The sequence below is a fragment of the Streptomyces sp. NPDC006435 genome (assembly GCF_040612315.1).
Taxonomy (GTDB): Bacteria; Actinomycetota; Actinomycetes; order Streptomycetales; family Streptomycetaceae; genus Streptomyces.
In genome coordinates, this window is sequence record NZ_JBEXPY010000034.1 from 1 (window position 1) to 55,571 (window position 55,571).

The following is a 55,571-nucleotide window of genomic DNA, read 5'->3' on the forward strand; positions in this document are numbered from 1 at the left end:
GGGGGGGGGGGGGGTGGGGGCCCCCCCCGGGGGGGCCCCGCGCGGGGGGGGGCCGGGGGGGGGGGGCCGCACTGTTCGAGGAGGGGCGTGTCCGGCCGGACACGCCCCTCCTGCGTGCTCGCGGGCGGCGGGATCGCACCCGGGCCCCGGCGCGGCCCGGGGAGGACCCGGCCCCGTGCCGACCCCGTAGCCACCCTCCGATCCGTGGGCAGTGGGTCGTGCGATCCGGCGCCGTCCGTGCTGCCACGGAATGCCGGGCAGGTTGGCAGGACGGACGGCGCGGGTGCGGGTCGTCGTGCTGTACGAGGGGGAGCAGACGACCCGTCCGCCTCTTGCGAGGCGACTGATTCAACCGACCCGCGCACCGGCGCGACAGGGTGCGCAGCGGGACGGTTCGGGCATTTTGTTCACACCCCGTGTGAATCGTGCTCCACTGGTGCGACACGTCTCGGCGTGCCGAACCACCGGAGGGGCACATGGGAGCGACGGAGCCCAACATTCTGCTGGCGGCCCTGATCGAGGAAGCGGGCGTCTCCCGGGCGGGCCTCGCCGCACACGTCAACCGGGCCGGCGACTCCCGCGGGCTCCCGCTGCGGTACGAGCACACCGCGGTGGCCCGCTGGTTGAAGGGGCAGCGCCCGCGCGGCCGGGTGCCGGACCTGATCTGCGAGGTGCTCGGGAGCCGGCTGGGCCGTCCCGTGTCGCTGGACGACATCGGCATGGCGGAGGCGGGCACCGGATCGCCCGCGCCCGGCTGCTCGTTCACCGGGTTCGTCGAACGGACCACCGCGCTGTGGCGCTCGGACGAACAGGGACGCCCGCACCCGCCCGCCCCGTCCGCCGTCGCGGGAACCGCGGCGGTGATGCCCGTCTGGGAGTGGGAGAACCCGCCCGAGGACGCCGACGTCTCCCGCGACGGCCCGGTCCGCGTCGGCCCGGCCGACCTGGTGACCCTGCGCGCGGCCCGCACCCACTACGAACTGATGTACCGCAGGACCGGTGGGATGGTGACCAGGCCCCGGGCCGCCGGCTTCCTGAACTCCGTGGCCGCCCCGCTGCTGCGCGGCGGGTACGACGACGCCACCGGCCGCCGGCTGCACCGGGCGGCGGGCGGGCTGGTTGCGATGGCAGGGATCTGCGCGTACGACTGCGACCTGCACGGCCCGGCCCAGCGCCACTTCCACCAGGCGCTGCGGCTGGCCAAGGCGAGCGGGGACCGGGGATTCGGCGGCTATGTGATCGCCCTGCTGGTCAACCAGTCGCTGTTCCTCGCCGAGTACCGGCAGTCCGTCGCCTTCGCGCAGACGGCGCTGCGGGCCGCCGGGGGACGGCTCGGCCCCGCGCTCACCGCCGACCTGTACGCGATGCAGGCCAAGGCGTATGCCCGCCTCGGCGACGCGGGCGGCGCCCGGGAGTGCATCCGGCGCGCGGAGGCGCAGGCCGCGCGGATGCGGCCGGGGCGGGAGCCGGACGAGGCGGGATACGTCCAGCCGGGCCTGGTCGACGTGCAGGTGGCCGAGGCGCTGCTCGTCCTCGGCGACCTGGCGGGGGCCGGGGAGCGCGCGGCGGCGGCCGTACGGCATCCGGCGCACGAACGGGGCCGGGTGCACCGGCTGGCGGTGCTGGCCCAGGTCGAGCTGCGCCGGGGCGAGGCGGACCGGGCGGCGGCCACCGCGGTGGAGATGGCCGGACTGGCCGGGGGCATGGAGTCGCGGCGGCTGCGAGACCGGCTGCGCACCGTGCGCGAGGGCCTGGCCGCGAGCGGCAGCGCCGAGGCCGGCCGGGCCGTCGAACTGATCGACGGGGCCCTGTGCGTACCGCTGTGAGCCCCTGCCGGGGCCGGGGGCGGGCCCGGGGAAAGCGGACGGGGCCGGCCCGGGGGATCGCCCCGGCCGGCCCCGTCGGGCACAGCGATGAGGATCAGGAGTACGGGTAGAAGCCCGACCCCGTCTTGCGGCCGAGCCGGCCCGCGTCGACCATCCGCTGGAGCAGCGGCGGAGCGGCGTACAGCGGCTCCTTGAACTCCGCGTACATCGAGTCGGCGACCGAGGCCACCGTGTCGAGACCGATCAGGTCGGAGAGCTTGAGCGGGCCCATCGGGTGGGCGCAGCCGAGCTCCATGCCGTTGTCGATGTCCTCGCGGCTGGCGATCCCCGACTCGAACATCCGGATCGCGGAGAGCAGGTACGGGATCAGCAGTGCGTTGACCACGAAACCGGAGCGGTCCTGGGCGCGGATCGGGTGCTTGCCGAGGACCTCCTGCACCAGTGCCTCGGAGCGCTTGACCGTCTCGTCGGACGTCGTCAGCGCGGGGATCAGCTCGACGAGCTTCTGCACCGGCGCCGGGTTGAAGAAGTGGATGCCGATGACCTGGTCCGGGCGGGAGGTCGCCACGGCCAGCTTCACCAGCGGGATGGAGGAGGTGTTCGAGGCGAGGATCGCGTCCTGCCGGGTCACCACCTGGTCGAGTACCTGGAAGATCTCGGTCTTGACCTGTTCGTTCTCCACGACGGCCTCGATGACGAGATCGCGGTCGGCGAACTCCCCGAGGTCGGTGGTGAAGCTCAGACGGGCGAGTGTCCCGTCACGCTCCTCCGGAGTGATCTTGCCGCGTTCGGCGGCCTTCGAGAGGGAGTTGTGCAACCGGGTGCGGCCGATCTCCAGCGCCTCACCGGTGGTCTCGGCCACCAGGACCTCGAGACCGCTGCGGGCGCACACTTCCGCGATGCCCGCGCCCATCTGGCCACAGCCCACCACTCCGACGCGTGCAATGTCGGCCATAGAGTCCGTCACCTCGTGCCTTTCGCTGTTCTCCGTGTCGCAGGTTCCCGTCTGATTCCGGTGCCCGCCCCGACCCCCCGACGTTACTCCGCGTCCTGCGGGTCATCGCGGGCCGGGGCGGGCATGCTCTGCGTTACGCCCGATTACGGGGGCGACGGATGATGACGACGATGCCAAAGAGACGGCAGGTGCAACAAATGCGGCAGATGGCCAGAAGAGGCTTCGTGGCGGGTGCGGCCGGGGTGGTCGCGGGTGCGGTGAGCGGTGTCGCCGCGGCGGGCGACGCCTTCGCGGGCCCGTCCCGGGGGGCCGGTGATCCCCTCGCCGCCCCGTCCGACGGCCCCGACGGGACGGAGGACGCCGGACGGGGCCGGGTCGCCCGGCGCGAGCTGCGCGGCATGTGGGTCGCCACCGTCGCCAACCTCGACTGGCCCTCGGCGCCGGGCCTGACGGCGGCCGCGCAGCAGGCCGAGCTGATCGCGTACCTCGACGAGGCCGTCGACCGGCGGCTGAACACCGTGATCCTCCAGGTGCGGCCGACCGCCGACGCGCTGTGGCCCTCGCCCTACGAGCCCTGGGCCCAGTACCTCACCGGTGTCCAGGGCAAGGACCCCGGCTGGGACCCGCTGGGCACCGCCGTCCGCGAGGCGCACCGCCGCGGCCTGGAGCTGCACGCCTGGTTCAACCCGTACCGGGTCGCCAACCACACCGACCCGTCCCGGCTGGCGTCCGGACACCCGGCCAGGGTGCACCCCGACTGGGTGCTGCCGTACGGCGGGAAGCTCTACTACAACCCCGGCATCCCCGAGGTCCGCCGCTTCGTCCAGGACGCGATGCTCGACGCGGTCCGCCGCTACGACATCGACGCGGTGCACTGGGACGACTACTTCTACCCGTACCCGGTGGCGGGGCAGGTCTTCGACGACGACGCCACGTACGAGAAGTACGGCGCGGGCTTCCCGGACAAGGCCGCCTGGCGGCGGGACAACACCGACCGGCTGGTGAAGGAGACCGCCGAGCGGATCAAGCAGATCAAGAAGAACGTCCAGTTCGGGGTCAGCCCGTTCGGCGTGTGGCGCAACGCCGCCACCGACCCGCTCGGCTCCGACACGAAGGCCGGTGTGCAGACCTACGACGACCTGTACGCCGACACCCGCGGCTGGGTCAGGAAGGGCTGGATCGACTACATCTGCCCGCAGATCTACTGGAACATCGGCTTCGCCGCCGCCGACTACGCCAAGCTGCTGCCCTGGTGGGCCGAGACGGTCCGGGGCACCGGTGTCGACCTGTTCGTGGGGGAGGCGCTCTACAAGGCGGGCGACCCCGCCCAGCCCGCCGCCTGGCAGGACCCGGCCGAACTCTCCCGCCACGTCACCTTCGCCGCCGGCTACGACCAGGCGCGCGGCCATGTCTACTTCTCGGGGAAGAGCGTGGTGAACGACCCGATCGGGGCCATGGACCGGGTGGTGGCCGACCACTACCGCAACCGGGCGCGCCCGCCCCGCTGACCGGAAGGACGCGCCCACCCCGCCGACAGCAGGGGCGGGGTGGGCGCGACGGGCGCCGTGGCCGGGCCGGCCGGTTTCCCGGCGGCCCGGCCACGGCGCCCCGGGGCGAAGAACAGCGCCGGGCCACCGGAGGCCGCTACGAAGCCCTGTGGGCCTGCTTCCGGGGGTCGGCGTGCTGTACGACGCTGTCGGGGCCGGGTGAAATCAGGTGCTCGTGTCCGTCCTCGAAGCGGACGCGGTACGGGGGAGTGCCCCCGGCCCCGAGCACTTCGACGATCTCTGCGACCCTGTCGTGCTGCCCCACGGTCCTGCCGTGTGTCAGCAGCCGGTCGCCCGCGTGTGCCTCCATCGCGACTGACCTCCTCACGGGTGGCGGTCCATGTCGACAAGTCTATGTCCGAAGGACGACTTCGCCCGGTGGAGGGCAAAGGTCCCGGTATCGGCCGGACGCGGGGCGACGGCCCGGTACCGGCCGGGCGCGGGGCGGGCGGGGGAGCCACCGGGGGAAGGAACCAGGTGTTCCGGGGCTCCGAACCACCCCGATGGGCCCAACTCGCTTGTGGATCAGGCGACTTCAAGCCATCGAAGAGAGTGTGGCGCCGGAGCGGACCGGGCGGCCCGGTGCAGGTTGACCCGCGTAGACCCCCTTGACCGAAAGGACGTTCGGCCCCACGATCACGGCCATGACTTCTCGAGTCTCGCTCGTGGTGGCGGCGCGTGGCTCCGCGCTGCTCGCCGAACGTTTCGACGACGACCGGCCGCTCGACCAGGCCGGCTGGCACGAGGTCCAGCTCGCCGCGCACGCCCTGATGCCCCTGGGCGCCGCCGAGTTGCGCTACTGCTCGCCCACCCCGCGCAGCCGTGCCACCGGGGACGCGCTCGGCTTCGCCCCGCTCGTCCAGCCGGCCCTGCGCGACTGCGACATGGGCCGCTGGCGCGGATACACCCTCGCCGACATCACGGCGTGCGAACCGGCGGCGGTCGACGCCTGGCTCGCAGACCCGCGCTCCGCCCCGCACGGCGGGGAACCGCTGCTCGCGTTCATCTCGCGGATAGGGGGCTGGCTGGACACCCGGCCCGCGTGCGACGGGGCCATCGTCGCCGTCGCCGAACCCGCGGTGGTCCGGGCCGCGCTCGTCTACGCGCTCAAGGCCCCGCCCGCGACGTACTGGAGCGTGGACGTCGGACCGCTCTCCACGGTCACGCTCACCGGGGTGCCGGGCCGCTGGAGCCTGCGGCTCGAAGCGGGGACCCGCTGACCGTCCGGCTCCGCCGGGCGGGGGCTTTCCGCCGGTCCGGCAGGCCGGTACGTTGCGTGTCCGGTGCATCCGACAGGTGCCGTACGGGTGAGGGAGGCCGCCGTGCCACGGATCCACGGCCGGTGCGACGAACGTTTCTCCGCGGTGCGCGCCGCGTTCGAGGAAAATTTTCGGGAGCGCGGGGAGCTGGGCGCGGCCGTCACCGTGCTGATCGCCGGGGAGCCCGTGGTCGACCTCTGGGGGGGCTGGGCCGACAGCGCCCGTACCCGCCCCTGGGAGCGGGAGACGCTGGTCAACGTCTGGTCCACGACCAAGGGGCCGACCGCACTGTGTGCCCACGTCCTCGCCGACCGGGGCCTGCTGGACCTCGACGCGCCGGTCGCCGTGTACTGGCCGGAATTCGCCGCGGCGGGCAAGGAGGCCGTGCTCGTGCGCCATCTGCTCTCGCACCGCGCGGGACTGGCCGGACTGCGCGAACCGCACACCCTGGCCGAGCTCTACGACTGGGACCTGACCACCGCCCGGCTGGCGGCGACCGAGCCCTGGTGGGAGCCCGGCACCCGCTCCGGCTACCACGCCCTCACCTACGGGTTCCTGGTCGGCGAGGTGGTCCGGCGGATCACCGGACTGCTGCCGGGGGAGTTCCTCCGGCGGGAGGTGACCGGCCCGCTCGGCATCGACTTCACGATCGGACTGCCCGAGAAGGAGGCGGACCGGGTCGCCGAACTCGTCGTCCCGAGGACCGACGCGCGCACGCGGGCCGGGTTCTTCGCCCGGATGCCGCCCCTGGGTGTCGCCTCGCTGCTCAACCCGCCGACGGGTGCGGCCGCCGCCAACACCCCGCAGTGGCGGGCGGCGGAGATCCCCGCGGCCAACGGCCACGGCACCGCCCGCGCCGTCGCCGCGCTGTACGGGATCCTCGCCGGGCGGGGCGCCCGGGACGGCCGCCGGATCCTCTCCGGGGCGGCGGCCGAGCGCGTCCGCGAGGGACAGGGCGTCTGCCGGGACCTGGTGCTCGGCGAGGGCCTCGGCCACGACACGGAGATCGCCCTCGGCCCCTGGCTGAGCGGCCCCGAGGGCTCGTACGGGCCCAATCCACGGGCCTTCGGCCATGACGGCGCCGGCGGTTCCTGCGGCCTGGCCGACCCGGAGGCCGACCTCGCCCTCGGGTACGTGATGAACCGGATGGGGCCGGGGATCTCGGACGACCCGCGCAAGAAGGCCCTGGTCGAGGCGGTGTACGGGGCGCTCTGACCGTATGGGGCGCTCGGCGGCCGCACGCGGCGGAGCCCGGTGGCCCGTACGACGACGGCGCGGGCCCCGAAGGTCCGGATGCCCGGACGCCCCGGGGGTGCCGGTTCACCGGCACGCCCGGGGCGGGGGCTCACCTCCTCCGGCTCACTCCTTTCCGGAGGCTTCCTCGGGGGTCCCCTCGGGGGAGACCGAGATGACGGCGAGCGCTTCGACGATGGCCGTCTCGGCGGTCGCCTTGTCGACACCGAGACCGGTCAGCACGCCCTCGCCGTCCTCCTGCTCCAGCAGGGCCAGCAGGATGTGCTCGGTCCCGATGAAGTTGTGGCCCATCCGCAGGGCCTCCCGGAACGTCAGCTCCAGCGCCTTGCGGGCCCCGGCGTCGTACGGGATGAGGTCGGGCACCTCGCCGGCCGGGCCGGGCAGCGCCTCGGTCGCGGCCCGGCGGATGTCCTCGGCCGTGACGCCCTGGGCCTTGATGAACAGGCCGGCCAGCCCCTCCGGCTCGCTGAGCAGCCCCAGTACGAGGTGCTCGGTGCGGATCTCGTCGTTGCCCGCCCCGCGGGCCTCGTTCTGCGCGGCCATCACCACGTTCCGGGCCCGCGGGGTGAAGCGGCTGAAGCCCTGGCCGGGGTCGAGGTCCGAGACCTCGCCCGGGTCCTTGGCGACGAACCGCTTCTGGGCCGCCTGCCTGGTCACCCCCATGCTCTTGCCGATCTCCGTCCAGGAGGCGCCCGAGCGCCGGGCCTGGTCCACGAAGTGCCCGATCAGGTGGTCGGCCACGTCGCCGAGGTGGTCCGCGGCGATGACGGCGTCGGCGAGCTGGTCGAGGGCGTCGGTGTGCACCTTCTTGATGGCCTCGATCAGGTCGTCGAGGCGTACGGGGTTGCTCATGCGTACGGGATTCTCCATGTGTCAACCGTAAGTTGACAGTGCCCGGGTGTCAACCTTCGGTTGACAGTGCACGGGCGGTCCCTCCGCCGGGCTCCTTCACCGGTTCGAGAGGCAGAAGACGCAGTCCTCCCACCAGGCCGGCGCGGACAGGATGCGGTGCCGTACGCACATGGCCGTGGCGGCCTCCTCGGGGGTGGGGAAGAGGGAGGGGTTCCGCTCGCCGGCGTCGACGCCGGCGGGGTCGAAAGCCTCGACCATCTCCCGGTAACGCCGCAGGCTGTTCTCGATGAACGGCGGATCGTAGCCCAGCTCGTCCCACCGGTGCCTGCGCAGCGCGAGGTCGAGCACCCGCAGCACGAAGTCCTTCGCCGCGTCCCGTTCCTGCGGGGAGCCGCCCCAGTCGATGTCCTCCAGGTCGAAGCCGACCGCTCCGCGTCCCATGACCGACTGGTCCTGCCGGCAAAGCAGCGCGGCGAAGCGGTGCTCCCAGAGGGTGTCGGCGAGTTCGGACACGGCCAGCATCAGCACGTCGACGAAGACTTCCGTGCCCCCGTTGGTCAGGTACAGCGTGTGGTCCCCGACGCCGAAGTCGTTTCCCATGCCGTCACCGTACCGAGGGTGACGGAGCCCGTGCGGGGAGGCGGAAAACAGCGAGCCCCCGACGGGACCGTCGGGGGCTCGCTGCGTTTCAGCGGTTCGGGGTGCGGGTCAGAGGACGCCGCTGTCCGCGATGGTGATCTTCGCCTTGGGGCGGCCGCTCTGCGAACCGAGGGCCTCGATCTTCTTGACCAGGTCCATGCTCTCCTGGTTGTCGACCTCGCCGAACACCACGTGCTTGCCGTCCAGCCACGACGTCACGATCGTCGTGATGAAGAACTGCGAACCGTTGGAGTTCGGGCCGGCGTTGGCCATGGACAGCAGGCCCGGCTTGGTGTGCTTGAGCTCGAAGTTCTCGTCGGCGAACTTGGCGCCGTAGATGCTCTTGCCGCCCGTGCCGTCGCCGCGGGTGAAGTCGCCGCCCTGCAGCATGAATTCCGGGATGATGCGGTGGAAGGACGATCCCTTGTAGCCGAAGCCCTCCTCGCCGGTCGCCAGCTTCCGGAAGTTCTCCGCCGTCTTCGGGACGACGTCGTCGAACAGCTTGAAGGTGATCCGGCCCTCGGGCTTGTCGTCGATGGTGATGTCGAAGTAAACCTTGCTCGTCATGGGACCATCCTGACATCGACGGGCCCGGTGTCGACAATCGGGAGCCCCGTGCGGTGCCGTGCGCGGCAGCCTGTACCGTACCGCCGCCGCGCATCCCCTGCCCGCCGCCCCCTTCCGTCGCCCCCTCCCGCCCCCGCCCGGGTCCTCCGCCCGGCCCGATCCGGGCGGAGGACCTAGCCTGGTAGAGGGGCTGCCCGAGGAGGTCCGACGTGACGGTGGAGCCCGATGCGGTGGCCGGGACACGGCGGGTTCCCGGTGGTTTTCCGGGTGCCGAGGACGTCCGCTACCCGCCCGTCGCCGAGCACGGTCTGATCGGCGACCTGCGCAGCGCGGCGCTGGTGGACACCCGGGGCACCATCGACTGGTACTGCTGCCCGCGCTTCGACGCGCCCAGCGTCTTCGCCTCGATCCTGGACGCCGACCGGGGCGGGTCCTTCGAACTGGCCGCCGATGTCCCCGCCCGTACCAAGCAGTTCTACTTCCCCGACACCAATGTGCTGATCACCCGCTTCTTCGCCGAGGACGGCGTCGGCGAGATCCAGGACTTCATGCCCGTCGTCGACGACTCGCGCGAGGCCGGCCGGCACCGGCTGATCCGCCGCGTGGTGTGCGTACGCGGCTCGCTGCCGTTCCGCGCCCGGGTGGCACCCCGCTTCGAGTACGGGGCCCGGCCGCACACGGTACGGGCCGGGCACGGCCAGGCGGTCTTCGAGACGCCCGGACTCACCCTCGCCCTGACGGCCAGTGTGCCCCTGGAGGTCGCCGGGCCGGACGTGTGGGCACTGTTCAAGCTGCACGAGGGCGGGGCCGCCGTCTTCGCCCTGGACCGGATCGGCGGCGACGTGGCCCCCCGCTTCTGCCCGCTGTCCGAGGCGGAGCAGCAGTTCAACGCCACCGTCGGGTACTGGAGGCGGTGGCTGTCCCGGTCGCGCTACCGCGGCCGCTGGCGGGAGATGGTGCACCGCTCCGCCCTCACCCTGAAGCTCCTCACCTACGCCCCGACCGGCGCCATCATCGCCGCGCCGACCACCAGCCTGCCCGAACGCATCGGCGGCGAACGCAACTGGGACTACCGCTACGTGTGGATCCGCGACGCCGCGTTCTGCGTGTACGCGCTGCTCAGGCTCGGCTTCACCGAGGAGGCCGAGGCGTTCATGGGCTTCCTCTCCGAGCACGTCCGACTGGAGGTGCCGACGGGGGCGGACCGCGGCACCGGCCCGTTGCAGATCATGTACGGCATCGACGGGCGCCGTGAACTGCCCGAACGCGAGCTGCCCCATCTGGAGGGCTACCGGGGTTCGGCCCCCGTGCGCGTCGGCAACGGCGCCGTCGGTCAGCTGCAACTGGACATCTACGGGGCGCTGATCGACGCCCTCTACCTCTACGACAAGTGGGGGCAGCCCATCTCCAGCGCGCACTGGGAGAGCATCGGCGAGGTGGTCGACTGGGTGTGCGACCACTGGGACCAGCCCGACCAGGGGGTCTGGGAGAGCCGCGGCGAGGGCGAGAACCACCTCTACTCGCGGCTGATGTGCTGGGTGGCCGTCGAACGCGCCATGCGGCTCGCCCAGCACCGCGGACTGCCCGTCGACATCGTGCGGTGGGGGCGGGCCCGCGACGCGATCTACCGCCGGATCATGGACCACGGCTGGTCCACCGAACGGAACGCCTTCGTCCAGTACGAGGGGGGCCATGTCCTCGACGCCTCTGTGCTGATGATGCCGCTGGCGAAGTTCATCTCCCCCACCGACCCGAAGTGGCTCGCCACGCTGGACGCGCTGGGGGAGGACCTGGTGTCCGACTCGCTGGTCTACCGCTACGACCCGCAGGTCAGCCCGGACGGCCTGAGCGGCGACGAGGGCACGTTCTCGATCTGCTCGTTCTGGTACGTGGAGGCGCTGACCCGGGCCGGCCGGCTCGACGAGGCCCGGCTCGCGTTCGAGAAGATGCTCACGTACGCCAACCACCTCGGCCTGTACGCGGAGGAGATCGGCCGCACCGGGGAGCAGACGGGGAACTTCCCGCAGGCGTTCACCCATCTCGCGCTGATCAGCGCGGCCTTCAACCTCGACCGCGCCCTCGGCTGAGCACCGGCCCCCGCGGGAAAAGGAGTGCGCCGCGCAGGCGCGCCTCGGGCAGGATGGCCGCCGTGCATGAGGACGGGAACCGCCGCGGACACGGGCGGTACACGCTGACGGAGACGGAGCACGGCCGACCCTGGGGGGTGTGCGACGCGGTGGACGGGTTCTTCGGGGAGCCGCGGCGAGGCACGTACGAACTGTTCGGCTGGGTGCCGGAGGGCGCCGGGGTGCGGGGCTGGGTCGGCAACCGGACGTGGCTGGTGCCGGACGACGGGACGATCGGGCCCTGGCTGCTGGAGGACGCGGAGAGCCCGGGGCCGCTCCCCGGTGCGGACGGCCTCGTGCTCACCGGCACGGACGACTACGAGGGTCCGCCCGAGGGACACCGGGGCCGCGTCCGGGTGCACGACGGGCGCCGCTGGCTGGGCTCCTGCCGGGAGTTCACCCGCATCCTGCCGCGCGAACGGCCCGCACCTCCCTTCGTCCTGCGGGGGCTCGCCCCGGACGACCGGCTGCGGGCGGCACTGGCGAAGGGCACCCGGCGGGCGCTGGACCTGGAGCAGGCCGCCCTGGAGATACGGGACGACGGGGGCCGGCCGCTCACCGAACGACTGCTCTGGGCCAGGGTCACCGACTGGCGCCCGTCCTCGCACGGAGGCGGTCTGATCGACCTGGAACTCGACGGGTACTTCTTCGAGCCCGCCCCCGAGGCCGTCCGGCCGGTCTGGGAGCGGTGGCTCGCCGGGCCGCCGGACGTGCCGGGCGCCTGGGCGGGCCTCGACACCCGGCGCCGCTGGGCCTGGCACGACCTCGTCCGGGAACGGGCCGCCCACCGCACCGCCGGTGACCGGCCGGCCGGTCACGCCTACGAACTCGACGGCCGGTACATCACCGACGAGCCGGGCTTCCACCTGGCGCTCGGCGAGGCGGTGAACGGGCCGGGCGGCTACTTCGGCGGCTGCCTGCCCGCCCTCGACGACTGTCTGCGCGGCACCTTCGGCTACACCGCCCCCGCGACCCTGCTCTGGCGGGACTCCGCGACCGCACGCGAGCACCTGTCCCGGACCCTGACGCCGGAGGGCCTGCCCTGCGACCTGTTCGCCGTCCTCCTCGACGTCCTCGCCCAGGGCGGCATGCGCGTCACCCTGGCGTGAGCCGGGGTCGCCGGCCCCGAAAACCCGTCGGCCCCCGCAGGGCGTGCCGCCTACACTGCGCCCATGGCTGATCCGGAGACCACCACGAGCGCCTGCGACCGGCTGGTCCGGCTCGTGGCGCCACCGACCGCCCCCGTGGACGCCCACGGGGACTGGGCCGCCGCGGAGGCGGCGGCCGGAACCCGGCTGCCCGCCGACTACGGACGACTCGTCGACACCTACGGCCGGGGAGAGTTCTGCGACTTCCTCTACCTCCGCACGCCCTTCGGCACGAGCGAGCACAACGGCATCGAGTGGCAGCACGCCCATCTCACCGGAGTCGCCGAACGGGACCGCGAGCGCCACCCGTACCCGCTGCACCCGGCCCCCGGCGGACTGCTGGTCTGGGGCACGACCATGGACGCCGACCGGCTGTGCTGGCTGACCGCCGGGGCTCCCGACGACTGGCCCGTGGTGGTGTGGAGCAGCGAGGGCGGGTACGAGACCCATCACATGGGGGCGGCCGCGTTCATCGAGGGCTGGGCCGGCGGACGGATCGGCTCCCGGCTGCTCGTGGACATGGAGCCGGACCTGGCACCGTGGTTCAACGCCTTCCGCCCGCGCGTCCACCGCTGCCTGCGCCTGTCCGAGGGCTCCGCGCCCCACGACGAGCGCCTGCGGCTGCTGCGCGAGGCGCTGGCCCCCACCACGGACCGGGGCACATGGCGTTCCGAGGACGGCCGCATGGGACAGGACCACTTCGCGACCGTCGACACCGACTGGCTGCTCACGTACGACATGTCCTGCCCCCACCAGATCCGCGTCGACTTCCCGCCCGAGGACGGTGAACGGGCCCGTCGGCGCCTCTTCGCCGCCGCGCGGCTCATGGGGTGCGAGGTCCTCCGGGTCACGGGCGCGCCGGGAACGCCCCTGCCGTCCTGGGACGCGGCCACGGACGGGTGAGGGCCGCCGCGCGGACGAGTGCGGTCTCCCTGCCGCGCGGCGTCCCCGCGTCAGTCCGTTCCCGCGTCAGCCCGGCCCCGGGCCGTGGGTCCCGTCGTGGAAGGTGAGGACCGACATCTCGGTGTCGTACTCCTCGCGCAGGTATCCGCCGTATCCGCAGCCTTCGACGTGGGGCGCCAACAGGTCCATGACCGTGGTGAGTTCGCCGATGTCGTCGTCCAGCCAGAGGTTCCGGGTGAACAGGCCCCAGGCGTCCCGGCTCCCGAGGGACTGATACCGCAGGGACGCGAATTCCCCGCCCGGCAGCCGGCTGTCCGGGTCCGGTTCGAGCAGCCGGTACGGGTGCTCGTCCGCGTCGAGGTGCGGCGGCCGCTCCTCGCTCGCGCCGGTGTGCCACCGCAGTGCCTCCAGGACGGGTTCGGGCGTCCCGTCCCGGAGGAAGCAGGTGAAGACCACTTCGTAGTGAAGGCTCACGTCCGTACTCTCCCGGCCCGGCTCAGTCCTTGACCGCCTCGGCGATCCGCAGGGCGGCCTGTTCGGGCGTGAGGTGCGTGGTGTCGACGACCTCGGCCTCGGCGTGCAGCCAGGTGCGGGCCGCCTCGGCGTAGGGGGCGAGGTGTTCGAGACGGAACCCCCAGGTGCCGGCGGGACTGTCCCCCTCGATGCGCCCGCGGAGGGTGTCCTGGTCGGCATGGAGGACGAAGTGCCGTACCGGGATGGAGTGCCGGGCGAGGCCCGCGCTGATCTCGCGCCAGTACTCCTCGACCAGGACGGTCATGGGGACCACCAGGGTGCCGCCGGTGTAGTCGAGCACATGGCGGGCGGTCTCGACGACGAGCGGCCGCCACGGCGGCCAGTGCTGGAAGTTGCCCGTCCAGGGAAGCCCCGGCTTGATGTCCATGAGTGTCTCGCCGACCTTCTCGGCGTCGAACACCCGTGATTCCGGGATCAGTTGCTGCACGAGCGCACTGGTCGTCGTCTTGCCCGCGCCATGGGTGCCGTTGAGCCATACGATCATGGGCCCCAACGGTAGTCCCTCCCCGGTCGGGCCCGCCCGACGCTTCCGGGCCGTCAGCCGTCGACCTTTGGTCATTCGGCCGGTCGGCGTCGGCGGGCCGCGGCGAACCCGTCAGACGGTCATGGGGCCGTCGTCCTCGGCCGGCTCGTCCCGGGCCATCAGGCCGGCCACCCACAACGGCATCAGCCAGTGCACCACGAGGACCGCGATGAGCACCGGTGCCGCGTACGCCGTGGGGGCGTCGCCCTCGATCGCGCCCGCGGTCAGCAGGCCGACCGCGGCCGCGAGCAGGAGGAGGGTCATCGCCCGGTGGGCGTGGGCCTGCACCCGGGCGCGTTCGGCGGACTGGCGCTCGTCCAGCGCCCGTTCGCGCAGTTCGAGCAGGCCGCGGGTGGCCGCGTTGATCGCCCCGGTCGCCACCATCCACGGCAGCATCAGCACCGCCATGGCGACGGCGGTCGCGATCGGCTCCCCCTCCGCGAGGTAGAGGTGGGCCATGAGCCCGCCGATGGCCGCGGTCAGTGCCACGTGCGCGGTGACCACCAGGCGCCGGCGGGCGGCCGTGGCGTACAGCGACTGGGCCCGGCGGTCGTTCATGAGCCGCAGCATCCTGCGGTCGTAGCGCGTCAGCGGCGTGGTTGTCATGACGTCTTCCTCCCGTAGATCTCATCCGTGAGCGGCCGGAACGGTTCGAGCGAGAACAACGCCTCCACCGGCAGTCCGAAGAACTTCGCGATCTTCAGAGCCAGGTCGAGGCTCGGGTTGTACTGCCCCCGCTCGATGTAGCCGATGGTCTGGTAGTGCGCTCCCACGGCCTCGGCCAGGTGCTGACGTGACACCTTCCGCTCGGCACGAACCATGGCCAGTCTGTTGTGCACCTGCTCACTCATGTATAAGAAGTACTACATTGAGAGTGAGGGTTGCAACGCCGCGCAGTAGATCGGCGAATCCGGGGTCGGGTCGGATCCGGGGGGCGGGCGTCCGGGGTGGCCCGGATGCCCGGTCGCGCCGCGACCATGCGCGAGATGCGCAAGTCTTTGCATAAAAGTGCGGCGATGCGTATAGTCATGCCATCGACGAGGAGGCTTTCGATGGTGGTACGTGCAGCGGTGGCAGGGGCGAGCGGATACGCCGGCGGGGAGCTGCTCCGCCTCCTGCTGGTCCACCCCGGGGTCGAGATCGGCGAGCTCACCGCCAACTCCAACGCGGGACAGAGGCTCGGCGCGCTCCAGCCGCATCTGAGGCCGCTCGCCGACCGGGTGCTCCGGCCGACCACCCCCGAGGTGCTCGCCGGGCACGACGTGGTCTTCCTCGCCCTGCCGCACGGGCAGTCCGCCGCCGTCGCCGAGCAGCTCGGGGACGAGGTGCTCGTCGTGGACATGGGCGCCGACTTCCGGCTGGAGGACGCCGCGGACTGGGAGAAGTTCTACGGTTCGCCGCACGCCGGCACCTGGCCCTACGGGCTGCCCGAGCTCCCCGGCCGACGCGCGGCGCTGGCCGGTTCCAAGCGGATCGCGGTGCCCGGCTGCTACCCGACCGCGGTGTCGCTCGCGCTCTTCCCGGCGTACGCGGCCCGGCTGGCCGAGCCCGAGGCCGTGATCGTCGCGGCGTCCGGCACCTCCGGGGCGGGCAAGGCGGCCAAGCCGCACCTGCTCGGCTCCGAGGTGATGGGCAACATGTCCCCGTACGGCGTCGGCGGCGGCCACCGGCACACCCCCGAGATGATCCAGAACCTCAGCGCGGCGGCCGGCGAACGGGTCACGGTCTCCTTCACCCCGACCCTGGCGCCGATGCCCCGCGGCATCCTCGCCACCTGCAGCGCGAAGGCGCGGCCCGGGGTGAGCGCCCGGTCCCTCCGCGACGTGTACGAGAAGGCGTTCGCCGACGAGCCGTTCGTCGATCTGCTCCCCGAGGGGCAGTGGCCCGCCACGGCGTCCGTCCAGGGTTCCAACGCCGTACAGATCCAGGTCGCCCACGACGAGGCGGCCGGCCGGATCATCGTCATCAGCGCCATCGACAACCTCGCCAAGGGCACCGCGGGCGGTGCCCTGCAGAGCATGAACATCGCCCTCGGACTTCCCGAGGACACAGGTCTTTCCACGATCGGAGTCGCACCGTGAGCGTCACGGCAGCACAGGGGTTCTCCGCGGCGGGCATCGCCGCGGGGATCAAGGAGAACGGCAACCCGGACCTGGCCCTCGTCGTCAACCGCGGGCCGCGCCGCGCCGCCGCGGGCGTCTTCACCTCCAACCGCGTCAAGGCCGCCCCCGTCCTGTGGTCGGAGCAGGTGCTGAAGGGCGGCGAGGTCACCGCGGTCGTCCTCAACTCCGGCGGCGCCAACGCCTGTACCGGACCCAAGGGCTTCCAGGACACCCACGCCACCGCCGAGAAGGCCGCCGAGGTCCTCACCGGCCACAATGCGGGCGAGATCGCGGTCGCCTCGACCGGTCTGATCGGCACCCTGCTCCCGATGGACAAGCTGCTGCCCGGCATCGAGCAGGCCGCCGCCGCCCTCAGCGAGCACGGCGGCGAGAAGGCCGCCATCGCGATCAAGACCACCGACACCGTCCACAAGACCGCCGTCGCGGGCGGCGAGGGCTGGACCGTCGGCGGCATGGCCAAGGGCGCGGGCATGCTCGCCCCCGGCCTCGCGACCATGCTGGTCGTCCTCACCACCGACGCCGACGTCGACGCCGCCGGACTCGACTCCGCGCTGCGCGCCGCCACCCGCACCACCTTCGACCGGGTCGACTCCGACGGCTGCATGTCGACCAACGACACCGTGCTCCTGCTGGCCTCCGGGGCGAGCGGGGTCACCCCGGAGCAGGACGAGTTCGCCGAGGCCGTACGGACCGTCTGCGCGGACCTCGCCCGGCAGCTGATCGGGGACGCCGAGGGCGCCTCCAAGGACATCCGGATCGAGGTCGTCAACGCCGCGAGCGAGGACGACGCCGTCGAGGTGGGCCGCTCCATCGCCCGCAACAACCTCCTCAAGTGCGCCATCCACGGCGAGGACCCCAACTGGGGCCGGGTGCTCTCCGCGATCGGCACGACGAAGGCCGCCTTCGAGCCCGACCGGCTGAACGTCGCGATCAACGGCGTGTGGGTCTGCAAGAACGGCAGCGTCGGCGAGGACCGCGACCTGGTCGACATGCGCTACCGGGAGGTCGCCATCACCGCCGACCTGTCCGCCGGCACCGAATCGGCCGTCATCTGGGCCAACGACCTCACCGCGGACTACGTCCACGAGAACAGCGCGTACAGCTCATGAGCACGGCGCGGAAGCACACCGCACTCCCGAAGGCGCAGACCCTCATCGAGGCGCTGCCCTGGCTGACCCGGCACAACGGCAAGACCGTCGTCATCAAGTTCGGCGGCAACGCCATGGTCGACGAGGAGCTGAAGGCGGCCTTCGCCCAGGACGTCGTCTTCCTGCGCCAGGCGGGCCTCAAGCCCGTCGTCGTGCACGGCGGCGGACCGCAGATCAGCGCCCAGCTCGACAAGCAGGGCCTGGTCAGCGAGTTCAAGGCGGGGCTGCGCGTCACCACGCCCGAGGCGATGGACGTCGTACGGATGGTGCTGGCCGGACAGGTCCAGCGCGAACTGGTCGGCCTGCTCAACCAGCACGGCCCGCTCGCCGTCGGCATGACCGGCGAGGACGCCCGCACGATCACCGCCGTCCAGCACCGGCCGACCATCGACGGCGAGAGCGTCGACATCGGCCGGGTCGGCGAGATCACCGCCATCGACACCGGGGCGATCCAGGCGCTGCTGGACGACGGCCGGATCCCGGTGGTCTCCTCCATCGCCCGCTCCGCCGACGACGACCACGTCTACAACGTCAACGCCGACACCGCGGCCGCCGCGCTCGCCGCCGCGCTGAACGCCGAGACGCTGATGGTCCTCACCGACGTCGAGGGCCTCTACGAGGACTGGCCCAACAGCGACGACGTGATCAGCCGCCTCACCGCCACCGAGCTGGAGAAGCTGCTGCCCGAGCTGTCCAGCGGCATGGTCCCCAAGATGCAGGGCTGCCTGCACGCCGTGCGCAACGGCGTCGAGACCGCCCGCGTCATCGACGGCCGGGTCCAGCACTCGATCCTGCTGGAGATCTTCACCGACGAAGGAATCGGCACGATGGTCGTGCCCGACGCGCAGCCCGCGCAGGGGGATTCATGAGCAACCAGGAGCTCGTCCGGCGCTGGAACGACGCGCTGATGGACAACTACGGAACCCCCCGGCTGCCCCTGGTGCGCGGCGAGGGGGCCAGGGTGTGGGACGCCGACGGCACCGAGTACCTCGACTTCGTCGGCGGCATCGCGGTGAACGCGCTGGGCCACGCCCACCCCGCCGTCGTCGAGGCGGTCTGTGCCCAGGTCGCCTCGCTGGGCCACGTCTCCAACCTTTTCATCGCCGAGCCGCCCGTCGCGCTCGCCGAACGGCTGCTCCAGCTCTTCGGCCGCACCGGCCGGGTCTACTTCGCCAACTCGGGCGCCGAGGCCAACGAGGCCGCCTTCAAGATCGGCAGGCTGACCGGGCGCACGCACATGGTCGCCACCGACGGCGGCTTCCACGGCCGGACCATGGGCGCCCTCGCGCTGACCGGCCAGCCCGCCAAGCGCGCCCCGTTCCTCCCGCTGCCCGGCGACGTCACGCACGTCCCGTACGGCGACGCCGAGGCGCTCCGGGCGGCCGTGACCACCGACACCGCGCTGGTGATCATCGAGCCGATCCAGGGCGAGAACGGAGTGGTCGTGCCGCCCGCCGGTTACCTGGAGGCCGCCCGCGAGATCACCCGGGCCACCGGCACCCTGCTCGTGCTCGACGAGGTGCAGACCGGCATCGGCCGCTGCGGCCACTGGTTCGAGCACCAGGCCCACCAGGGCGTCGAGCCCGACGTCGTCACCCTCGCCAAGGGCCTCGGCGGCGGACTGCCGATCGGCGCGACCGTCGCGTTCGGCCCGGCGGCCGAGCTGCTGGGGCCGGGGCAGCACGGCACGACGTTCGGCGGCAACCCGGTCGCCTGCGCCGCCGGACTCGCCGTCCTGGACACCCTGGCGGCCGACGGAGCCCTGGACCGGGTGAAGCGGCTCGGCGAGAGGATCCGCGAGGCCGTGGAAGGTCTGGGCCACCCGCTGGTCTCCCACGTCCGCGGCTCCGGGCTGCTGCTGGGTATCGTGCTCACCGAGCCCCTTGCGCCCCAGGCGCAACAGGCGGCTCAGGGAGCCGGAATCCTGGTGAACGCACCCGCCCCCGATGTCCTGCGGCTGATGCCGCCGCTGATCATCGGCGACGCGGAGGTGGACGCGTTCCTCCGGGCACTGCCCGGTGTTCTCGACGCGGCAAGAGGGGACGGACGATCCGGAGAATGAGGCGACGACGATGACCGAGGCGCAGGAGACCGAGCACGGGGGACCGGCCGTGCCGCAGACCCGCACCGCGCGCCACCGCCGGATCGTGGACATCCTGAACCGGCAGCCGGTGCGCTCGCAGAGCCAGCTGGCCAAGCTCCTCGCCGACGACGGGCTGAGCGTCACCCAGGCGACGCTCTCCCGGGACCTGGACGAGCTGGGCGCGGTGAAGATCCGCAACACCGGCGGCGAGCTGATCTACGCGGTTCCCAGCGAGGGCGGCTTCCGCACCCCGCAGGCACCGCTGGGCGGCTCCGCCAAGGAGGAGCGGATGCGGCGCCTCTCCGCCGAACTGCTCATCTCGGCGGAGGCCTCGGCCAACCTCGTGGTGCTGCGCACCCCGCCGGGCGCGGCCCAGTTCCTCGCCTCGGCCATCGACCAGGCCGAACTGCACGACATCCTCGGCACCATCGCGGGCGACGACACCCTGATGCTGATCAGCCGCGACCCGGCGGGTGGCCAGGCGCTCGCCGACCACCTGCTGCGGCTGGCCCAGAACGAACGCTGAGAGCCGGCCGGGTCCGTCGGCCGCCCGGGGCTCCGGGCGGCCGACGACGCGTGACGGGATCCCGGGCCGTCAGTAGCGCGTGATCGCGGTCGGGCCCGACCGGGTCCCGATCGCGATGTGCGGGCGGCGGGCCGGGTTCACCCAGTCGAGGATCCGGTCCATCGCGGACGCCGGCACGGAGACGCAGCCGGCGGTCGCGCCGCGCCCGTCGACGTGCAGGAAGATCCCGGCGCCCCGCCCGCGCACCGGCCGCTCGTAGTTGAACCCGATGACGAGCGCGCGGGCGTACTGCGTCGGGTACGCGATCAGGTGCTCCGCCTCGCCGGCCCGGCAGTCCGCGGGGCGCGGCTCGACCCAGCGGTTGTAGTCCCGCGCCGCGTTGTCCTGGCACCACCACGACCGGTCGTTGATCCGCCGGTAGGGGTGGGTGGTGCCGGCCGGTGCGGGCCCGGTCCCGAAGGCGTACGGCAGGTCGTACAGGCCGGTGGGGGTGGTGTTCGTGCCCTGCTTGCGCGAGGCGCCCTCGGCCAGGCCCTTCGCGCCGAAGCGGGCCGGTGCGGAGCCGGCCCTCACCCAGACGCCCCGGCGCAGGTTCCACCAGGTGACGGTGCCCGTGGTGGAGCCCGTGTCCGGCGCCTCGGCCGTGATCAGCTGGGTGCCGCCGCCGGTGTCGGCCAGCCGTCCCGGAGGGGTCGGCGCCGGGGCGGGCCGGGCCGCGACCGAGCCCGCCAGCGCGAGCAGTACCGACACGGTCACCACGGATCTGCGCATGCCCCGGACGTTAGACGCTCCGCCCGGCCCGCACCCCCGGATCTGCTCCGTACGGCTCAATCCCCCTCCCCGCGCGGCAGGGCCGGCAGCGGGAGCGGCAGTCCGGGCAGCCCGTCGATGCTGGTCGCTATGTGCTCCTTCTTCTCGAAGTAGGCGCCGAGCGAGGCGTCGTCCTCCCGGGCGAAGCGCCGGGCGTGCAGTGACCGGTCCTCGTCGTACGACATGAAGGGCACCCCGTAGCCGCAGGTGTCCCGGATCAGCTCGGCCCGCACCACGATGACGGCGCGCAGTCCGTGGAGGCGGGGGTCCACGTCCGGGAAGTGGGCGAGCAGCGGGCCGAACCGGGGGTCGTCCCGGAAGACCGGCTCGCCGCGGCCGTGCACCCGCACGATGTTCGGCGGGCCCTGGAAGGCGCACCACATCAGCGTGATGCGGCCGTTCTCGCGGAGGTGGGCGACGGTCTCGGCGTTGCTGCCGGCGAAGTCCAGATAGGCCACGGTCAGCTCGTCGACGACGGCGAACGAGCCGCTGACCCCCTTGGGGGAGAGGTTGACCGTGCCCTCGCCGTCCAGGGGCGCGGTCGCCGTGAAGAAGATGTGCTGTTCCTCGATGAAGGTCCTGAGCCGTCCGTCGATGCGTTCGTACGTTTTTCCCATACCGGCCATTGTCGTCGGCAACTCCGCCGAGGACAGGGCCGTTTCGGCTGTCGGGACGCCGGTGGGGGAGCCCCGGCCGGACGGGGCTCCCGGCCCGTCGGCACGCCGTCCACCAGCACCTTTGACAAAACATACGGAGGACTGCATAGTTATACCCATCAGTGATTGCACCGTAAGGAGAAACCCGTGACCGAGCGCGTCGTACTCGCCTACTCGGGCGGCCTGGACACCTCCGTCGCCATCGGCTGGATCGCCGAGGAGACGGGCGCCGAGGTCATCGCCGTTGCCGTGGACGTCGGCCAGGGCGGCGAGGACCTGGACGTCATCCGCAAGCGCGCGCTCGCCTGCGGTGCCGTCGAGGCCGAGGTCGCGGACGCCAAGGACGAGTTCGCCGAGGAGTACTGCCTCCCCGCGATCAAGGCCAACGCCCTCTACATGGACCGCTACCCGCTGGTCTCGGCCCTCTCCCGGCCGACCATCGTCAAGCACCTCGTCGCCGCCGCCAACAAGCACAACGCCGGGATCGTCGCCCACGGCTGCACCGGCAAGGGCAACGACCAGGTCCGCTTCGAGGCCGGCATCTCCGCGCTCGGCCCCGACCTGAAGTGCATCGCCCCGGTCCGCGACTACGCGATGACCCGGGACAAGGCGATCGCCTTCTGCGAGGAGAAGAACCTCCCGATCGCGACCACCAAGAAGTCCCCGTACTCCATCGACCAGAACGTCTTCGGGCGCGCCGTCGAGACGGGCTTCCTGGAGGACATCTGGAACGCGCCGATCGAGGACATCTACGAGTACACCGAGAACCCCGCCACCCCGCGCGAGGCCGACGAGGTCGTCATCTCCTTCAAGGAGGGCGTGCCGGTGGCCATCGACGGCAAGCCCGTCACCGTCCTCCAGGCCATCCAGCAGCTCAACCAGCGGGCCGGCGCCCAGGGCATCGGCCGGATCGACATGGTCGAGGACCGGCTCGTCGGCATCAAGTCCCGCGAGGTGTACGAGGCCCCGGGCGCGATCGCGCTGATCACCGCCCACCAGGAGCTGGAGAACGTCACCGTCGAGCGCGAACTGGCCCGCTACAAGCGGCAGGTCGAGCAGCGCTGGGGCGAGCTGGTCTACGACGGCCTGTGGTTCTCGCCGCTCAAGCGCGCCCTGGACGGCTTCATCAACGAGGCCAACCAGCACGTCACCGGCGACATCCGGATGACCATGCACGCGGGCCGCGCCGTCGTCACCGGCCGCAAGTCCGAGCAGTCGCTCTACGACTTCAACCTCGCCACCTACGACTCGGGCGACACGTTCGACCAGTCCAAGGCGCAGGGCTTCATCGAGATCTTCGGCCTCTCGACGAAGATCGCCGCCAAGCGTGACCTGGCCTGACCCCCAGCAGTTACGTCACCGCCTCCCCGGACCCTCCGTGCGGGGAGGCGGTCGCACATCCACCCCTTGTCCTTCCGAGGAGCACGCAGTGAGCAACGGCAACGGCACCAGCGACGTACGCCTCTGGGGCGCCCGCTTCGCCGACGGTCCGGCCGAGGCGCTGGCCAGGCTGTCCGCCTCCGTCCACTTCGACTGGCGGCTCGCGCCGTACGACATCGCCGGCTCCCGCGCCCACGCGCGTGTCCTGAACAAGGCGGGCTTGCTCACGGACGACGAGCTGACCCGCATGCTCGCCGGTCTCGACCGGTTGGAGGCGGACGTCGCCGACGGCTCGTTCACCGGCACCGTCGCCGACGAGGACGTGCACACCGCGCTGGAGCGCGGACTGCTGGAGCGCCTCGGCCCGGACCTCGGCGGCAAGCTGCGGGCGGGCCGGTCCCGCAACGACCAGATCGCCACGCTCTTCCGGATGTACCTGCGCGACCACGCCCGGATCATCGGCGGCCTGATCGCCGAGCTCCAGGGCGCCCTGGTCGGTCTCGCCGAGGCGCACCCCGACGTCGCGATGCCCGGCCGCACGCACCTCCAGCACGCCCAGCCGGTGCTCTTCGCCCACCACGTCCTGGCCCACGCGCAGGCCCTGTCCCGGGACGCCGAGCGGCTGCGCCAGTGGGACGAGCGGACCGCGGTCTCCCCGTACGGCTCCGGCGCCCTGGCCGGATCGTCGCTCGGCCTGGACCCGGAGGCGGTCGCCGCCGACCTCGGCTTCGAGCGCGGCTCCGTGGGCAACTCGATCGACGGAACGGCCTCCCGCGACTTCGTCGCCGAGTTCGCCTTCGTCACCGCGATGATCGGGGTGAACCTCTCCCGGATCGCGGAGGAGGTCATCATCTGGAACACGAAGGAGTTCTCCTTCGTCACCCTGCACGACGCCTTCTCCACCGGCTCCTCGATCATGCCGCAGAAGAAGAACCCGGACATCGCGGAGCTGGCCCGGGGCAAGTCCGGCCGGCTGATCGGCAACCTGACCGGCCTGATGGCCACGCTGAAGGCCCTCCCGCTCGCGTACAACCGCGACCTCCAGGAGGACAAGGAGCCGGTCTTCGACTCCTGCGACCAGCTGGAGGTCCTGCTGCCCGCCTTCACCGGAATGATGGCCACCCTCACCGTCAACCGCGAGCGGATGGAGGAGCTGGCCCCGGCCGGCTTCTCGCTCGCCACCGACGTCGCCGAGTGGCTGGTCAAGCAGGGCGTGCCGTTCCGGGTCGCGCACGAGGTGGCCGGCGAGTGCGTCAAGGAGTGCGAGCAGCACGGCATCGAGCTCGACGAGCTGACCGACGAGCAGTTCGCCAAGATCTCCGAACACCTCGCGCCCGAGGTCCGCACGGTCCTCGACGTGGCCGGCGCGCTGGCCTCCCGGAACGGCCGCGGCGGCACCGCCCCGTCGGCCGTGGCCGTCCAGCTCGCCGAGGTGAAGGACGACCTCGCGGTCCAGCAGGCCTGGGCCACCGCGAGGAACTGACCGCCGCGGGGGCGGATACCGGAGGCGGGGAGCGTTCGCGCTCCCCGCCTCTCGGTTCTCGTGAGCTGGGTTACGTTGACGGGGGAGAGCACCCGACGACGAGGAGCCCACGATGCCTTTCGCCAGGCTGGCCACAGCGACGACTCCGACCGCCCACATCGGGCTCGGGCTGGCGGCGGTCGGCAGGCCCGGCTACATCAACCTCCACCGCGACCGCGACCTGCCCGCGGACCGCGGCGTCGAGGCGCTGCGCGCACGCACCCACGAACTGCTCGACGCCGCCTACGCCCAGGGCGTCCGCTACTTCGACGCGGCCCGCTCCTACGGCCGGTCGGAGGAGTTCCTGGCCGGCTGGCTGACGGCGCACCCGGAGGCGGACGACGTCGTCGTCGGCAGCAAATGGGGCTACACCTACACCGCCGACTGGCGCGTCGAGGCCGAGGAGCACGAGGTCAAGGACCACGGCCTCGACACGTTCCTGCGCCAGCGGGCCGAGACCGGCGCGCTGCTCGGCGACCGCCTCGACCTGTACCAGATCCACTCGGTGACCGCCGACAGCCCGGCCCTGACCGACCGGGAACTGCACGCCCGGCTCGCCGAGCTCGCCGGGGAAGGGGTCAGCGTCGGCCTGAGCACCAGCGGACCCGCCCAGGCCGACGCGATCCGGGCCGCCCTCGCCGTCACCGTGGACGGCGAACCGCTCTTCCGCACGGTGCAGGCCACCTACAACGCGCTGGAGACCTCGGCCGGGGCCGCGCTCGCCGAGGCCCACGCCGCCGGGCTCACCGTGATCGTCAAGGAGGCCGTGGCCAACGGACGGCTCGCCGGTACGGAGGCCCCCGCGGTGCTCCAGGAGATCGCCGCCGGGTCCGGTGTCGGCAGCGACGCGGTGGCCCTGGCGTTCGTGCTGCACCAGCCCTGGGCCGGGGTGGTGCTCTCCGGTGCGGCGACCGTCGGCCAGCTCGCCGGGAACCTGCACGCGCCCGTCGTCGACCTCGACGAGGAGCTGCGCGCCCGGCTCGACGCGCTGGTGGAGGAGCCCGAGGCGTACTGGCGGCACCGCGCCGGGCTGCCGTGGAGCTGACCGGCCGGGACACGGACCCCGGGGAGTGTTCCGCAAGTACCGTCCGGCCGGGGGCACCCGTCACATCCGTGCGGTCCGATCCGTCAGTACGGTGACGGACCAGGATCCGCCGACGCGCCGGGTGACACGGCCGGCGGCGCGGTGAGGAACACGACGGAGGAAACGCGACTGTGGACGGACACGAGTTCCTGGCGGAGCGCTTCGAGGCGAACCGGCCCCGGCTGAGGGCCGTGGCCCAGCGGATGCTCGGCTCGACGGGCGAGGCGGAGGACGCCGTCCAGGAGGCGTGGATCAGGCTCGGCCGTTCCGACAGCCGGGCGATCGGGAACCTGGACGGCTGGCTGACCACGGTCGTCGGGCGGGTGTGCCTGGACATGCTCCGCTCCCGCCGCTCCCGGCCCGAGGCGCCCCTGGACATTGGGGCGCCCGAGGAGAGCACCCCCGGCGACCGGCCGGGGACCGACCCCGAGCAGCAGGCGCTGCTGGCCGACTCGGTCGGCCTCGCGATGCTCGTCGTGCTGGAGACGCTCGACCCCGCCGAGCGGCTCGCCTTCGTGCTGCACGACATGTTCGCCGTGCCCTTCGACGAGATCGCCCCGGTCGTGGACCGCACCCCGGCCGCGGCCCGGCAGCTCGCCAGCCGGGCGCGCCGCCGGGTGCGGGGCGCGGAGCCGGTCGCGGACCCCGGCCTCTCCCGCAGGCGGGAGGTGGTCGACGCCTTCCTGGCCGCCGCCCGCGACGGCGACTTCGACGCCCTCGTGGCGGTGCTCGACCCGGACGTGGTGGTGCGGTCCGTCACCGGTACGCCGTCCCTGGTGCGGGGCGCCGAGGCGGTGGCCCGCCGGGCGATGATGTTCGCCCCGTTCGCCCGGTCGTCGCAGCCGGCCCTGGTCGGCGACCGGCCGGCGGTCCTCTCGGCCCTCGACGGCGGGAAGTTCTCGGTCCTGGTCTTCACCATCGAGCGGGGGAGGGTCGTCGAGATGCTCGCGATCGACGACCCGGCCGGACTTCCCGGCCTGGACCTGGTGGTGCTCGACGCCTGAGCCGCGGCACGCCGGTCACCGGGCCCCGGTGACCGGCCCCGCCCATTCCCCCTCCCGGCCGTCCAGGGGCTTCAGCGCCCGTCGCCGGTCCGGGCGTCCGCCCACGCGGCGAGCGCCGCGAAATCGTCCGGCAGCAGCCCGAGCCCCGGATCGACCCATCGCAGCAGTGCCTCGGTGACCCCGTGCCCGAGGATCCACTCCCGGTCCCGCAGGGTGATCTCGTCGTCGATCCAGGCGAACGGCCGCCCGGCCGCGTACTCCACGACGTACTGCGTCTTCCAGTAGGTGCCGGCGGGGGCGTCGCCGTGCATCGCGGGCCAGTCGATGTACGGCAGCGGGGGCAGCCCGAGGCGCGGCCCGACCCACTGGTTGGCCTCGCCCTTCCACGTCGTCGCCCAGACCAGTTCGTAGCGGCCGGACAGGGTCCGCAGGGCTCGCCCGTGGTCCGGGTTGAGCAGGACCGGCAGCGGCGGTCCCTGGTCCCACCCGGTCGGCCGCATCGGGTGTCTCGTGTATCCGTCCGGCGCCCCGGGGCGCGCGAGCGCCAGGTAGGGGTTGAGCGGGCCGTCGATGTCGATCAGCAGGAGCGGCTTCACGGCGACATGCGTCATGGACGCCATGGTCCTCCCGTGCCGGGCCGGAGGGCGACACCTTTCCCGTGAGACATTGATGTCTCAAATGGTCTATGGTTGTCTCATGACTCTCGACCGTGAGCAGGTGCTGCGCAGCGCCGCCGCCCTGCTGACCCGCAAATCGACCGCCACCATGGACGAGGTCGCCAGGGCCGCGGGCATCGGCCGCGCCACCCTGCACCGGCACTTCGCCGGACGGGACGCGCTGGTCAGGGCGCTGGAGGAGCTGGGCATCCAGGAGTTCGAGGCGGCGCTGGACGCCGCCGGGCTCGACGAGGGGACCTCGGAGGAGGCGCTGCGCCGGCTGATCGCGGCCGTCGAACCGGGCGCCGGACTGCTGTCCTTCCTCGTCACCGAGAACCAGCTCTTCGAGGGCGAACAGGTCAACGAGGGCTGGAGCCGGCTCGACGCCCGCGTCGCCGCCTTCTTCAGACGCGGCCAGGAACGCGGCGAGTTCCGGATCGACCTCACCCCCGCCTGGCTGACCGAGGCCCTCTACGGGCTGGTCTCCAGCGGGGCCTGGACGGTCCAGACGGGCCGGGTCGCGAGCAAGGACTTCCAGTACATGATCGTCGAGTTGCTGCTCGGCGGCGCACGCCGGAGCGTGGAGCAATGAGCCGTATCGAACAACGGGTGAAGACCTCGGACGAGCTGTACCGCCCCGGGCGGTGGATCGCCCTGGCCGTACTCGTCCTCGCCGTGTTGCTCGTGGCGATCGACGCCACCGTCCTCGGCCTGGCGACCCCGTTCCTCACCGAGGACCTCGAACCGACCGGCACCCAGCTGCTGTGGATCGGCGACGTCTACTCCTTCGTCATCGCCGGACTCCTCGTCTCCATGGGCAGCCTCGGCGACCGCATCGGGCGCAAGAAGCTGCTGCTGTGCGGCGCCACCGCGTTCGGCGCGGTCTCCGTGCTCAACGCCTACGCGCACACCCCCGAGATGATGATCCTGGCGCGGGCGCTGCTCGGTGTCGCGGGCGCCACCCTCATGCCGTCCACGCTCGCCCTGATCCGGAACCTCTTCCACGACCCGCGCGAGCGCAGCCTGGCCATCGGGATCTGGGGGGCGATGGCCTCGGCGGGCGCGGCCGTCGGACCCGTGGTCGGCGGGTTCCTGCTGGAGCACTTCTGGTGGGGCTCGGTCTTCCTGATCAACCTGCCCGTCATGGTGATCCTCGTGATCGTCGGCGCGAAGATGATCCCCGAGTCGAAGAACCCGGCCCCGGGCCCCTGGGACCTGGGCAGCGTCGCGCTCTCCTTCGCCGGCATGATCGGCGTCGTCTACGCCGTCAAGGAACTGGCGGCGCACGGTCCGAGCTGGGAGATCGCCGTCACGGGCATCGGCGGCCTGGCCGCGCTCTGCTGGTTCGTGCGCAGGCAGCTCACCCTCCAGTCGCCGCTGCTGGACATGCGGCTCTTCCACCACCGGGGCTTCTCGGGTGCGGTCCTGGCCGACCTGCTGACCATCCTCGGCCTGTCCGGACTGGTCTTCTTCCTCTCCCAGTTCCTCCAGCTGGTGCAGGGGCGCAGGCCGCTGGAGGCCGGTCTCGCCGAACTGCCGGCGGCCGTCGGCGCGGTCGTCGCGGGCCTGCTCGCCGGGAAGGCGGCCCGGCGCTTCTCGGTGCGCTCGGTGGTGACCGGCGGCCTCGGGGCCGTCGGCCTGGCGCTCGCCGCGGTCACCCTGATCCATCAGCAGACCGCGTACCCGCTGATCGGCGCGGTGCTCCTGGTCGTCGGCCTCGGCGCGGGCTTCGCCTTCACCGTCACCTCCGACGTGATCCTCTCCAGCGTCCCGAAGGAACAGGCGGGTTCCGCCGGAGCGGTCTCGGAGACGGCGTACGAACTCGGCGCGGCCCTCGGCATCGCCCTGCTCGGCTCCATCGTCACCGGCGTCTACCAGAAGTTCGAATCGCCCGCGGGCGTCCCGGCCGACCACGCCGCGGCCGCCCACGAGTCACTGGGCGGCGCGGTCGAGGCGACCCACGGGCTGCCCGCCGGGCAGGGGCAGGAACTGCTCGCCGCGGCGCAGGAGGCGTTCGTGGACGGGCTGCGGGTCGCCGCGGGCGTCGGCGCCGCGGTCCTGCTGGCGACGGCGGTCGCCGCATGGTTCCTGCTGCGGGGCCAGAAGCTGGAGGAGGGCATCGTCCACCAGTGACCGCGCCCGCCGGACCGGCGCGCGGGAACACGGGAAGGGCCCGTACCACCGGGGTACGGGCCCTTCCCAGGTCATGCTCGGCGCGGCGCGCCCCGGCTCACGCGGCCTTGGCCTTCGTGGCGTACATGTCGACGTACTCCTGACCGGACAGCCGCATCACCTCGGCCATCACGGAGTCGGTCACCGCCCGCAGCACGTAGCGGTCGCGGTCCATGCCCTCGTAGCGGGAGAACTCCATCGGCTCGCCGAACCGGACCGTCACCTTGCCGGGGCGGGGCAGACCGGCCCCGCCGGGCTGCAGCTTGTCCGTGCCGATCATCGCGAACGGCACCACCGGCGCGCCCGTCATCAGCGTCAGCCGGGCGATGCCCGTACGGCCCCGGTACAGCCGGCCGTCCGGGGAGCGGGTGCCCTCCGGGTAGATGGCGAACGCCTTGCCCTCCTCCAGCACCCGACGGCCCGTCATCAGCGCCGCGACACCGCCGCGCCCGCCGTCCCGGTCCACCGGGATCATGCCGCAGCCGCTGAAGAACCAGGCCATCGCCCGGCCCTTGAGGCCCTTGCCCGTCACGTACTCGTCCTTGCCGATGTAGAACACCGGGCGGTCGCAGCAGATCGGCATGATCATCGAGTCGATGAAGGTCAGATGGTTGCCCGCGAGGATCACCGGACCGTCCCCGGGAATGTTCTCGGCACCCTCCACCTGGGGGCGGAACATCAGGCGCAAGATCGGTCCGAGCACTGCCTTGATGAGTGCGTGTCGGGACAACGGTTCCTCCGGTGTAGTGGCCGGGCCGGCCGAGGTGCGGGATCGTGACGGTCCATGCAGGTGAGGACGATACTCGCGGCTTCTCGCTGATCGCACATCGGGTTCAACCGGCGGACACGGGGCGTTGACACGAGTTTCCGCCATGTTCGTCCAGGAGCTGCCTCCACGACCGTACTGCTGCTTACGCTCGGGCCGCGCCCGACAGGTGCCAGACATCACACGCGAGGAGCATTCATGACAGAGCGCGCGCAGACCGGTCCCGCCCGCAGAACCATGCTGGGAGCGGGCGCCGCCGTACTGGGCACGGCCGCCCTCGGGCTGGCCGGCGGCCCGGCCGACGCCGCCGACAACCCCACGGCGAGCGCCTCCGGACGGCACGGCGGGCACGGCTTCCGCCTCGACCTGCCGGTCCCCACCGTCATCGGGCACCGCGGCGCCAGCGGCTACCGGCCGGAGCACACGCTCGGCTCCTACCAGCTGGCCCTCGACATGGGCGCGCACGTCATCGAGCAGGACCTGGTGCCGACCAAGGACGGCCACCTCGTCTGCCGCCACGAGAACGACATCACCGCCACCACCGACGTCTCCGAGCACCCCGAGTTCGCGAGCCGCAGGACGACGAAGAAGGTCGACGGCGTCCCGCTCACCGGCTGGTTCACCGAGGACTTCACCCTCGCCGAGCTGAAGACGCTGCGGGCCAAGGAGCGCATCCCCGGCACCCGCCAGAAGAACACCCTCTACGACGGCCGCTGGGAGGTCCCCACCTTCGAGGAGGTGCTGCGCTGGGCCGACCGCGAGGGCCGCAGGCGGGGCAAGCCCGTCTGGCTGTACGTCGAGACCAAGCACCCCACCTACTTCCGCGGTCTCGGTCTCGGCCTCGAGGAGCCGCTCGCCAAGCTGCTGCGCCGCTACAACCGCCACCGTGCGCACTCGCCGCTCATCCTCCAGTCCTTCGAGCCCGGCAGCATCCAGCGGCTGGCCCGGCTCGTCTCGACCCCGCGCGTCGTGCTGCTCTCGGGCGCCGGCGAGCGCCCCTGGGACTTCGTGACCTCCGGCGACCCGCGCACCGTCGCGGACCTGGTGAAGCCCGAGGGCCTGAAGTGGATGGCCTCCTTCGCGCAGGGCATCGGCCCCACCCTGGACCTGATCATCCCCAAGGACGCCTCGGGCCGGCTCACCGAGCCGACCTCGCTGGTGAAGGACGCGCACGCGCAGGGCCTGGTCCTGCACCCCTACACCATGCGCAACGAGAACACCTTCCTGCCCGCCGACTTCCGGCGCGGCACGGACCCGGCCGCCTACGGCGACGCGTTCGGCGCGCTGCGGACGTACTTCGGGACGGGCATCGACGGGATCTTCTCCGACAACCCGGACACGGCCCTGCTCGCCGCGGCGGACTTCAACGGCCGCTGAGCCCCTCCGGACGCTCCGTGGAACCGGCGTCAGCACCCGGCCGGGCCGTGCCCCGGTCGGGTGGTGACCGCCCGTCACGGCAACCGGCCGTCGCCGTACGGGCGTCGGCCGGGGCATGACGCTTATCGATCATGTTCCCGCGGCAGCCGCCCCCGGCGCCCCGGCGGTCGTCCGGGCCCTGTACCCGCTGGTGAGCGCCGAGGCGCTGGCCGAGGCGGCCGCCTCGGCGACGGGCCCGGCCGTCGAACCCGCCGACCTCGAACAGTCCGTCTGGCTGCGGCTGCTGGAACGGCTCGCGGGGGAGGGGCCACCGGCGGACACGGCCCGCTGGGTGCGCGACTGCGTACGGGCCGAGGGCCGCAGGGCCCGCCGCACCGCCCGGTTCGAACGCCCCTACCGCGACGAGACCGCCGCGGACCCGGCCGGCTGCCCCGAACGGATGGCCGTCGGCGCCGACGAACGCCGGGCACTGCGCGCCGCGGTGGACCGGCTGCCCGCCCGGTGCGCGCGGCTGCTGTCGGCGATGCTGGCGCCGAGTGACCCCACCTACCGGGAAATCGCAGGAAAGTTGGGTATGTCACAGGGGAGTTTGGGCCCCGTCCGTTCCCGATGCCTTGGATGTCTGCGCAGAATGCTCGCGGCGGAGGTTGCAGCTCCTGAACCGTGGGGAAAGGAGCGATAGACAACCGGTGGATCAGGTGGGCGGAGGCATGCGCAGATGGGCATGAGCGTGATCATCTCGGCGGCGACGGAACAGGACGCCGAACAGATCTTGAAACTCCAGTACCTCAGCTTCCAGAGCGAGGCGGAGCTGTACGGGAACTACCGGATCGACCCGCTCACCCAGACCCTCGACTCGATGCGCACCGAGATCGCCACGAACCTGGTGTTCGTGGCACGCCTCGGCGACGAGATCGTCGGCTCGGTCCGGGGGACCCTCGAAGGGGACGGGGTCGGGGAGATCGGCCGGCTCTGCGTCCACCCGCGGCTCCAGGGGCACGGTCTCGGCGCCCGGCTGCTCGGGGCGGCCGAGTCGGGCCTGGCCGCCGAACGGTCGGCGACCCGCTTCCGGCTGCACACCGGACACCGCAGCGAGGGCAACCTGCGGCTCTACCGGCGGGCGGGGTACACCCCGGTGGGCAACGAGACCGGCGGGGACGGTGTCCTGATGATCCTGCTGGAGAAGGACGCCACCGCGCCCGCGGCGTACGTCGCCAGCGCCTAGGACCAAACGGAACCGGAACGTGCGACCGGCCGCGAGCGGAACCGGCCGGTCGCACGTTCCCGGTACGGGGCGCCGGGCGGTCGGCCACCCGCTCCCGCGTACGGAGTGGAGGGCGACCCGTCAGGCGGTCCTGGCCCGGCGCAGCCACATCATCCCGGTGACCGGCAGGATCACCGGGATGAACAGATAGCCCATGCCGAAGTCCGACCAGACGGTGTCGTCCGCGAACGCCGAGGGCTCCACCATCGTCCAGGTCCCGACCACCAGCACCCCCAGCAACTCGGCGGCGCAGCAGACCAGCGCCGTCCTGCGGGCCCGCTCGCCCCCGCGCACCAGCGAGTACGTGATGAACCCGTACACGAGCGCGGAGGCGGCCGACAGCACGTAGGAGAGCGGCGCCCGGCCGAAGTCCAGGATCATCTGGACGATCGCGCGGGAGGCCGCCGCGACGGTGAACACCCCGTAGAACCAGACCAGGACCCGGCCGGGGCCCGTGCCCAGGTCGAAGGGCTGCTTCTCGCCGGTGGCCGCCGAGGGGGAGCGGTCGGTGTCGGTCACGGTCAGTTTCCCCAGATGTCGTGGAGCCGTACTTCGAGGACGGCCAGCACGACCGCACCCGCCGCCACCGTCACCGAACCCCACCGGGTCCGCTCGGTCAGCGACAGGAAACCCGCGGCGGGCACCGCGAAGAACGCCCCGATCAGATACGCGATGAAGATCGTCATGCCCTGCTCGGGCCGCTCGCCCCGGGACAGCTGCACGATGCCCACCACCAGCTGGGCCAGCGCCAGCAGGGAGACCACGGCCATCCCGATGAAGTGCCAGTCCTTGGTCGGCTGGTCCCGGTAGGCGGCGAAACCGCACCAGGCGGCGAGGGCGAGCGCGGTCACGGAGACCGCGACCGTCAGGGCGACAAGCATGAGGCCGAGGGTATTACGGACCGTGCCGCACCCTGCGTGCGCCCCCGCCCGGACCGCGGACCGGACGACCGGGGGCGGTCCGGGCCCCGAACGGCGGCCGTCCGTGGCCTTGACCACAACCGGGAGCCGTCCCGGCCCGGTCGCGGAAGCCGTCCTCACTCCCACCCGAGGCATGTTTCCGCAGGTCACGGCCTCGGGGGTCGAGATTTCGGGCGGCGGCCGCCCCGGTCCGGCCCGGTGTCCACGAACGTCCGCCATCCGGACAACCGGGTCGCGAGGCCCGTTACGTCTGTTTTACTTGGGCCATGACCACGACGAGCAGCCGCATCCTTGCGACCGAGGCGATCACGACGCCCGGTGCTCGTTGTATGTGTCGAATGCGCACCTTCTGAGGGCCCCCGCCCGATCCTCGCGCCCCGAAGCGAGACCGAGCCCGCGCCGTCCGCACCCGGCGGAACGAGCCTGCCCCGACGCCACCGCCCGGCCCCTGCCGCGCCGGCCCGCGTCGGAAACTCCCGCTCGGAACGTCCGATCGAAGCGTCCCGACAGTCCCATTCAGACGAATGCCCCGTGCCCGGCGGACACCGCGCCGCGCACTCGACAGTGACGGAAACCCCCTGTGATCACCACTACGGGCCTCACGAAGGTCTACCAGTCGCGCGGCCGGGAGGTCACCGCCCTCGACGGCGTCGACCTGCACGTCCGCGAGGGCGAGGTGTACGGCGTCATCGGACAGAGCGGTGCCGGCAAGTCCTCCCTGATCCGCTGCGTCAACCTCCTGGAACGCCCCACCTCCGGCACCGTGACCGTGGCCGGCCAGGACCTCACCGCCCTCGCCGGGCGCGGCAGGCGGGCCGGCAGGGAACTGCGCGAGGTGCGCAGCCGCATCGGCATGGTCTTCCAGCACTTCAACCTGCTGGCCTCCCGCACCGTCCAGGGCAACGTCGAACTCCCGCTGGAGATCCTCGGCGTCCCCGGCCGGGACCGCTCCCGCAAGGCCCTCGAACTCCTCGACCTGGTCGGCCTCGCCGACAAGGCCAAGGCGTACCCGGGCCAGCTCTCCGGCGGCCAGAAGCAGCGCGTCGGTATCGCCCGCGCACTCGCCGGGGACCCCAAGGTGCTGCTCTCCGACGAGGCGACCTCCGCCCTCGACCCCGAGACCACCCGCTCGATCCTCCAGCTGCTGCGCGACCTCAACCAGCAGCTGGGCCTGACCGTCCTGCTCATCACGCACGAGATGGACGTCGTCAAGACGATCTGCGACTCCGCCGCACTGATGCGGAAGGGGCGCGTCGTCGAATCCGGAACCGTCGGCGACCTGCTCGCCACCCCCGGCTCCGAACTGGCCCACGAGCTGTTCCCGGTCGGCGGCACGGCCTCCGGCCCCGACCGCACGGTCGTCGACGTCACCTTCCGCGGCGAGGCCGCCACCCAGCCGGTGATCTCCCAGCTCTCCCGCACCTACAACATCGACATCTCGATCCTGGGCGCCGCGATGGACACCGTCGGCGGCAACCAGATCGGCCGGATGCGCATCGAGCTGCCCGGCCGCTTCGAGGAGAACGTCGTCCCGATCGGCTTCCTGCGGGAGCAGGGCCTCCAGGCCGAGGTCGTGGAGGACGCGGCCACCGCCATTCCCGTACAGACCCCCGCCCCGCTCACCAAGGAGGTGGCGAAGTGACCTGGTCCGAAATGCAGCCGCTGCTCACCCAGGGGACCGTCGACACCCTCTACATGGTGCTCTGGTCCGCGGTCGTCACCATCCTGGTCGGGCTGCCGCTCGGTGTCCTGCTGGTCCTCACCGACAAGGGCGGACTGCTCCAGAACACCCCCGTGAACAAGGTCGTCGGGGCGATCGTGAACGTCGGCCGCTCGCTGCCGTTCATCATCCTGCTGATCGCCCTGATCCCCTTCACCACCTGGATCGTCGGCACCTTCATCGGCCCGACCGCGATGATCGTCCCGCTTGCCGTCGGCGCCATCCCGTTCTTCGCCCGGCTCGTCGAGACGTCCGTCCGCGAGGTCGACCACGGACTCGTCGAGGCCGTCCAGTCGATGGGCGGATCCATCCCGACGATCGTCCGCAAGGTCCTGCTGCCGCAGGCACTTCCCTCGCTCATCTCCGGCGTCACCACCACCGTCATCGTGCTCATCGGCTATTCCGCGATGGCCGGGGCCGTCGGCGGCGAAGGGCTCGGATCCAAGGCCGTCACCTACGGATTCCAGCGCTTCGACAACCAGTTCATGCTCATCACCGTCGCGCTGCTCGTCGTCATCGTGACCGTGGTCCAGCTGATCGGCGACGTGGTCGTACGCCTGCTGGCCCGCCGGGGCCGCGCCACCACCTGAGACCTCCTCCCCTCAAAAGCCCGCACTCCTTGTCCGGGCGCACCACCCTCATCACCGGAAAGAGGCACTTTTCGTGCGCAAGAACATCAAGATCACCGCGGCTGCCGCTGCCACCGCCGCCCTCGCCCTCGGCCTCAGCGCCTGCGGCACGGACTCCGACCCGTCCGCCAAGAGCGACACCGGCGCAGGGGCCGACACCTCCAAGGCGCTCGTCGTCGCCGCGTCCCCCACGCCGCACGCCGACATCCTGGAGTTCGTCCGGAAGAACCTGGCGGAGAAGGAGGGCCTCAAGCTGGAGGTCAAGGAGTTCACGGACTACGTCCTGCCGAACACCGCCACCGAGACCGGCCAGGTCGACGCCAACTTCTTCCAGCACCAGCCGTACCTCGACGACTTCAACAAGAAGAAGAACACCCACATCGTCTCCGTCGGCGCCGTCCACCTGGAGCCCCTCGGCCTCTACTCCAAGAAGGTCGAGGACCTCAAGGACATCAAGGCCGGCCAGACCATCGCCGTCCCCAACGACACCACCAACGAGGGCCGCGCCCTCCAGCTGCTCGCCGAGAACGGCCTCATCACCCTCAAGGACGGCGTCGGCACCAGCGCCAAGCTGAGCGACATCACCGACAAGAAGGGCCTGGAGTTCAAGGAGCTGGAGGCCGCCACCGTCCCCCGCGCCCTGAACGACGTCGACGCGGCCGTCATCAACGGCAACTACGCGATCGAGGCCGACCTCAAGCCCGGCAAGGACTCCCTGGTCCTGGAGAAGGCCGACGGCAACCCCTACGCCAACATCATCGCCGTGAAGGAGGGCAACGAGAAGGACGCCCGCGTCCAGAAGCTCGTGAAGCTCCTGCACTCCGACGAGGTCAAGAAGTTCATCGAGGACACCTACCAGGGCTCGATCATCCCGGCCTTCGGCACCGCGACCAAGTCCTGACCCCCGCACGGCATTTGTCCGGCGAGCCCCGCGCACCCCATCAGGGGGGCGCGGGGCTCCGCCGTGCCGGACCCGACCATGCGCACCGGTGGCCCGATGCTGCATGCTGTGCATTCACACGGCCTTCGGCATGGAGCTGCGCATGACTTCCACCTTTCCGGACATCTCCATCAGCACGGACAGGTTGGTGATGCGCCCCTTCGACATGGCGGACATCCCCGCGTACATCGAGATGATGAACGACGAGCTCGTCACCGCCTGGACCGACGCCCCCCACCCCTACACCCGGATCGACGCCGAACGCTGGGTCCGCAGGATCGCCCCCGCCCGGCGCACCAGCGGTGACGGCATCGTCCTCGCCGTCACCGAGTTCCTCACCCAGCGACTCGTCGGCTCCGTCCGGCTGTGCAACACCGACTGGCGCACCCGCGCCACCGAGGTCGCGTACATCACCGCCCCCTGGGCGCGCGGCGAGGGCTACGCCACCGAGTCCGTGCTGGCACTGGCCCAGTGGCTCTTCGACGACCGGGGCTTCGAACGCATCGAGCTGCGCACCGCGGCCGACAACACCGCCGCCCAGCAGGTCGCCCAGAAGCTCGGCTGCATCAGCGAGGGCGTCCTGCGCAACGCCCGCATAGCGCGCACCCGGACCGAGAACGGCACGGACGGCGGCTGGACCGACATCCGCACCGACCTGATCGTCTGGGGCCTGCTCCCCGAGGACCTCGAAGGCGTCGCCGAGCAGCTCGCCGACGCGGGCGGCTACGGTGCCTACAACGACTGGAACTGACCTCCCGGAGGGGTCCTGACGCTCCGTGGGCACGGACCGGGTAACCTCGCCCTGCCCCCTTCACGAACATCCCCACCTGCGACGACTCCAGGAGACTGACGACACATGGCCGATCGGGTCACCGTGATCGGCTGGGACGGCTCACCACTGACCGGAGCGGCCACGGCCGCCCTCTCGGCCGCCACGCTCGTCGCCGGAGCCGCCCACCACCTCGCACTGCCCGAAGTACCGGCGCAGGCCGAACGCATCCGCCTGGGCTCCATCGACCTGGCCGCCCGCCGGATCGCCGGACACCGCGGCAGCGCCGTGGTCCTCGCCGACGGGGACCCAGGCTTCTTCGGGGTCGTACGCAACCTCCGCGCACCCGAGCACGGCCTGGAGGTGGAGGTGGTCCCGGCGGTCTCCTCCGTCGCCGCCGCGTTCGCCCGCGCGGGAATGCCGTGGGAGGACGCCCGGATCGTCGTCGCCCACCCCCGCACCCTGCGCCGCGCCGTCAACGTCTGCCGCGCCCACCACAAGGTCGCCGTCCTCACCTCGCCCGGGGCGGGCCCCGCCGAACTGGCCCTGCTCCTCGAAGGCGTCCACCGCACCTTCGTCATCTGCGAGGAACTCGGCACCGACCGCGAACAGGTCACCGTCGTCACCTCCGACAAGGCCGCCGACCACGTCTGGCGCGACCCCAACGTCGTCATCGTCATCGGCGGAGGCCCCGAACCGCAGGCCGCCGGCGGGTGGATCGCGGGCGGCCACCCCGCCTGCCCCCGCGGAGCACGCGGCTGGGCGCTGCCCCCGGAGGCGTACCCGGACGACGTCGCGGGCGGCGGGGCGACGAGCGGCGAAGGCGGGTCCCCGGGGCTGCGCGCCGCCCAACTGGCCCGCCTCGGCCCCCGCACCGGCGACCTCCTGTGGGACATCGGCTCCGGCGGCGGGGCCCTGGCCGTGGAGGCGGCCCGCTTCGGCGCGGCGGTCCTGGCGGTCGACAGCGACCCGGCCGCCTGCGCCCGCACCGCGGCGGCGGCACGGGCCTTCGGGGTCCAGATCCAGGTCGTCGAGGGCCGTGCGCCGCACGTGCTGGAACGGCTGCCGGAACCCGACGTCGTCCGGATCGGGGGCGGCGGGGTCCCCGTCGTCACCGCCGTCACCGAACGCCGGCCGGAACGCATCGTGACCCACGCGTCGACCCGCGACGAGGCCGAGGCGCTCGGCGCCGCGCTCACCGGGAACGGATATGCCGTCCGGTGCTCGCTCCTCCAGTCCGTCGAACTCGACACGGCCGCATGGTCGGAGCGTGAACGCTCGGTCGTGTTCCTGCTCTCCGCGACGCGTTCCGACCTCGCCCCCTGACCCGGCCGCGTGCGGCGGGAGGTAGGCTGGCCGATCGTTGTACCGCGGTCGGACGTTCGTCGTTTCGCTCGTCAATGTCCGGAAAAGGGGACTGTTTTGGTCCCCGCTGTGGTACGGCGGAACCGGGGGATGCGCAACGTGGCGCAGTCCACAGCGGGCCGTGGCGAAATGGGCTGCCGCGGCGGCGGACGGGCGTGAGAATGCAGTATGTCCACGACCGTTTCGTGCCGCGCGGCGAGCCCGCTCGTTCTTGTTGACGAGCACCGGGGCGCCGTGTTCGGACGTCCCGGACGAAGGGCCGAAGGAGCACTGACGATGGGCGAGGGGTACGCATGAGTGACACCGGCCAGATCCCGGTCGAGGGACTGCCGGAGAACGCGGGCACGGTGGAGCAGCCGGGCGTCGCCGCCCCGGACGCCTACACCTACCTCGCCCCCTCCGAGCACGTGCCCGAGGACGACGACCTCCTGCTGATGCCGAGTCCGCAGGGCGCCTGGAGCGACCCGCAGACCGTGCCGGCCCCCGGCCAGTACCCCGAGGCCGCCGCCGTCCACGCACCGGTGCCCGGACAGGGCGGCCACCCGGCCCAGCCCTACGCCCAGCCGGCCGCCGGGACCCCCGTCCAGCCGCAGGGACCCGTGCAGGTCCAGGTGCAGGAGCCCGTGCAGGCGCCGGCCGCCGACAGGTACGCCGCCGCTCAGCAGGCGGTGGCGGAGCACCCGGTCGTGACCGGCCAGGGAACGCATGAATCCGGTGGCCGCGACTCCGGTTCGGTCGACCTGAGCGGTGTGCGCATCCCCTCGCCCGCTCAGGTTCCCGCCCAGGCCGCACAGCCCCAGACCCCGACGCGCCGGCCGCTGCACCGCGGCCCGGCCGTGGCCGACGGAGGCCCGTCGTACGGCGGCGCGTCGACCGGCGGCGTGGTCCGTTCGCTCGCCGACCGCGGGCCCGCGGGCGCGCCCCAGGCCCCGGTCCAGCCCCAGGCCCCCGTGCAGGCCCAGGCTTCCGTGCCACAGGCCGCCGGCCCCGAGTACTTCGCGCCGGGCGAGGACGCGGCGGTGCTGCCGGGTCCGCAGCTCGGCGAGATCCTCCCGCAGGGCGGCAGCCCGTGGGCGGCGCAGCCGGCGGCGGTTCCGGTGGCGGCGGAGGCGACAGCAGAATCGGTCGTTCCGGAGCAGGGCACCGAGCCGGCCGCGGAGTCGGTCGCCGAGCCGGTGGCAGCGGCACAGCCGGTGCAGGCCGCTCCGGCCGTGGTGCCGGAGGCCGCGGCGGCCCCGGTTGCCGAGGCTCCCGCCGGAACTCCGGCCGAGGGCTTCGTCGAGGCCGCAGGGCCCGTCGAGGCCGCAGTGTCCGTGGAGACCGCAGTGTCCGTGGAGACCGCAGCGCCCGTCGAAGCCGCAACGCCCGTGGAGACCGTGGTACCCGGTGAGGCCGCGGTCGTCGAAGCTGCGGTGTCTGTCGAAGCCGCGGTGTCTGTCGAAGGCGCCATGCCTGTCGAAGGTGCCGTGCCCCAGGAGGCCCGGGGGGCCTCGGAGGCTCAGGAGATTCAGGGGGCCCCGGAGGCACAGGGCGTCCAGGAGGCCCAGGGGACTCAGGAAGCCGTTCCCGTGGGGCAGTTCGTGCCCGTGGAGGGTTCGGTGCCGACTACCCCGAACCTGGCCCCGACACCCGTCGCGGAGCAGGTCCCGGTACAGGCCGCCGAGCAGACCGCCGGGGCGGGGGACGCGGAGGCCGACTCCGTGGCCGGGCCCGAGCACGGGGCGGTCGCGACGGAGCCCGCCCAGGGCCCCCGGCCGGACGCCGAGGCGGTGCCGGCCGGTGACGCCGGGGAACCCGTCGCGCCGGTGGAGGTCGCCGAAGGCGTTACCGGTGCCGCGCCCGCCGAGATGCCCGAGCAGGTTCCCGGACCCGTCGCGGACGCCGGGGCACCGAACCCGAACGCGCCCGAACCGGAGGCCGAGGCGGGCCCGGAGGTCATCGAGACCCCGGCCCCGACCGCCCCCGTGGACGCGGCGGAGGCCGCCCCCCCCGCGGAGCCGGTGGCGGCCGCGCCCGTGCAGGACACGGTGACCGAGCACGACGAGATCGTCTTCGCGCAGGCCGCGGACCGGCCGCAGGAACTGCCCGGGGAGGCCCCGGCACCCGGCACCGAGCCCCTCGCGGCGGAAGCCCCCGAGGCGGCCGGGGTTCCCGGTACGGCCGAGACCCCCGAGGCGCAGGCCGCCGAAGTGCCGGTCGCCGAAGCCCCGGTCGTGGAGGAGATCCCGGCCACCGGGACGGCCCCGGCCACCGAAGCCCCCTCGGCCCACGAGACCGGGACCCCTGCGGCCGGGACTCCTGCGGCAGAGGCCCCCGGGACGGAGGCGCCCGAGTCCGACGAGGCCGCGGTCCCCGTCGGCCCGCCGGCCCCCGGCTACGACGACGCCGAGCGCGAGGCGGTGCTCCGCGTCATGCGCGAGCGGCGCGACATCCGCAACGGCTTCCGCAACGACCCCATCCCGCACGAGGTCCTGCTCCGCGTGCTCGAAGCCGCGCACACGGCACCCAGCGTCGGCCACTCGCAGCCCTGGGACTTCGTCGTCATCCGCTCCGCGGAGACCCGCCGTGCCATGCACGAACTGGCGCAGCGTCAGCGCGACGCCTACGCCAAGTCGCTGCCCAAGGGCCGGGCCAAGCAGTTCAAGGAACTGAAGATCGAGGCCATCCTCGACACCCCGGTGAACATCGTCGTCACCGCCGACCCCACCCGCGGCGGTCGGCACACCCTCGGCCGGCACACCCAGCCGCAGATGGCCCCGTACTCCTCCGCGCTCGCCGTCGAGAACCTCTGGCTCGCCGCCCGTGCCGAAGGCCTCGGCGTCGGCTGGGTCAGCTTCTTCGACGAGCGCGAGATGGTCCGCGCCCTGGGCCTGCCCGAGCACCTCGAAGTCGTCGCCTACCTGTGCGTCGGCTACGTCGACGAGTTCCCCGAGGAGCCCGAGCTGATGCAGGCGGGCTGGTCCAAGCGCCGCCCGCTGTCCTGGGTCGTCCACGAGGAGACGTACGGACGGCGCGCCCTGCCCGGCGAGGAGCCGCACGACCTGCTCCAGGAGACCATCGCCAACATCCGTCCGCTGGACGCCAAGGCGCTCGGCGAGGCGTGGGAACGCCAGAAGCGGATGACCAAGCCCGCCGGTGCCCTCGGCATGCTGGAGATCATCTCCGCGCAGCTGGCCGGGCTCTCCCGGGTGTGTCCGCCGCCGATCCCGGAGCCCGCGGCCGTCGCGATCTTCGCGGGTGACCACGGCGTGCACGCCCAGGGCGTCACCGCCTGGCCGCAGGAGGTCACCGGCCAGATGGTCGCCAACTTCCTCGGCGGCGGCGCGGTCTGCAACGCGTTCGCGTCCCAGGTCGGCGCCGAGGTGTGCGTGGTGGATGTCGGTGTGGCCGCGGAACTGCCCGCGACGCCCGGTCTCCTGCCCCGCAAGGTCCGGGCCGGGACGGCCGACTTCACCACCGGTCCCGCGCTGACCCGCGAAGAGGTGCTCGCGGCGATCGAGGTCGGCATCGAGACCGCCCGCGACCTGGTCGCGGCGGGCAACAAGGGCCTGCTCACCGGTGAGATGGGCATCGCCAACACCACGGCGTCGGCCGCGCTGATCTGTGTGTACACGGGCATGGACCCGGCCGAGGTGACCGGTCGCGGCACCGGCATCAACGACGAGATGCACGCCCGCAAGGTCGATGTGGTCCGGCGGGCCCTCGAATTCCACCAGCCGGACCCGGCCGACCCGATCGGCGTCCTGGCGGCGGTCGGCGGCCTCGAACACGCGGCGATGGCCGGCTTCCTGCTGGGCGGTGCCTCGCTGCGCACCCCCGTCATCCTCGACGGCGTCAGCGCGGGTGCCGCGGCCCTGGTCGCCCGTGCGATCGCCCCCGAGGCCCTGGCCGCCTGCATCGCGGGCCACCGCAGCGCCGAACCCGGCCACGTCGCCGCCCTCAACAAGCTGGGGCTGCGTCCGCTGGTCGACCTCGACCTCCGCCTCGGCGAGGGCACGGGCGCGCTGCTGGCACTGCCGATCGTGCAGAGCGCGGCGCGGGCGATGCACGAGGTGGCGACGTTCGACACGGCGGGCGTCACGGAGAAGTAGCCCCGGGGCCGGGACCCCGTCGGTCCCGGCCCTCCGGTTCCTCCCTGCCCACCGAGCCCCTTCCTCCCACCGGGCCTTCCGTCCTCCAGGCGCTCCCGGTACTCCGGCCCCGTTTCCCGGCCGGTGCCGGGGGACGGCCGGGGAGGAAACGGGCCGGGGGAGACCGGCCGCCGCAGGCACCCCGTCCCGCCCGCTCCCCGACGCGTCGCGGCCGTCCCACCGCGTATCGTTGACCCGCCCCGCGAACCCGCACGTCACAGCCGCTCCACCGCCGCAGCGGCCTCCGCATTCAGTCCCCTGCACGAGGAGCCCGCACCGCCATGGCCGAGCACGCAGAGCGCACCGATCACCCCGCGTACCCCGTCGGACTGCGGCTCGGCGGCCGCCGCGTCGTCGTGATCGGCGGCGGCCAGGTCGCCCAGCGCCGCCTCCCCGCGCTCATCGCGGCGGGCGCCGACATCGTCCTCGTGTCCCCGGCCGCCACCCCGTCCGTCGAGGCGATGGCCGACGCCGGCGAGATCCGCTGGGAGCGCCGCCGGTACGCCGACGGGGACCTGGCCGGCGCCTGGTACGTCCTCGTCGCGTCCGACGACCTCGCCGCGAACGACGCCGCGTCGGCCGAGGCCGAACGCAACCGGATCTGGTGCGTCCGCAGCGACGACGCCGACGCCGCCACCGCCTGGACCCCGGCCACCGGCCGCGGCGAGGGCGTCACCGTCGCCGTTCTCACCGCCGGCACCCATGACCGCGACCCGCGCCACTGCGCCGCCGTCCGCGACGCCATCGTCGAGGGCCTGCGCGACGGCACCCTCGCCGCACCCCACCACCGCACCAGGGCCCCGGGCGTGGCCCTGGTCGGCGGCGGCCCCGGGGACCCCGACCTGATCACGGTCCGCGGCCGCCGCCTCCTCGCCGGGGCCGACGTCGTCATCGCCGACCGGCTCGGCCCGCGCGACCTGCTCGACGAACTGCCGCCGCACGTCGAGGTGATCGACGCCGCGAAGATCCCGTACGGCCGCTACATGGCCCAGGAGGCCATCAACCAGGCGCTCATCGACCACGCCAAGGCGGGCAAGGCCGTCGTCCGGCTCAAGGGCGGCGACCCGTTCGTCTTCGGCCGCGGCATGGAGGAGGCCCAGGCGCTCGCCGCCGAGGGCATCGCCTGCACCGTCGTCCCCGGCATCTCCAGCTCGATCTCCGTGCCCGGCGCGGCCGGAATCCCCGTCACCCACCGGGGAGTGGCCCACGAGTTCACCGTCGTGAGCGGCCACGTCGCCCCCGACGACGAACGCTCGCTGGTCGACTGGGAGGCCCTCGCCAGACTGCGCGGCACCCTGGTGCTCCTGATGGCCGTCGACAAGATCGGCGCCATCGCCCGCGCCCTCATCGCCCACGGCAAGGCCCCCGACACCCCGGTCGCCCTGGTCCAGGAGGGCACCACCGCCGCCCAGCGCCGGGTGGACGCCACCCTGGAGACCGTCGCCGAACGGGCCGCGGCCGAGGAGGTGCGCCCCCCGGCGGTCATCGTCATCGGCGAGGTCGTCGCGGTCGGCGCGGACATCGCGCCGCTCCCCGCCGAATGACCGGCACGGACACCCGGGCCTCTCGTCCGGACCGGGCCGGGCTCGCGCGCCCCGGTGCGCACGCCGATCCGGCCCGATCCGAACGCAAGATCCTCACGGACCCCATTGAGTAACCGGCGGTAACGGAACTTCTTCCGATCCGTTGGCACCACACACCGGACAAGGCAGTATCGAACCCGTGGCCGACCTCATCACCATCGACGACCCCGACGACCCCCGTCTGCACGACTACACCGGACTGACCGACGTCGAGCTCCGGCGCAGACGGGAGCCCGCCGAGGGGCTGTTCATCGCCGAGGGCGAGAAGGTGATCAGACGCGCCAGGCACGCCGGGTACGAGATGCGGTCCATGCTGCTCTCGGCGAAGTGGATCGACCTGATGCGGGACGTCATCGACGAGGTCCCGGCCCCGGTGTACGCGGTCAGCCCCGAACTGGCCGAGCGCGTCACCGGCTACCACGTCCACCGCGGCGCCCTCGCCTCGATGCAGCGCAGGCCGCTGCCGACGGTGGACGAGCTGCTGACGACGGCCTCCGACACGACGGCCTCCGACACGACGGCCGCGGAGACGACGGCCGACGACCGCACCGGCCCCGCGGCGGTGCCGCCCCCGGGCCCGGGGGACCGCACGGTCCGGCGCGTCGCCGTCTTCGAGGACATCGTCGACCACGCCAACCTGGGCGCCGCCTTCAGGAACGCCGCCGCCCTCGGCATCGACGCGGTCCTGCTCACCCCGCGCTGCGCCGACCCCTTCTACCGGCGGTCCGTGAAGGTCTCGATGGGGGGCGTCTTCCAAGTGCCGTGGACCCGCCTGGAGTCCTGGCCGAAGGACATCGGGATCCTGCGTTCCGCGGGGTTCACGCTCGCCGCCCTCTGCCTGAGCGAACGGGCGATCACCCTCGACGAACTCGCCGCGCGCGACGACGAGAAGCTCGCGCTGGTCTTCGGCACGGAGGGCGCCGGACTCACTCCCGGGACCCTCGCCGCGGTCGACGAGCACGTCCGCATCCCGATGGACGCCGGTGTCGACTCCCTCAACGTGGCGGCCGCCTCGGCCGTGGCCTTCTACGCCACCAGGCCGCGAACGGCCTGACCCCGCGGGCGTCCCGCGCCCGCCCTTCCTGCCCGAGCCGCCCGTGCGTTCCGCCCCGTGGAACGCACGGGCGGAAGTCGTCGGGGCGGGCCCGTGCGTCCGCACCTCCTTCCGGACCGATGGAGCCGGGAAGTCCGGGGCCGTCCGGGGTCAACCGATCGGATGACCCCCGGGTCGGCTTTCCCGCTCGTCACATGCAGCCGGTACGTCGACGGGACGGGCGGGTGCCCGGGCCCACTCTTGATCCGAGCGGGACGGCAGGAGCCGGCGGGCCCGGAAGCCGGATTCCCCGGGCGGACGGGGCCGCGCCCCCCATCCATCACAGGAGTGACCGGAATGAAGCACGCCAGGAAGACCTCGAAGCGCACGCGCATCGTCATCGGCGGCACGGTGGCCGGCGCCGTCGCGCTCGGGACCTTCGCCGTGGTGACGGCCAACGCGGGCTCGTCCGCGACCATCGCCCCCGGGGTGGAGGCGGCGGGCAAGAACCTCACGCGGTCCACGCACCTGACGATCGAGGCGGCGACGAAGGCCGCGCAGGCGACGCTGGACGCGGCGGAGAAGGAGAACCAGCGGGTCTCGGTCGCCGTCGTCGACCGCAACGGCAACACCGTCGTCACCCTGCGCGGCGACGGCGCCGGCCCGCAGTCCTACGAGTCGGCCGTGAAGAAGGCGTACACCGCCGTCTCCTGGAACGCCCCGACCTCCGAGCTGGTCAAGCGCCTGCAGAACGCCCCGACGCTGAAGGACGTCCCCGGCACCCTCTTCCTCGCCGGCGGCGCCCCCGTCACCGCGAAGGGCGCCCCGATCGCGGGCATCGGCGTCGCCGGCGCCCCGTCCGGCGACCTGGACGAGAAGTTCGCCCGGGCCGGCGCCGCGGCCCTGAACAAGTAGGACAGGAGGAGGTCGCATGATGCCGCTCTTCGACGACACCGCCGCGGGCGGGAACGACGCGTCCTCCCGGTTCCGGCCGGCGCACGGCACTCCCCGTGCCGTGCGCCGTCGGCTTCTCGACCCCGTCCGTGTCCGGGCCGGTCTCAGGGCGGGCATCGGCATCGCGGTGCGTACGCGGGTGAGGACGATGTCGGCCGTGCTGCGCGGCGCGAGCAGCCCGAGGAGCACTCCCATGACCCCGGCCGGACACGCCCTGCTGGCGGCGGCGGGCACGGGCGACACCGCGGGCGTGCGGGCCGCGCTCGCCGCCGGTGCCGAGGCGGAGGTGCGGGACCCCCACCGCCGTACCCCGCTCCTGCTCGCCGCGGCGGGCGACCATGTGGCCGCGGCCGAGGTGCTCGTCGCCGCGGGGGCCGACCCCGATGCCCGGGACGACCGCGAGGACAGTCCCTGGCTGGTGACCGGGGTGACCGGCAGCGTGGCGATGATGCGCACCCTGCTCCCGGCCGGCCCCGACCTGTCGTCGTGCAACCGTTTCGGCGGCACCGCCCTGATTCCCGCCTGCGAACGCGGCCACGTCGGCTACGTACGGGCCCTGCTGCGCGAGACCGACATCGACGTCGACCACGTCAACCGCCTCGGCTGGACCGCCCTGTTGGAGGCGGTGATCCTGGGCGGCGGCGGCCCCGTGCACGAGGAGGTCGTGGAACTGCTCATCACGGCGGGCGCCACTGCCGGCCTCCCGGACGGCGACGGCGTCACGGCCCTCGAACACGCGGAACGGCGCGGGTTCGAGCACATCGCGGGCCTGCTGCGGGCCGTGAGCTGAGACCCGCCCACCGGGTCCCCGCGCGGACCTGCCCCGTACGCGCCCCGAGCCGCGGAGCCCCCCGGCCCGGACGCCGTGCCCGGATGCGCCGGGCCCCGTGCCGGGCGCATCCGGGAGCGGATGTGCGACAGGGGTGCGAATTTGCTGATGCGCCGCCCCCCTTCATCCGCTCCGGATCCGTGCCGGTCGGGGTCTTGACGTGACGGTGGACACGCTATTGGATGTGCGACCAATACGTAATTGGCCGGGCGCTCAATAGAGGCACCGCGGTCCGTGGATCCGAGAGGTCTCGATGGCGACGAACTCCACCCCTTCCGTGAGGTCCTCGGAATCCTCCCCGGGGTCCCGCGACAGTCATGGCTCCGAACGCGCGGGGCAGCTGGAGACCCGGGGCATCGACCTGGTGCCCGCGGACGAGCGCGGCGGGCACCCGCGCCGGCTGTTCGCGGTCTGGGCGGCGCCCAACGTGAGCTATCTGAGCTTCGTCGTCGGAGCCACGCTGATCCTCATGGGACTCACGCTCCCGCAGGCCATCGGCGTGATCCTCGCCGGGAACCTGCTGTGGATCTGCACGGGCGTCCTGGCGGCGAGCGGTCCGGTCGCCGGCACGAGCGGATCGGTCATCTCGCGTGCGGTGTACGGGGTCGTGGGCAACAAGGTCGTGCTCGTCCTGACCGGCTGGCTCATCGCCGCGGCCTACCTCGCCCTGAACTGGTCGGCTGCCTCGGTCGCGGGCATCGGACTGGCGGGCCGGATGGGGCTGCCGGACAGCCGGGCCGTCGACGCGGTCGTCATCTGCCTCATCGCCGGGGGGACGCTGCTGATAGCGATCTTCGGACACGCGACGATCGTGCGCCTCTATGCCGCGCTCAGCGTCCTCCTGACCGTCGTGTTCGTCGTGGTCACGGGGTACGTGCTCGCCGGGACCGACTGGTCCTACGCCCCGGCCGAGCCGCTGCGGGGTGCCGCGCTCGTCGCGACGCTCGGTGCGGGCTTCACGATCGTCGCCTCCGCCCCGCTCTCGTACAGCAACAGCCCCGACCTCGCCCGCTACCTCCCCCGTGACAGCAGCCCGGTCGCCATCGCCGGGTGGACGGCTCTCGGCGCGTACCTGCCGAGCGTCGTCTTCACCGCCGTCGGCGCGTTCGCGGCGACCAGTCTTGACATGAGCGACCCGCAGGCCGCGCTGGAGACCATCCTGCCGGGCTGGTTCGTCCCCGTCTTCGTCATCGCGGTCGTCGTCAACACGATGACGAACAACGGCATGACGGCCTACAGCGCCGGCCTGTCCATCCAGTCGGTCGGCGTCCGCCTCGCCCGCATCCCGGCGGTCCTGGTCATCGGCGTCCTCGGCACGGCGATGACGTTGTACGCGATCCTCGTCTTCGACTTCCTGACCAGCGTCAACACCATGCTCCAGCTCGTGGTCGTGGTGACCGGCCCGGCCATGGCGGTGGCCGTGACCGATCTGGTCCTGCGACGCAACCGCTACGACGGCGCCACCCTCCTGGAGGCGCGGCGCGGGGGACCGTTCTGGTACCGCGGCGGTGTCCACTGGGCGGGTGTCCTGGCACTCGTCGTCGGCGGCATCGCCGCCACGATGTGGGTGACCACCAGCTTCTGGGCCGGCCCGGCGGCGAAGGCCCTGTGGGGCGTCGACGCGGCGATCTTCGCCGGCATGATCACGGCTTCCGCCGTCTACTGGGCGGCGACCCGCGTTCTCGGGAGCATCCCGCGCGGCTGACGCACGCCCCGGCCGGCTCCACGTGCACGGGCCGGCCCCGTACCACCGCTTGTCGTGGCGAACCACGAGAGGCCCCCGCGCCGGGTGGGCGGCACGGGGGCCTCTCGTATCGGACGCCGGGGGTCACGCGTAGACGATGCCCGCGTCCAGGTCGCCCCGGATCTCGGTGCCGACCTTGCGGGCCAGCAGGTCGTCCAGCCGGCTCAGCGGACCGATGAGCGCGCGGCCGCCCGCGCGGGCGACCCGGATGGCGGCGTCCACCTTGGGCTGCATCGACCCCTCGGCGAAGGAAATCTCGGAAATGGCGTCGGCGGAGGCGGTCCTGATGTCCCGCTGCTGCGGGGTGCCCCAGTTCTCGCTGACGTAGTCGCCGTCCGTCAGCATGATGAGCGTGTCGGCCGCCAGTTCCGCGGCCAGCGCCGCACTGGCGAGGTCCTTGTCGACCACCGCCTGCATCCCGACCTCGCGGCCCTTGCCGTCGGTCCTCACCGGCACGCCGCCACCGCCGACGCACACCACGAGCCGCTGGTTCTCCAGCAGGAGGCGGACGATCGGCGCCTGCACCACCCGGATCGGGTCGGGCGACGGCACGACCCGGCGGAACGTCCCGCCGTCACGCGCGATCGTCCACCGGTACTCCGCCGCCGCCTCGGCCGCGTCCTGGGCCGAGTAGGTCGGCCCGATGAGTTTGGTCGGCCGTTCGAAGGCCGGGTCGTCCTCGTCGACCACCGTCGTGGTGAGCACGGCCACCACCTCGCGCTCGCCGGCGAGCGCGTTGGACAGCTCCTGCTGGATGACGTAGCCGATCATGCCCTGGGTCTCCGCCCCCAGGACGTCCAGGGGATAGGCGGCGACGTCCTGGTGCGCCAGGTTCTGCAGCGCGAGCAGGCCGACCTGCGGCCCGTTCCCGTGCGTGATGACGACCTCGTGCTCGCGGGCGAGCCCCGCCAGGGCCTGGCAGGTCGACCTCACATTGGCCCGCAGCCGTCCTCCCGTCCTTTCGAAGGAGACCGTCCTGCGATGAACCGGTACCTGCTCGCCACCGCGACGTTCACCGGCCCGCTCTGCGGCCTCTGGGGAGGTTTCGCCGGCCTCGTGGCGTGGGCCTTTCCGCGTGGGCCGGGTTCGTCGGCTGCACCGCCTACTTCGCCTGCGGCAGGCGCCTCCTCCCGGGCGCGGCGCTCACCCTGTCGACCACCTTCGCCAGCTCGCTGTGCGCCTGGCTGATGATCCGGGGAGCGGTGCTCCTGGGCAGCGCCGACGCCGCGTACGCGCTGACCGTGGGCGTCTTCGTCACATGCATCGTGCTGCTCGGACGGTTCCGGTGGACCTCGTTCGTCCCCGGTACGTTCGTCGGCTGCTACTCGCTCTTCGCCATCCAGGACAACGACTGGGCCCTGCTCCTGGCGTCCCTGGCCGCGGGCACCCTGCTCGGCGTCCTCTGCGACTGGGGCGGCAGCACGCTCTTCGCCCGCTGGAAACCCGCCGCCGAACCGGGGACCACCGAACCGGAGACCACCGGCCCCGGCGTCGCCGGCCGCCCCGGCTGACCCCCGGACCTACCGGCTCTGACCCTGTGTCTGTTCGTGGCCCCGATCGGACCCCAGCCCGCGGGCCGGTCCCTGACAGCCCTGAGCCGCCGCGATGCCCAGCGCCACCAACAGCGTCACCACGACGAAGACGACGAGCCGCTGCCGCAGCAGCCGCGGATTGGCGGGCCGCAGACCCGCCGAGGTCGCCCGGTTCCCGGGCCGAGTCCCCGGCCTGCCGTTCGTCGGCCTGCCGTTCGTCCCGTTCGTGCCCTGCGGACGCCGGTCGGACCGGGTGGTGCCGCGCGGCTGCTGCGGACGCGAACCCCCGGTACGTGCGCCCCCGGTGCGTGAACCGCCGGTACGCGAACCATCGGTACGGGAACCGCCGGTGCGCGAGCCCCCGGCCCTGGACGACGGGCCCTGCCTGCCGTCCTGCGCGAGCTTCTGCTGACGGGGCCCGGGAGGCGCCGCGCGCCGGGTCTGCTGCTCGGTGTACGGGCCGTCGAGACGGCCGGTCGGCCGGTCCGGATCCTGCGTCGAGCGCTGCGCGGGCGGCCGCCCCGCGCGCAGCCCCTGCGCCTCCCGCGCCGCGATCTCCTTCAGCCGCATGGAGAGTTGGAGCGTGCTCGGCCGCTCCTCGGGGTCCTTCGCCAGACAGGCACTCACCAGCGGCGCCAGCGCGTCGTGCACATCGTGCAGATGTGGCTCCTCGTGCACCACGCGGTACAGCATCACCTCGGAACTGCCGTGCCCGAAGGGCGAGTCGGCCATCGCCGCGTACGCCAGCGTGGCACCGAGCGAGAACACGTCGGTCGCGGGCGTCACCGCCGCGCCGCGCACCTGCTCGGGGGCGAGGAAGCCCGGCGAACCCACCGCCGTGCCGACATGGGTGAGCGTGGAGGCCCCGGTCGCCCAGGCGATCCCGAAGTCGATGATCCGGGGGCCCTTGGGGGAGAGGAGGATGTTCGACGGCTTCAGGTCACGGTGCACCACACCGGCCTCGTGCACCGCCACCAGACCCTCGGAGAGCGCGGCCCCGATCGAGGCCACCTCGACCGCCGACAACGGTCCCTCCTCGGCCACCTTGTCGTGCAGCGAGGGCCCCGGGACGTACTGGGTGGCGAACCACGGGCGGTCCGCCTCCAGATCGGCGGCCACCAGCCGCGCCGTGCAGCCACCGCGGATCCGCCGGGCCGCGGACACCTCGCGCGCGAACCGCGAGCGGAACTCCTGGTCCTCCGCGAGGTCGGGGCGGATCACCTTCAGCGCCACCCGCTGACCGCGCCGGTCCGAGCCCAGGTAGACGACACCCATGCCGCCCGCCCCGAGCCGCCGGTGCAGCCTGAACGAGCCGACGACACGCGGGTCCTCGCGCCGGAGCCGCATCATCGCCATGTCTGCCCATCCCCGCTGCCTGGTCCGCCTGACGAGGCACAGCTTACGTACCCGGCGCCCGGGGCGCTCAGAGGCCGCGCCCTCGCCGGACGACCGATTGTCGGTACGCGGCACGGGCCGTGACGGGCCGTGGACCGGGAGGCGACCCGCGCCGCGGCGGCCCCCGGTCCCAAAGCGGTTGTCCCGACAGGCCGTTGGAGCCACATGGCCGAAAACCATACGGTGTGGCCCCGGTCGGCGCGGGCGCGCGCGGACCGGCGGAGGACCGGCCGGTCGCGTCGCCCGGCCGACGGGGGGAGAGGGAGGGTGAGTGAAGTCACGGTCACGGACGGTTCCGCCGGACCCCCGGCGGCGGGTCCGGCGGCCCGCGGACGACGTCCCGTGCCCCGGAACCGGACCGTGTCCGACGGAAGTACGACAACGGCATCAGAAATCGGGTGAATGCCCGACCGCACGGTCTGCCGCCCGCCCGGAAGGTTTCACGAACCCGGAAGCTTTTCCCCTGGTCAGAGCCTTCTCATCCGGCCGTCCCGGCATCCGTCGGACGCCTTGATACGTCGGAGGTCGTGTGTGAGGGGTACCCGACAACCCCTCAGGGATGTCCCCAAGGACGTGCACCCGTTCTCCACCCAGGGGAGTACATCGACTACCGGCGGCTCATCCTCCGGGAGGCCCGGCATTAGGTACGCGGGCATGACGTCGGCCGTCCCCCGCGTCCCTACTGTTGAGGTCAAGCGGCGGGCGCAACACTCGTCCCCCGAGGTCACACGCCCGCCGCTCCACATCGAGTCGGGAGAGGAACCATGGCGGACACGGCAACGCGGACCATGATCCGTGCGCGGGGACGCAGGTTCCACGCCGCGTTCGGCGCCCGCCCGTCGTCCGGTACGCGCCACCCCCTGGTGGCGACGGCGATGGTTCTTCCCCTGGCGGCCCTGCTCGTGGTCGTCTTCGGCGGCTGGGACGCGGTGGTCACACAGGCGTCGTCCGTGGGCGTGATGCTGGGGCGCTGAGCGGCGCCCGGGGTCCGGAAGAGCGGTCCGGACCGGGACATCCGGCCAACAGCCCCGTGGGGACGGGGGTGCGGCGGACGGCAGCGTTTGTCCGGTCAGCTGGGGAGCTGACCGGACATCGCGTTTTCCGGGCCCGTTCACGACGGAGCGTCCGTCCCGCGGCCTCGAAGCGCCTCCCCGGCCCCGCACCGCCCCACGTACGCTCGTCGACGGGCCCGGCGCGGACCGGGCCGCCCGTGCATCCGCTCGTCACCGGGGGAGACCGTGACCACCGCAGTCATACGCGCGCTGGGCGACCTCGCCCACCGGGCCGCTCACCCGGGCCCCGGGAGCCCCTGCGCCTGCCCGCCCCCGGCGGTGCTCGCGGACCGCGCGGACGGCACCGTGGTCCGCAGCGGGACCGTCGTCGCCAAGGCCCACGCCCCCGGCACGGACACCCCCGGCCTGCTCACCCGCCTCGCCCTCGCGGACGACCCCCGGCTCGCCGGCGTCCTGCTCGCACCGCTGCACCCCCGCCCCGCCCGGAACCCCGAAGCACCCGGACCGGACCCGCTCCCCGACCGCCCCGTCACGCTGTGGCCCCACGGCGCACCCGTCGACCCCGGCGACCCGGACGCCGCCCCCTGGGAGGAGGCCGCCGGCCTGCTGGCCGCACTGCACCGCACCCCGGCCCCGCCCTCCCTCGCGCTCCCGCCCATGCGGGGCCCCGCGAAGGCCGCGCTCGCCGTCGACCGGATGCGTGCCGCCCGCCCGGACGACCCGGCCACCGCCCCCGTGCTCGCGGCCTGGCGCGGGCTGCCCGCCTGGGCCCGCGACGAGGCCGCCCAGCCCCCGCCCCGCTCCTCCTTCCTCTGCCACGGCGATCTGCACCTGGGCCAGCTCGTCCGCCACCCGGCCCCGCACGGGCCCTGGCTGCTCATCGACGTCGACGACCTCGGCCTCGGCGACCCCGCCTGGGACCTCGCCCGCCCCGCCGCCTGGTACGCGGCCGGCCTCCTGCCCCCCGAGGTCTGGTCCCGCTTCCTGGGTGCCTACCGGGCCGCGGGCGGCCCCGCCGTACGCGCCGAGGGCGACCCCTGGCCCGAACTGGACGTCCCGGCCCGCGCCCTGACCGTCCAGTCCGCCGCGCTGGCGATCGCCAAGTCCACGGCGGAGGGCCGGGCTCCGGACGAGGTGGAGCGGACGATGCTCGACGCCTGCGCCCGAATCGCTTCCCTCCCGCCACAGTTGGCCGCCGGGCGGTCGTCGTAGGCTGAACCGACCGTCGGCGGACATCCCTTCCGGCGACGGCGGTCCCAGAACGAGGAGTGAGCCGAAACCATGCAGTGTCCCAAGTGCCACGCGCAGATGCACACGTACAACCGCAACGGCATCCAGATCGAGCAGTGCAGCGGCTGCCGGGGAATCTTCCTCGACTACGGCGAGCTGGAGTCCCTCACCCGAATCGAGGCGCAGTGGGCGCAGCAGGCCCCGCCCGCGCCGCCGGCCCCGCAGGCGTACCCCGCCGCCCCGGCGCCCGCCTGGGGCGCGCCGCAGCACCACGGCGGCCACTACCGGCACAAGAGCTTCGGCCGCATGCTCTTCTCGTCCTGAACCGGACGACCGCACCGAGCGCCTGACCGCGTGGGTCCGGACGTCCCCGTCCGGACCCACGGGCGTCCACCGCGCCCGGCGGGAACGAAGAAGCCCCGGTCGTCGATGACGACCGGGGCTTTCGCTGGTGCGCGATACTGGGATTGAACCAGTGACCTCTTCCGTGTCAGGGAAGCGCTCTCCCGCTGAGCTAATCGCGCAGGGTGAACCTGCGTGTACTGCGTGCGCGATACTGGGATTGAACCAGTGACCTCTTCCGTGTCAGGGAAGCGCTCTCCCGCTGAGCTAATCGCGCGGGGATCCTTGCGGACCAGTGGACGATACTGGGATTGAACCAGTGACCTCTTCCGTGTCAGGGAAGCGCTCTCCCGCTGAGCTAATCGTCCTTGGAGGTGGAGACGGGATTTGAACCCGTGTAGACGGCTTTGCAGGCCGTTGCCTCGCCTCTCGGCCACTCCACCCGGAGTGAGGGTTCGGGAAGATCCCCCACTTTTCTGCGAGCGGACGACCAGGTTCGAACTGGCGACCTCAACCTTGGCAAGGTTGCGCTCTACCAACTGAGCTACGTCCGCTTGTCTTTCCCGTTCCGCTTGCGCGTCCCGGCGACGTGTTGAACTCTAGCGGATTCCCGGGCCAGTACAAAAACGCGTTTGCGCAGCGTGCTGAGGTGCACCCGCCCCGGCGCGGGTCGTCGCACGCGGCCCGGGTGTCCCTCCCGGCAAACCCCGCCCCGTGGCACCCCCCGGTGCGCGTGCCC

53 protein-coding genes and 5 tRNA genes are annotated in these 55,571 nt (G+C 72.8%); 36 read left to right on the forward strand and 22 right to left on the reverse strand.

Features of this window, described 5'->3' with window-relative positions; all coding sequences use genetic code 11:
• Positions 1–476: 476 nt before the first annotated feature.
• Positions 477–1,826 carry a transcriptional regulator gene (locus tag ABZZ04_RS28065; protein WP_356935011.1) on the forward strand — a complete coding sequence of 450 codons (1,350 nt, stop codon included), beginning with the start codon at positions 477–479 and terminating at the stop codon, positions 1,824–1,826.
• A gap of 94 nt (positions 1,827–1,920) precedes the next feature.
• Here ABZZ04_RS28065 and ABZZ04_RS28070 read toward each other — a convergent pair whose 3' ends face one another.
• The gene (locus ABZZ04_RS28070; RefSeq protein ID WP_148833550.1) at positions 1,921–2,781 is read right to left on the reverse strand and encodes a 3-hydroxybutyryl-CoA dehydrogenase; all 861 of its coding nucleotides are present in this window, start codon (positions 2,779–2,781) and stop codon (positions 1,921–1,923) included.
• A 197-nt stretch (positions 2,782–2,978) separates the two neighbouring features.
• Between ABZZ04_RS28070 and ABZZ04_RS28075 the strand changes: the two genes are divergently transcribed.
• Positions 2,979–4,289 carry a family 10 glycosylhydrolase gene (locus ABZZ04_RS28075; protein ID WP_356935088.1) on the forward strand — a complete coding sequence of 437 codons (1,311 nt, stop codon included), beginning with the start codon at positions 2,979–2,981 and terminating at the stop codon, positions 4,287–4,289.
• A gap of 136 nt (positions 4,290–4,425) precedes the next feature.
• On the opposite strand, the gene ABZZ04_RS28080 is transcribed toward ABZZ04_RS28075, so the two are convergent.
• The gene (locus ABZZ04_RS28080; RefSeq protein WP_356935012.1) at positions 4,426–4,638 is read right to left on the reverse strand and encodes a DUF1918 domain-containing protein; all 213 of its coding nucleotides are present in this window, start codon (positions 4,636–4,638) and stop codon (positions 4,426–4,428) included.
• Positions 4,639–4,972: 334 nt separating this feature from the next.
• Here ABZZ04_RS28080 and ABZZ04_RS28085 point away from each other — a divergent pair, with 334 nt between their 5' ends.
• The gene (locus ABZZ04_RS28085; RefSeq protein ID WP_148837687.1) at positions 4,973–5,548 is read left to right on the forward strand and encodes a histidine phosphatase family protein; all 576 of its coding nucleotides are present in this window, start codon (positions 4,973–4,975) and stop codon (positions 5,546–5,548) included.
• A 102-nt stretch (positions 5,549–5,650) separates the two neighbouring features.
• On the forward strand, positions 5,651–6,802 hold the full coding sequence (locus tag ABZZ04_RS28090; RefSeq protein WP_356935013.1) for a serine hydrolase domain-containing protein: 1,152 nt from the start codon (positions 5,651–5,653) through the stop codon (positions 6,800–6,802).
• A 144-nt stretch (positions 6,803–6,946) separates the two neighbouring features.
• Here ABZZ04_RS28090 and ABZZ04_RS28095 read toward each other — a convergent pair whose 3' ends face one another.
• From ABZZ04_RS28095 to ABZZ04_RS28105, 3 genes are all read right to left on the reverse strand, one after another.
• A complete protein-coding gene (locus ABZZ04_RS28095; RefSeq protein WP_356935014.1) occupies positions 6,947–7,711 on the reverse strand; it encodes a Clp protease N-terminal domain-containing protein in 765 nt (254 codons plus the stop codon).
• Positions 7,712–7,789: 78 nt separating this feature from the next.
• Positions 7,790–8,293, reverse strand: a complete 504-nt coding sequence (locus tag ABZZ04_RS28100; protein WP_356935015.1) for a hypothetical protein — start codon at positions 8,291–8,293, stop codon at positions 7,790–7,792.
• Positions 8,294–8,401: 108 nt separating this feature from the next.
• Complete coding sequence (locus ABZZ04_RS28105; protein ID WP_148837689.1) at positions 8,402–8,899, reverse strand: peptidylprolyl isomerase; 498 nt, start codon at positions 8,897–8,899, stop codon at positions 8,402–8,404.
• Positions 8,900–9,129: 230 nt separating this feature from the next.
• On the opposite strand from ABZZ04_RS28105, the gene ABZZ04_RS28110 reads away from it, so the two are divergent.
• From ABZZ04_RS28110 to ABZZ04_RS28120, 3 genes are all read left to right on the forward strand, one after another.
• Complete coding sequence (locus ABZZ04_RS28110) at positions 9,130–10,986, forward strand: glycoside hydrolase family 15 protein (RefSeq protein ID WP_356935089.1); 1,857 nt, start codon at positions 9,130–9,132, stop codon at positions 10,984–10,986.
• Between the two features lie 53 nt (positions 10,987–11,039).
• Positions 11,040–12,134, forward strand: coding sequence for a barstar family protein (locus tag ABZZ04_RS28115; RefSeq protein ID WP_356935016.1), 1,095 nt, complete (start codon positions 11,040–11,042; stop codon positions 12,132–12,134).
• Positions 12,135–12,197: 63 nt separating this feature from the next.
• Positions 12,198–13,076 (forward strand): SMI1/KNR4 family protein, encoded by an 879-nt coding sequence (locus ABZZ04_RS28120; protein WP_356935017.1) that lies wholly within the window; start codon positions 12,198–12,200, stop codon positions 13,074–13,076.
• Positions 13,077–13,142: 66 nt separating this feature from the next.
• On the opposite strand, the gene ABZZ04_RS28125 is transcribed toward ABZZ04_RS28120, so the two are convergent.
• From ABZZ04_RS28125 to ABZZ04_RS28140, 4 genes are all read right to left on the reverse strand, one after another.
• Entirely contained in the window at positions 13,143–13,550 is a 408-nt protein-coding gene (locus ABZZ04_RS28125; protein WP_356935018.1) for a hypothetical protein, read from the reverse strand.
• 22 nt (positions 13,551–13,572) lie between these two features.
• Positions 13,573–14,094, reverse strand: a complete 522-nt coding sequence (locus ABZZ04_RS28130; RefSeq protein WP_356935020.1) for an ATP-binding protein — start codon at positions 14,092–14,094, stop codon at positions 13,573–13,575.
• 111 nt (positions 14,095–14,205) lie between these two features.
• On the reverse strand, positions 14,206–14,739 hold the full coding sequence (locus ABZZ04_RS28135) for a hypothetical protein (protein WP_356935021.1): 534 nt from the start codon (positions 14,737–14,739) through the stop codon (positions 14,206–14,208).
• Complete coding sequence (locus ABZZ04_RS28140; RefSeq protein WP_283850725.1) at positions 14,736–14,984, reverse strand: helix-turn-helix transcriptional regulator; 249 nt, start codon at positions 14,982–14,984, stop codon at positions 14,736–14,738. The genes ABZZ04_RS28135 and ABZZ04_RS28140 overlap by 4 nt, the downstream gene beginning before the upstream one ends.
• A 201-nt stretch (positions 14,985–15,185) precedes the next feature.
• Here ABZZ04_RS28140 and argC point away from each other — a divergent pair, with 201 nt between their 5' ends.
• The 5 genes from argC to ABZZ04_RS28165 are packed head-to-tail and all read left to right on the forward strand — an operon-like array spanning position 15,186 to position 20,013.
• Positions 15,186–16,214 (forward strand): N-acetyl-gamma-glutamyl-phosphate reductase, encoded by a 1,029-nt coding sequence (gene argC, locus ABZZ04_RS28145; RefSeq protein WP_356935022.1) that lies wholly within the window; start codon positions 15,186–15,188, stop codon positions 16,212–16,214.
• Complete coding sequence (argJ, locus tag ABZZ04_RS28150) at positions 16,211–17,365, forward strand: bifunctional glutamate N-acetyltransferase/amino-acid acetyltransferase ArgJ (protein ID WP_356935023.1); 1,155 nt, start codon at positions 16,211–16,213, stop codon at positions 17,363–17,365. Before argC ends, argJ begins: the two co-directional genes overlap by 4 nt.
• Positions 17,362–18,273, forward strand: coding sequence for an acetylglutamate kinase (gene argB / locus ABZZ04_RS28155; protein ID WP_356935024.1), 912 nt, complete (start codon positions 17,362–17,364; stop codon positions 18,271–18,273). Before argJ ends, argB begins: the two co-directional genes overlap by 4 nt.
• Positions 18,270–19,466, forward strand: a complete 1,197-nt coding sequence (locus tag ABZZ04_RS28160; RefSeq protein WP_356935025.1) for an acetylornithine transaminase — start codon at positions 18,270–18,272, stop codon at positions 19,464–19,466. Before argB ends, ABZZ04_RS28160 begins: the two co-directional genes overlap by 4 nt.
• Positions 19,467–19,476: 10 nt before the next feature.
• The gene (locus ABZZ04_RS28165; protein ID WP_148833497.1) at positions 19,477–20,013 is read left to right on the forward strand and encodes an arginine repressor; all 537 of its coding nucleotides are present in this window, start codon (positions 19,477–19,479) and stop codon (positions 20,011–20,013) included.
• 69 nt (positions 20,014–20,082) lie between these two features.
• On the opposite strand, the gene ABZZ04_RS28170 is transcribed toward ABZZ04_RS28165, so the two are convergent.
• Together ABZZ04_RS28170 and ABZZ04_RS28175 are read right to left on the reverse strand one after the other, a co-directional pair.
• Positions 20,083–20,784, reverse strand: a complete 702-nt coding sequence (locus tag ABZZ04_RS28170) for a L,D-transpeptidase family protein (RefSeq protein ID WP_356935026.1) — start codon at positions 20,782–20,784, stop codon at positions 20,083–20,085.
• A gap of 56 nt (positions 20,785–20,840) precedes the next feature.
• Positions 20,841–21,440 carry a pyridoxamine 5'-phosphate oxidase family protein gene (locus tag ABZZ04_RS28175; RefSeq protein WP_356935027.1) on the reverse strand — a complete coding sequence of 200 codons (600 nt, stop codon included), beginning with the start codon at positions 21,438–21,440 and terminating at the stop codon, positions 20,841–20,843.
• A gap of 186 nt (positions 21,441–21,626) precedes the next feature.
• On the opposite strand from ABZZ04_RS28175, the gene ABZZ04_RS28180 reads away from it, so the two are divergent.
• From ABZZ04_RS28180 to ABZZ04_RS28195, 4 genes are all read left to right on the forward strand, one after another.
• On the forward strand, positions 21,627–22,820 hold the full coding sequence (locus ABZZ04_RS28180) for an argininosuccinate synthase (RefSeq protein WP_356935028.1): 1,194 nt from the start codon (positions 21,627–21,629) through the stop codon (positions 22,818–22,820).
• Between the two features lie 88 nt (positions 22,821–22,908).
• Positions 22,909–24,342 carry an argininosuccinate lyase gene (gene argH / locus ABZZ04_RS28185; RefSeq protein ID WP_356935029.1) on the forward strand — a complete coding sequence of 478 codons (1,434 nt, stop codon included), beginning with the start codon at positions 22,909–22,911 and terminating at the stop codon, positions 24,340–24,342.
• Positions 24,343–24,454: 112 nt separating this feature from the next.
• Positions 24,455–25,426 (forward strand): aldo/keto reductase, encoded by a 972-nt coding sequence (locus ABZZ04_RS28190; RefSeq protein ID WP_356935030.1) that lies wholly within the window; start codon positions 24,455–24,457, stop codon positions 25,424–25,426.
• Between the two features lie 170 nt (positions 25,427–25,596).
• Positions 25,597–26,469, forward strand: a complete 873-nt coding sequence (locus ABZZ04_RS28195; protein ID WP_356935031.1) for a sigma-70 family RNA polymerase sigma factor — start codon at positions 25,597–25,599, stop codon at positions 26,467–26,469.
• Between the two features lie 71 nt (positions 26,470–26,540).
• Here the strand turns inward: ABZZ04_RS28195 and ABZZ04_RS28200 are convergent, their stop codons facing one another.
• Positions 26,541–27,065, reverse strand: coding sequence for a hypothetical protein (locus tag ABZZ04_RS28200; RefSeq protein ID WP_356935091.1), 525 nt, complete (start codon positions 27,063–27,065; stop codon positions 26,541–26,543).
• 100 nt (positions 27,066–27,165) lie between these two features.
• Here ABZZ04_RS28200 and ABZZ04_RS28205 point away from each other — a divergent pair, with 100 nt between their 5' ends.
• Both ABZZ04_RS28205 and ABZZ04_RS28210 read left to right on the forward strand, forming a co-directional pair.
• Positions 27,166–27,717, forward strand: a complete 552-nt coding sequence (locus ABZZ04_RS28205; RefSeq protein ID WP_148833484.1) for a TetR/AcrR family transcriptional regulator — start codon at positions 27,166–27,168, stop codon at positions 27,715–27,717.
• Positions 27,714–29,258: an MFS transporter gene (locus ABZZ04_RS28210; RefSeq protein ID WP_356935032.1), complete on the forward strand. Its 1,545-nt coding sequence runs from the start codon at positions 27,714–27,716 to the stop codon at positions 29,256–29,258. Before ABZZ04_RS28205 ends, ABZZ04_RS28210 begins: the two co-directional genes overlap by 4 nt.
• 97 nt (positions 29,259–29,355) lie before the next feature.
• Here the strand turns inward: ABZZ04_RS28210 and ABZZ04_RS28215 are convergent, their stop codons facing one another.
• Complete coding sequence (locus ABZZ04_RS28215) at positions 29,356–30,027, reverse strand: lysophospholipid acyltransferase family protein (RefSeq protein WP_356935033.1); 672 nt, start codon at positions 30,025–30,027, stop codon at positions 29,356–29,358.
• A 234-nt stretch (positions 30,028–30,261) separates the two neighbouring features.
• Here ABZZ04_RS28215 and ABZZ04_RS28220 point away from each other — a divergent pair, with 234 nt between their 5' ends.
• The 3 genes from ABZZ04_RS28220 to ABZZ04_RS28230 all read left to right on the forward strand — a co-directional run bounded on the left by ABZZ04_RS28220 (position 30,262) and on the right by ABZZ04_RS28230 (position 32,665).
• Positions 30,262–31,440 (forward strand): glycerophosphodiester phosphodiesterase, encoded by a 1,179-nt coding sequence (locus tag ABZZ04_RS28220; protein ID WP_356935034.1) that lies wholly within the window; start codon positions 30,262–30,264, stop codon positions 31,438–31,440.
• 115 nt (positions 31,441–31,555) lie between these two features.
• Positions 31,556–32,122, forward strand: a complete 567-nt coding sequence (locus tag ABZZ04_RS28225; RefSeq protein WP_356935035.1) for a sigma-70 family RNA polymerase sigma factor — start codon at positions 31,556–31,558, stop codon at positions 32,120–32,122.
• 36 nt (positions 32,123–32,158) lie between these two features.
• Positions 32,159–32,665 (forward strand): GNAT family N-acetyltransferase, encoded by a 507-nt coding sequence (locus ABZZ04_RS28230; RefSeq protein WP_356935036.1) that lies wholly within the window; start codon positions 32,159–32,161, stop codon positions 32,663–32,665.
• A gap of 120 nt (positions 32,666–32,785) precedes the next feature.
• Here the strand turns inward: ABZZ04_RS28230 and ABZZ04_RS28235 are convergent, their stop codons facing one another.
• Positions 32,786–33,223: a hypothetical protein gene (locus ABZZ04_RS28235; protein WP_356935037.1), complete on the reverse strand. Its 438-nt coding sequence runs from the start codon at positions 33,221–33,223 to the stop codon at positions 32,786–32,788.
• A gap of 2 nt (positions 33,224–33,225) precedes the next feature.
• Complete coding sequence (locus ABZZ04_RS28240) at positions 33,226–33,585, reverse strand: hypothetical protein (RefSeq protein WP_148833470.1); 360 nt, start codon at positions 33,583–33,585, stop codon at positions 33,226–33,228.
• 619 nt (positions 33,586–34,204) lie between these two features.
• Here ABZZ04_RS28240 and ABZZ04_RS28245 point away from each other — a divergent pair.
• From ABZZ04_RS28245 to ABZZ04_RS28295, 11 genes are all read left to right on the forward strand, one after another.
• Positions 34,205–35,266, forward strand: coding sequence for an ATP-binding cassette domain-containing protein (locus ABZZ04_RS28245; RefSeq protein ID WP_356935038.1), 1,062 nt, complete (start codon positions 34,205–34,207; stop codon positions 35,264–35,266).
• Positions 35,263–35,934, forward strand: coding sequence for a methionine ABC transporter permease (locus ABZZ04_RS28250; protein ID WP_356935039.1), 672 nt, complete (start codon positions 35,263–35,265; stop codon positions 35,932–35,934). Before ABZZ04_RS28245 ends, ABZZ04_RS28250 begins: the two co-directional genes overlap by 4 nt.
• 73 nt (positions 35,935–36,007) lie before the next feature.
• Positions 36,008–36,874: a MetQ/NlpA family ABC transporter substrate-binding protein gene (locus tag ABZZ04_RS28255; RefSeq protein WP_356935040.1), complete on the forward strand. Its 867-nt coding sequence runs from the start codon at positions 36,008–36,010 to the stop codon at positions 36,872–36,874.
• A 103-nt stretch (positions 36,875–36,977) separates the two neighbouring features.
• On the forward strand, positions 36,978–37,664 hold the full coding sequence (locus ABZZ04_RS28260; protein ID WP_356935041.1) for a GNAT family N-acetyltransferase: 687 nt from the start codon (positions 36,978–36,980) through the stop codon (positions 37,662–37,664).
• Between the two features lie 105 nt (positions 37,665–37,769).
• On the forward strand, positions 37,770–39,008 hold the full coding sequence (gene cbiE, locus ABZZ04_RS28265; protein ID WP_356935042.1) for a precorrin-6y C5,15-methyltransferase (decarboxylating) subunit CbiE: 1,239 nt from the start codon (positions 37,770–37,772) through the stop codon (positions 39,006–39,008).
• Positions 39,009–39,340: 332 nt separating this feature from the next.
• The gene (cobT, locus tag ABZZ04_RS28270) at positions 39,341–43,138 is read left to right on the forward strand and encodes a nicotinate-nucleotide--dimethylbenzimidazole phosphoribosyltransferase (RefSeq protein ID WP_356935043.1); all 3,798 of its coding nucleotides are present in this window, start codon (positions 39,341–39,343) and stop codon (positions 43,136–43,138) included.
• 320 nt (positions 43,139–43,458) lie between these two features.
• The gene (gene cobA / locus ABZZ04_RS28275; protein WP_356935044.1) at positions 43,459–44,721 is read left to right on the forward strand and encodes a uroporphyrinogen-III C-methyltransferase; all 1,263 of its coding nucleotides are present in this window, start codon (positions 43,459–43,461) and stop codon (positions 44,719–44,721) included.
• Positions 44,722–44,899: 178 nt separating this feature from the next.
• Complete coding sequence (locus ABZZ04_RS28280; RefSeq protein ID WP_356935045.1) at positions 44,900–45,814, forward strand: RNA methyltransferase; 915 nt, start codon at positions 44,900–44,902, stop codon at positions 45,812–45,814.
• A gap of 336 nt (positions 45,815–46,150) precedes the next feature.
• The gene (locus ABZZ04_RS28285; RefSeq protein WP_356935046.1) at positions 46,151–46,708 is read left to right on the forward strand and encodes a heme-binding protein; all 558 of its coding nucleotides are present in this window, start codon (positions 46,151–46,153) and stop codon (positions 46,706–46,708) included.
• 232 nt (positions 46,709–46,940) lie between these two features.
• Positions 46,941–47,537: an ankyrin repeat domain-containing protein gene (locus tag ABZZ04_RS28290; RefSeq protein ID WP_356935092.1), complete on the forward strand. Its 597-nt coding sequence runs from the start codon at positions 46,941–46,943 to the stop codon at positions 47,535–47,537.
• A gap of 316 nt (positions 47,538–47,853) precedes the next feature.
• Complete coding sequence (locus ABZZ04_RS28295; protein WP_356935047.1) at positions 47,854–49,281, forward strand: cytosine permease; 1,428 nt, start codon at positions 47,854–47,856, stop codon at positions 49,279–49,281.
• 123 nt (positions 49,282–49,404) lie between these two features.
• Here the strand turns inward: ABZZ04_RS28295 and ABZZ04_RS28300 are convergent, their stop codons facing one another.
• Positions 49,405–50,253: a carbamate kinase gene (locus ABZZ04_RS28300; protein ID WP_356935048.1), complete on the reverse strand. Its 849-nt coding sequence runs from the start codon at positions 50,251–50,253 to the stop codon at positions 49,405–49,407.
• Between the two features lie 128 nt (positions 50,254–50,381).
• Between ABZZ04_RS28300 and ABZZ04_RS28305 the strand changes: the two genes are divergently transcribed.
• A complete protein-coding gene (locus tag ABZZ04_RS28305; protein WP_356935049.1) occupies positions 50,382–50,831 on the forward strand; it encodes a DUF1097 domain-containing protein in 450 nt (149 codons plus the stop codon).
• A gap of 9 nt (positions 50,832–50,840) precedes the next feature.
• Here the strand turns inward: ABZZ04_RS28305 and ABZZ04_RS28310 are convergent, their stop codons facing one another.
• Complete coding sequence (locus ABZZ04_RS28310; RefSeq protein ID WP_356935051.1) at positions 50,841–52,208, reverse strand: protein kinase; 1,368 nt, start codon at positions 52,206–52,208, stop codon at positions 50,841–50,843.
• 803 nt (positions 52,209–53,011) lie between these two features.
• Here ABZZ04_RS28310 and ABZZ04_RS28315 point away from each other — a divergent pair.
• The 3 genes from ABZZ04_RS28315 (at position 53,012) to ABZZ04_RS28325 (ending at position 54,814) form a co-directional block, all read left to right on the forward strand.
• Positions 53,012–53,221 (forward strand): hypothetical protein, encoded by a 210-nt coding sequence (locus tag ABZZ04_RS28315; protein WP_356935052.1) that lies wholly within the window; start codon positions 53,012–53,014, stop codon positions 53,219–53,221.
• A 264-nt stretch (positions 53,222–53,485) separates the two neighbouring features.
• Positions 53,486–54,472, forward strand: a complete 987-nt coding sequence (locus ABZZ04_RS28320; RefSeq protein ID WP_356935053.1) for an aminoglycoside phosphotransferase family protein — start codon at positions 53,486–53,488, stop codon at positions 54,470–54,472.
• Between the two features lie 69 nt (positions 54,473–54,541).
• A complete protein-coding gene (locus ABZZ04_RS28325; RefSeq protein WP_266735950.1) occupies positions 54,542–54,814 on the forward strand; it encodes a zf-TFIIB domain-containing protein in 273 nt (90 codons plus the stop codon).
• A 125-nt stretch (positions 54,815–54,939) separates the two neighbouring features.
• Here the strand turns inward: ABZZ04_RS28325 and ABZZ04_RS28330 are convergent.
• The 5 genes from ABZZ04_RS28330 to ABZZ04_RS28350 form a co-directional block, all read right to left on the reverse strand.
• Positions 54,940–55,014, reverse strand: a tRNA-Val gene (locus ABZZ04_RS28330).
• A gap of 23 nt (positions 55,015–55,037) precedes the next feature.
• A tRNA-Val gene (locus tag ABZZ04_RS28335) sits at positions 55,038–55,109 on the reverse strand.
• Positions 55,110–55,128: 19 nt separating this feature from the next.
• Positions 55,129–55,200 (reverse strand) — tRNA-Val (locus tag ABZZ04_RS28340).
• Between the two features lies 1 nt (position 55,201).
• Positions 55,202–55,275 (reverse strand) — tRNA-Cys (locus tag ABZZ04_RS28345).
• Positions 55,276–55,313: 38 nt separating this feature from the next.
• Positions 55,314–55,386 (reverse strand) — tRNA-Gly (locus ABZZ04_RS28350).
• Positions 55,387–55,571: the final 185 nt, after the last annotated feature.

Coding starts and splice junctions, on each gene's coding strand:
- ABZZ04_RS28065 (WP_356935011.1), top strand. CDS start 477: ATGGGAGCGACGGAGCCCAACATTCTGCTGGCGGCCCTGATCGAGGAA.
- ABZZ04_RS28070 (WP_148833550.1), bottom strand. CDS start 2,781: ATGGCCGACATTGCACGCGTCGGAGTGGTGGGCTGTGGCCAGATGGGC.
- ABZZ04_RS28075 (WP_356935088.1), top strand. CDS start 2,979: ATGCGGCAGATGGCCAGAAGAGGCTTCGTGGCGGGTGCGGCCGGGGTG.
- ABZZ04_RS28080 (WP_356935012.1), bottom strand. CDS start 4,638: ATGGAGGCACACGCGGGCGACCGGCTGCTGACACACGGCAGGACCGTG.
- ABZZ04_RS28085 (WP_148837687.1), top strand. CDS start 4,973: ATGACTTCTCGAGTCTCGCTCGTGGTGGCGGCGCGTGGCTCCGCGCTG.
- ABZZ04_RS28095 (WP_356935014.1), bottom strand. CDS start 7,711: ATGGAGAATCCCGTACGCATGAGCAACCCCGTACGCCTCGACGACCTG.
- ABZZ04_RS28100 (WP_356935015.1), bottom strand. CDS start 8,293: ATGGGAAACGACTTCGGCGTCGGGGACCACACGCTGTACCTGACCAAC.
- ABZZ04_RS28105 (WP_148837689.1), bottom strand. CDS start 8,899: ATGACGAGCAAGGTTTACTTCGACATCACCATCGACGACAAGCCCGAG.
- ABZZ04_RS28115 (WP_356935016.1), top strand. CDS start 11,040: ATGGCCGCCGTGCATGAGGACGGGAACCGCCGCGGACACGGGCGGTAC.
- ABZZ04_RS28120 (WP_356935017.1), top strand. CDS start 12,198: ATGGCTGATCCGGAGACCACCACGAGCGCCTGCGACCGGCTGGTCCGG.
- ABZZ04_RS28130 (WP_356935020.1), bottom strand. CDS start 14,094: ATGATCGTATGGCTCAACGGCACCCATGGCGCGGGCAAGACGACGACC.
- ABZZ04_RS28135 (WP_356935021.1), bottom strand. CDS start 14,739: ATGACAACCACGCCGCTGACGCGCTACGACCGCAGGATGCTGCGGCTC.
- ABZZ04_RS28140 (WP_283850725.1), bottom strand. CDS start 14,984: ATGAGTGAGCAGGTGCACAACAGACTGGCCATGGTTCGTGCCGAGCGG.
- argC (WP_356935022.1), top strand. CDS start 15,186: ATGGTGGTACGTGCAGCGGTGGCAGGGGCGAGCGGATACGCCGGCGGG.
- argB (WP_356935024.1), top strand. CDS start 17,362: ATGAGCACGGCGCGGAAGCACACCGCACTCCCGAAGGCGCAGACCCTC.
- ABZZ04_RS28160 (WP_356935025.1), top strand. CDS start 18,270: ATGAGCAACCAGGAGCTCGTCCGGCGCTGGAACGACGCGCTGATGGAC.
- ABZZ04_RS28165 (WP_148833497.1), top strand. CDS start 19,477: ATGACCGAGGCGCAGGAGACCGAGCACGGGGGACCGGCCGTGCCGCAG.
- ABZZ04_RS28170 (WP_356935026.1), bottom strand. CDS start 20,784: ATGCGCAGATCCGTGGTGACCGTGTCGGTACTGCTCGCGCTGGCGGGC.
- ABZZ04_RS28175 (WP_356935027.1), bottom strand. CDS start 21,440: ATGGGAAAAACGTACGAACGCATCGACGGACGGCTCAGGACCTTCATC.
- ABZZ04_RS28190 (WP_356935030.1), top strand. CDS start 24,455: ATGCCTTTCGCCAGGCTGGCCACAGCGACGACTCCGACCGCCCACATC.
- ABZZ04_RS28205 (WP_148833484.1), top strand. CDS start 27,166: ATGACTCTCGACCGTGAGCAGGTGCTGCGCAGCGCCGCCGCCCTGCTG.
- ABZZ04_RS28210 (WP_356935032.1), top strand. CDS start 27,714: ATGAGCCGTATCGAACAACGGGTGAAGACCTCGGACGAGCTGTACCGC.
- ABZZ04_RS28220 (WP_356935034.1), top strand. CDS start 30,262: ATGACAGAGCGCGCGCAGACCGGTCCCGCCCGCAGAACCATGCTGGGA.
- ABZZ04_RS28225 (WP_356935035.1), top strand. CDS start 31,556: ATGACGCTTATCGATCATGTTCCCGCGGCAGCCGCCCCCGGCGCCCCG.
- ABZZ04_RS28230 (WP_356935036.1), top strand. CDS start 32,159: ATGGGCATGAGCGTGATCATCTCGGCGGCGACGGAACAGGACGCCGAA.
- ABZZ04_RS28240 (WP_148833470.1), bottom strand. CDS start 33,585: ATGCTTGTCGCCCTGACGGTCGCGGTCTCCGTGACCGCGCTCGCCCTC.
- ABZZ04_RS28260 (WP_356935041.1), top strand. CDS start 36,978: ATGCTGTGCATTCACACGGCCTTCGGCATGGAGCTGCGCATGACTTCC.
- cbiE (WP_356935042.1), top strand. CDS start 37,770: ATGGCCGATCGGGTCACCGTGATCGGCTGGGACGGCTCACCACTGACC.
- cobT (WP_356935043.1), top strand. CDS start 39,341: ATGAGTGACACCGGCCAGATCCCGGTCGAGGGACTGCCGGAGAACGCG.
- cobA (WP_356935044.1), top strand. CDS start 43,459: ATGGCCGAGCACGCAGAGCGCACCGATCACCCCGCGTACCCCGTCGGA.
- ABZZ04_RS28285 (WP_356935046.1), top strand. CDS start 46,151: ATGAAGCACGCCAGGAAGACCTCGAAGCGCACGCGCATCGTCATCGGC.
- ABZZ04_RS28290 (WP_356935092.1), top strand. CDS start 46,941: ATGACCCCGGCCGGACACGCCCTGCTGGCGGCGGCGGGCACGGGCGAC.
- ABZZ04_RS28310 (WP_356935051.1), bottom strand. CDS start 52,208: ATGGCGATGATGCGGCTCCGGCGCGAGGACCCGCGTGTCGTCGGCTCG.
- ABZZ04_RS28315 (WP_356935052.1), top strand. CDS start 53,012: ATGGCGGACACGGCAACGCGGACCATGATCCGTGCGCGGGGACGCAGG.
- ABZZ04_RS28325 (WP_266735950.1), top strand. CDS start 54,542: ATGCAGTGTCCCAAGTGCCACGCGCAGATGCACACGTACAACCGCAAC.